45 protein-coding genes are annotated in these 56,520 nt (G+C 75.0%); 22 read left to right on the forward strand and 23 right to left on the reverse strand.

The window, feature by feature from the left end; all coding sequences use genetic code 11:
- Nucleotides 1-1,605 (reverse strand): DEAD/DEAH box helicase (locus M0638_RS02980; protein WP_408902846.1); only part of this gene is annotated, 1,605 nt, incomplete at its 3' end.
- A 423-nt stretch (nt 1,606-2,028) separates the two neighbouring features.
- Here M0638_RS02980 and M0638_RS02985 point away from each other — a divergent pair.
- Nucleotides 2,029-2,742, forward strand: coding sequence for an alpha/beta fold hydrolase (locus M0638_RS02985; protein WP_248665472.1), 714 nt, complete (start codon nt 2,029-2,031; stop codon nt 2,740-2,742).
- A 575-nt stretch (nt 2,743-3,317) separates the two neighbouring features.
- On the opposite strand, the gene M0638_RS02990 is transcribed toward M0638_RS02985, so the two are convergent.
- Nucleotides 3,318-3,524: a hypothetical protein gene (locus tag M0638_RS02990; RefSeq protein ID WP_248665473.1), complete on the reverse strand. Its 207-nt coding sequence runs from the start codon at nt 3,522-3,524 to the stop codon at nt 3,318-3,320.
- 686 nt (nt 3,525-4,210) lie between these two features.
- On the opposite strand from M0638_RS02990, the gene M0638_RS02995 reads away from it, so the two are divergent.
- Nucleotides 4,211-5,203, forward strand: coding sequence for a sterol desaturase family protein (locus M0638_RS02995; RefSeq protein WP_248665474.1), 993 nt, complete (start codon nt 4,211-4,213; stop codon nt 5,201-5,203).
- Between the two features lie 99 nt (nt 5,204-5,302).
- On the opposite strand, the gene M0638_RS03000 is transcribed toward M0638_RS02995, so the two are convergent.
- The 3 genes from M0638_RS03000 to ptsP all read right to left on the reverse strand — a co-directional run bounded on the left by M0638_RS03000 (nt 5,303) and on the right by ptsP (nt 10,836).
- Complete coding sequence (locus M0638_RS03000) at nt 5,303-7,030, reverse strand: fructose-specific PTS transporter subunit EIIC (RefSeq protein WP_248665475.1); 1,728 nt, start codon at nt 7,028-7,030, stop codon at nt 5,303-5,305.
- A 318-nt stretch (nt 7,031-7,348) separates the two neighbouring features.
- Nucleotides 7,349-8,302 carry a 1-phosphofructokinase gene (gene pfkB / locus M0638_RS03005; RefSeq protein WP_248665476.1) on the reverse strand — a complete coding sequence of 318 codons (954 nt, stop codon included), beginning with the start codon at nt 8,300-8,302 and terminating at the stop codon, nt 7,349-7,351.
- Nucleotides 8,299-10,836, reverse strand: a complete 2,538-nt coding sequence (gene ptsP / locus M0638_RS03010; RefSeq protein ID WP_248665477.1) for a phosphoenolpyruvate--protein phosphotransferase — start codon at nt 10,834-10,836, stop codon at nt 8,299-8,301. Before ptsP ends, pfkB begins: the two co-directional genes overlap by 4 nt.
- 163 nt (nt 10,837-10,999) lie before the next feature.
- On the opposite strand from ptsP, the gene M0638_RS03015 reads away from it, so the two are divergent.
- Nucleotides 11,000-12,031, forward strand: a complete 1,032-nt coding sequence (locus M0638_RS03015; protein WP_248665478.1) for a LacI family DNA-binding transcriptional regulator — start codon at nt 11,000-11,002, stop codon at nt 12,029-12,031.
- A 163-nt stretch (nt 12,032-12,194) separates the two neighbouring features.
- Here the strand turns inward: M0638_RS03015 and M0638_RS03020 are convergent, their stop codons facing one another.
- Both M0638_RS03020 and M0638_RS03025 read right to left on the reverse strand, forming a co-directional pair.
- On the reverse strand, nt 12,195-12,965 hold the full coding sequence (locus M0638_RS03020; RefSeq protein ID WP_248665479.1) for an SDR family NAD(P)-dependent oxidoreductase: 771 nt from the start codon (nt 12,963-12,965) through the stop codon (nt 12,195-12,197).
- A gap of 218 nt (nt 12,966-13,183) precedes the next feature.
- Nucleotides 13,184-14,161 carry a D-2-hydroxyacid dehydrogenase family protein gene (locus M0638_RS03025; protein WP_248665480.1) on the reverse strand — a complete coding sequence of 326 codons (978 nt, stop codon included), beginning with the start codon at nt 14,159-14,161 and terminating at the stop codon, nt 13,184-13,186.
- 419 nt (nt 14,162-14,580) lie between these two features.
- Between M0638_RS03025 and rnd the strand changes: the two genes are divergently transcribed.
- Nucleotides 14,581-15,765 carry a ribonuclease D gene (rnd, locus tag M0638_RS03030; protein ID WP_248665481.1) on the forward strand — a complete coding sequence of 395 codons (1,185 nt, stop codon included), beginning with the start codon at nt 14,581-14,583 and terminating at the stop codon, nt 15,763-15,765.
- A 39-nt stretch (nt 15,766-15,804) separates the two neighbouring features.
- On the opposite strand, the gene M0638_RS03035 is transcribed toward rnd, so the two are convergent.
- The 3 genes from M0638_RS03035 to mepA all read right to left on the reverse strand — a co-directional run bounded on the left by M0638_RS03035 (nt 15,805) and on the right by mepA (nt 22,682).
- Nucleotides 15,805-19,638 carry a translocation/assembly module TamB domain-containing protein gene (locus tag M0638_RS03035; protein ID WP_248665482.1) on the reverse strand — a complete coding sequence of 1,278 codons (3,834 nt, stop codon included), beginning with the start codon at nt 19,636-19,638 and terminating at the stop codon, nt 15,805-15,807.
- Nucleotides 19,638-21,515 (reverse strand): autotransporter assembly complex protein TamA, encoded by a 1,878-nt coding sequence (locus M0638_RS03040; protein WP_248665483.1) that lies wholly within the window; start codon nt 21,513-21,515, stop codon nt 19,638-19,640. Before M0638_RS03040 ends, M0638_RS03035 begins: the two co-directional genes overlap by 1 nt.
- A 237-nt stretch (nt 21,516-21,752) precedes the next feature.
- Nucleotides 21,753-22,682 (reverse strand): penicillin-insensitive murein endopeptidase, encoded by a 930-nt coding sequence (gene mepA / locus M0638_RS03045; RefSeq protein WP_248665484.1) that lies wholly within the window; start codon nt 22,680-22,682, stop codon nt 21,753-21,755.
- Between the two features lie 428 nt (nt 22,683-23,110).
- Between mepA and galE the strand changes: the two genes are divergently transcribed.
- A complete protein-coding gene (galE, locus tag M0638_RS03050; protein WP_248665485.1) occupies nt 23,111-24,103 on the forward strand; it encodes a UDP-glucose 4-epimerase GalE in 993 nt (330 codons plus the stop codon).
- A 464-nt stretch (nt 24,104-24,567) separates the two neighbouring features.
- Here galE and M0638_RS03055 read toward each other — a convergent pair whose 3' ends face one another.
- The 5 genes from M0638_RS03055 to M0638_RS03075 form a co-directional block, all read right to left on the reverse strand.
- Nucleotides 24,568-24,837: a hypothetical protein gene (locus M0638_RS03055; RefSeq protein ID WP_248665486.1), complete on the reverse strand. Its 270-nt coding sequence runs from the start codon at nt 24,835-24,837 to the stop codon at nt 24,568-24,570.
- 33 nt (nt 24,838-24,870) lie between these two features.
- Nucleotides 24,871-26,280: an HlyD family type I secretion periplasmic adaptor subunit gene (locus M0638_RS03060; protein WP_248665487.1), complete on the reverse strand. Its 1,410-nt coding sequence runs from the start codon at nt 26,278-26,280 to the stop codon at nt 24,871-24,873.
- The gene (locus M0638_RS03065; protein ID WP_248665488.1) at nt 26,277-28,100 is read right to left on the reverse strand and encodes a type I secretion system permease/ATPase; all 1,824 of its coding nucleotides are present in this window, start codon (nt 28,098-28,100) and stop codon (nt 26,277-26,279) included. Before M0638_RS03065 ends, M0638_RS03060 begins: the two co-directional genes overlap by 4 nt.
- Nucleotides 28,101-28,113: 13 nt before the next feature.
- Nucleotides 28,114-28,554 (reverse strand): hypothetical protein, encoded by a 441-nt coding sequence (locus M0638_RS03070; RefSeq protein WP_248665489.1) that lies wholly within the window; start codon nt 28,552-28,554, stop codon nt 28,114-28,116.
- A gap of 462 nt (nt 28,555-29,016) precedes the next feature.
- Complete coding sequence (locus tag M0638_RS03075; RefSeq protein ID WP_248665490.1) at nt 29,017-29,721, reverse strand: response regulator; 705 nt, start codon at nt 29,719-29,721, stop codon at nt 29,017-29,019.
- Nucleotides 29,722-30,106: 385 nt separating this feature from the next.
- Between M0638_RS03075 and M0638_RS03080 the strand changes: the two genes are divergently transcribed.
- Complete coding sequence (locus tag M0638_RS03080; RefSeq protein WP_248665491.1) at nt 30,107-31,726, forward strand: sensor histidine kinase; 1,620 nt, start codon at nt 30,107-30,109, stop codon at nt 31,724-31,726.
- A 154-nt stretch (nt 31,727-31,880) separates the two neighbouring features.
- Here the strand turns inward: M0638_RS03080 and M0638_RS03085 are convergent, their stop codons facing one another.
- Together M0638_RS03085 and M0638_RS03090 are read right to left on the reverse strand one after the other, a co-directional pair.
- On the reverse strand, nt 31,881-32,339 hold the full coding sequence (locus tag M0638_RS03085; RefSeq protein ID WP_248665492.1) for a hypothetical protein: 459 nt from the start codon (nt 32,337-32,339) through the stop codon (nt 31,881-31,883).
- Nucleotides 32,340-32,492: 153 nt separating this feature from the next.
- Nucleotides 32,493-33,446 (reverse strand): ImuA family protein, encoded by a 954-nt coding sequence (locus M0638_RS03090; RefSeq protein ID WP_248665493.1) that lies wholly within the window; start codon nt 33,444-33,446, stop codon nt 32,493-32,495.
- Nucleotides 33,447-33,627: 181 nt separating this feature from the next.
- Between M0638_RS03090 and M0638_RS03095 the strand changes: the two genes are divergently transcribed.
- The 6 genes from M0638_RS03095 (at nt 33,628) to M0638_RS03120 (ending at nt 39,090) form a co-directional block, all read left to right on the forward strand.
- Complete coding sequence (locus tag M0638_RS03095; RefSeq protein WP_248665494.1) at nt 33,628-34,680, forward strand: cysteine synthase A; 1,053 nt, start codon at nt 33,628-33,630, stop codon at nt 34,678-34,680.
- Between the two features lie 10 nt (nt 34,681-34,690).
- A complete protein-coding gene (gene cysE, locus M0638_RS03100; RefSeq protein WP_248665495.1) occupies nt 34,691-35,359 on the forward strand; it encodes a serine O-acetyltransferase in 669 nt (222 codons plus the stop codon).
- Nucleotides 35,360-35,573: 214 nt separating this feature from the next.
- Nucleotides 35,574-36,239 carry a DUF4412 domain-containing protein gene (locus M0638_RS03105; RefSeq protein ID WP_248665496.1) on the forward strand — a complete coding sequence of 222 codons (666 nt, stop codon included), beginning with the start codon at nt 35,574-35,576 and terminating at the stop codon, nt 36,237-36,239.
- An 81-nt stretch (nt 36,240-36,320) separates the two neighbouring features.
- The gene (locus M0638_RS03110; protein ID WP_248665497.1) at nt 36,321-37,565 is read left to right on the forward strand and encodes an acyl-CoA dehydrogenase family protein; all 1,245 of its coding nucleotides are present in this window, start codon (nt 36,321-36,323) and stop codon (nt 37,563-37,565) included.
- 84 nt (nt 37,566-37,649) lie between these two features.
- The gene (locus M0638_RS03115; protein ID WP_248665498.1) at nt 37,650-38,414 is read left to right on the forward strand and encodes a PIG-L deacetylase family protein; all 765 of its coding nucleotides are present in this window, start codon (nt 37,650-37,652) and stop codon (nt 38,412-38,414) included.
- A 43-nt stretch (nt 38,415-38,457) separates the two neighbouring features.
- On the forward strand, nt 38,458-39,090 hold the full coding sequence (locus M0638_RS03120) for an SAM-dependent methyltransferase (RefSeq protein ID WP_248665499.1): 633 nt from the start codon (nt 38,458-38,460) through the stop codon (nt 39,088-39,090).
- Here M0638_RS03120 and M0638_RS03125 read toward each other — a convergent pair.
- Nucleotides 38,993-40,345, reverse strand: coding sequence for a glycosyltransferase (locus M0638_RS03125; protein ID WP_248665500.1), 1,353 nt, complete (start codon nt 40,343-40,345; stop codon nt 38,993-38,995). The two genes, M0638_RS03120 and M0638_RS03125, sit on opposite strands and share 98 nt — an antisense overlap.
- A gap of 184 nt (nt 40,346-40,529) precedes the next feature.
- Between M0638_RS03125 and M0638_RS03130 the strand changes: the two genes are divergently transcribed.
- From M0638_RS03130 to M0638_RS03160, 7 genes are all read left to right on the forward strand, one after another.
- Nucleotides 40,530-41,225, forward strand: coding sequence for a LolA family protein (locus M0638_RS03130; RefSeq protein WP_248665501.1), 696 nt, complete (start codon nt 40,530-40,532; stop codon nt 41,223-41,225).
- Between the two features lie 163 nt (nt 41,226-41,388).
- Nucleotides 41,389-42,342 (forward strand): gamma-glutamyl-gamma-aminobutyrate hydrolase family protein, encoded by a 954-nt coding sequence (locus tag M0638_RS03135; RefSeq protein ID WP_248665502.1) that lies wholly within the window; start codon nt 41,389-41,391, stop codon nt 42,340-42,342.
- A 443-nt stretch (nt 42,343-42,785) separates the two neighbouring features.
- The gene (locus M0638_RS03140) at nt 42,786-43,472 is read left to right on the forward strand and encodes a fumarylacetoacetate hydrolase family protein (RefSeq protein ID WP_248665503.1); all 687 of its coding nucleotides are present in this window, start codon (nt 42,786-42,788) and stop codon (nt 43,470-43,472) included.
- Between the two features lie 43 nt (nt 43,473-43,515).
- Nucleotides 43,516-44,340: an exodeoxyribonuclease III gene (locus M0638_RS03145; protein ID WP_248665504.1), complete on the forward strand. Its 825-nt coding sequence runs from the start codon at nt 43,516-43,518 to the stop codon at nt 44,338-44,340.
- Nucleotides 44,341-44,810: 470 nt separating this feature from the next.
- Nucleotides 44,811-45,578, forward strand: a complete 768-nt coding sequence (locus M0638_RS03150; protein ID WP_248665505.1) for a GntR family transcriptional regulator — start codon at nt 44,811-44,813, stop codon at nt 45,576-45,578.
- Between the two features lie 252 nt (nt 45,579-45,830).
- Nucleotides 45,831-46,829, forward strand: a complete 999-nt coding sequence (locus M0638_RS03155; protein ID WP_248665506.1) for a Bug family tripartite tricarboxylate transporter substrate binding protein — start codon at nt 45,831-45,833, stop codon at nt 46,827-46,829.
- A gap of 26 nt (nt 46,830-46,855) precedes the next feature.
- Nucleotides 46,856-48,574 carry an N-acyl-D-amino-acid deacylase family protein gene (locus M0638_RS03160; RefSeq protein ID WP_248665507.1) on the forward strand — a complete coding sequence of 573 codons (1,719 nt, stop codon included), beginning with the start codon at nt 46,856-46,858 and terminating at the stop codon, nt 48,572-48,574.
- A 214-nt stretch (nt 48,575-48,788) separates the two neighbouring features.
- Here the strand turns inward: M0638_RS03160 and M0638_RS03165 are convergent, their stop codons facing one another.
- The 5 genes from M0638_RS03165 to M0638_RS03185 form a co-directional block, all read right to left on the reverse strand.
- On the reverse strand, nt 48,789-49,730 hold the full coding sequence (locus M0638_RS03165) for a 2-hydroxyacid dehydrogenase (RefSeq protein ID WP_248665508.1): 942 nt from the start codon (nt 49,728-49,730) through the stop codon (nt 48,789-48,791).
- Nucleotides 49,731-49,976: 246 nt separating this feature from the next.
- Nucleotides 49,977-50,804 (reverse strand): 2-keto-4-pentenoate hydratase, encoded by an 828-nt coding sequence (locus M0638_RS03170; protein ID WP_248665509.1) that lies wholly within the window; start codon nt 50,802-50,804, stop codon nt 49,977-49,979.
- Complete coding sequence (eda, locus tag M0638_RS03175; RefSeq protein WP_248665510.1) at nt 50,801-51,442, reverse strand: bifunctional 4-hydroxy-2-oxoglutarate aldolase/2-dehydro-3-deoxy-phosphogluconate aldolase; 642 nt, start codon at nt 51,440-51,442, stop codon at nt 50,801-50,803. The genes M0638_RS03170 and eda overlap by 4 nt, the downstream gene beginning before the upstream one ends.
- Nucleotides 51,439-52,488, reverse strand: coding sequence for a sugar kinase (locus M0638_RS03180; protein ID WP_248665511.1), 1,050 nt, complete (start codon nt 52,486-52,488; stop codon nt 51,439-51,441). Before M0638_RS03180 ends, eda begins: the two co-directional genes overlap by 4 nt.
- The gene (locus tag M0638_RS03185; RefSeq protein ID WP_248665512.1) at nt 52,485-53,681 is read right to left on the reverse strand and encodes a LacI family DNA-binding transcriptional regulator; all 1,197 of its coding nucleotides are present in this window, start codon (nt 53,679-53,681) and stop codon (nt 52,485-52,487) included. The genes M0638_RS03180 and M0638_RS03185 overlap by 4 nt, the downstream gene beginning before the upstream one ends.
- Before the next feature lie 384 nt (nt 53,682-54,065).
- Here M0638_RS03185 and M0638_RS03190 point away from each other — a divergent pair, with 384 nt between their 5' ends.
- From M0638_RS03190 to M0638_RS03200, 3 genes are read left to right on the forward strand one after another with little or no spacing between them, the layout of a single operon-like run.
- Nucleotides 54,066-54,737, forward strand: coding sequence for an amino acid ABC transporter permease (locus tag M0638_RS03190; protein ID WP_248665513.1), 672 nt, complete (start codon nt 54,066-54,068; stop codon nt 54,735-54,737).
- Between the two features lie 16 nt (nt 54,738-54,753).
- Nucleotides 54,754-55,404, forward strand: a complete 651-nt coding sequence (locus tag M0638_RS03195; protein WP_248665514.1) for an amino acid ABC transporter permease — start codon at nt 54,754-54,756, stop codon at nt 55,402-55,404.
- Nucleotides 55,405-55,423: 19 nt separating this feature from the next.
- Nucleotides 55,424-56,251: a transporter substrate-binding domain-containing protein gene (locus M0638_RS03200; RefSeq protein ID WP_248665515.1), complete on the forward strand. Its 828-nt coding sequence runs from the start codon at nt 55,424-55,426 to the stop codon at nt 56,249-56,251.
- Nucleotides 56,252-56,520: the final 269 nt, after the last annotated feature.

The raw sequence follows: 56,520 nt of genomic DNA on the forward strand, positions 1-56,520 counted from the left end.
GCCGACGCGGGTGGCCGCCTCGGCCAGTTCCTCGTTGGTGATCGGGTCGAGGCCGGGGATCTCGATGCGCGGGATCGGCATGCCGATTAGCTTCTCGATCGCCGCCACCGACTTCACCTCGTCGGCCGTCGCGATGGTGAAGGCGTGGCCCTCGCGCCCGGCGCGGCCGGTCCGGCCGATGCGGTGGACGTAGTCCTCGGCATGGAAGGGCACGTCGAAGTTGAAGACGTGGGAGAGGCCGCCGATGTCGATGCCGCGCGCGGCGACGTCGGAGCAGACCAGCAGCCGCAGCTCGCCGGCCTTGAACTTCTCCAGCGTCGCGAAGCGCACGGACTGCGGCAGGTCGCCGTGCAGCGCGCCCACCGAGAAGCCGTGGCGCGCCAGGCTCTTGTACAGGACGTCGACGTCCCGCTTGCGGTTCGAGAAGATCAGCGCGTTCTGCACGTCCTCGCTGCGGATCAGCCGGCGCAGCGCCTCGCGCTTGTCGTGCTCGCGCACGTAGACGAGGCCGGAGACGATGGTCGTCGCGACCGAGGCCGGGCGCGCGACGGTGATCTCCTTGGGGTTCTGCAGGAAGGCGTCGGCGAGCTTCTTGATCTCCGGCGCCATGGTGGCGGAGAAGAACAGCGTCTGGCGCAGCGGCGGCAGCATCGAGACGATGCGCTCGACATCGGGGATGAACCCCATGTCCAGCATCCGGTCCGCCTCGTCGATCACCAGCAGCTTGCAGTCGGCGAGCAGGATGCGGCCGCGCTCGAACAGGTCGAGCAGGCGACCCGGCGTGGCGATCAGCACGTCCACGCCCTTCTCCAGCACGGCGCGCTGGTCGCCCATGCTCTCGCCGCCGATCAGCAGCGCGTGCACGAGGTTCAGGTGCTTGCCGTACTTGACGAAGTTCTCGGCCACCTGCAGCGCCAGCTCGCGCGTCGGCTCCAGGATCAGGCTGCGCGGCATGCGCGCCTTGGCGCGGCCGCTGGCCAGGATCTCCAGCATCGGCAGGGTGAAGCCGGCGGTCTTGCCGGTGCCGGTCTGCGCCACGCCCATCACGTCGCGGCCCATCAGCACGACGGGGATCGCCTGCTCCTGGATCGGCGTCGGGTAGAGGTAGCCGGTCTCCGTCACCGCCTGCAGGATCGGCTCGGAAAGGCCGAGATCGGCGAAGCGGGTGCGGATCGGCTCGGCCTCGGCGGACGGTGCCTCGCCGGCCTCCTCGTCGTCCTCGGCCGGCTCGGCCTCGGGCTCGTGGGCCACCGGCTCGGTCCCGGTCGCCCGGGTGGCCGGCTCGGCCTCGGACTCGTGGGCCACCGGCTCGGTCCCGGTCGCCTGGGGGGCCGGTTCGGCCTCGGGCTCGTGAGCCGCCGCCGTGGCCCCGCTCGCCCGGGCGAGCGGCTCGGCCGCGTCCGCCTCCGTCGGGGCGGTCTCCGTCGGGACGGGCGCGGTGGCCGCGGTCGCGTCCACGAACTCGGCCGAGCGGGGCCCGGCAGCGGCAGCCTCGGCCGTTGCGGCGGGGGACGGCACGGGCAGGTCGGGCGTCGCGTCGGCGACCGTCGGCGCGGCCTGCGGGCCGGAAGCCGGCAGGTCGTCCAAGTCGTTGTCGAGCAGGATGGCGTCGGCCGGGTCGGCGCCCTGCACGTCGAGGGTCAGCTCGGGCAGCAGCAGGGCCTCTTTCCCGGCATCGGCTTCGGGATCGGCCGCCCCTTGGGTGGTCGTGTCGGACAAGTCGGTCACAGGGCAGTCGGTTCCTTCGGGGAGGCGGCGGTCGCGATGCCGACCGCACCGCCTGAGGTGCCGCACCGCACGGTCTCGCAACGGGCGAGAAACCCTTGCCCGGAGGTTCCGGGCGTCGCCTGGTCCATAAAACGCCCGGCATATGCGCCAGCGAGACCGGCAATTCAAGGGTTTCCGTAGGCGGGGAAAGCCGTGCAGCCATGTCCCGGCACATCCTCCCGCCCGCCGCCGGGCGGCCGGGGCGCGGCTTCGGGACAGCGGCGACGTCGTACCCTACATTCTGCCCGTGACGAACCGCCCGTGACGAACCGACAGACCCTGCTGCTGCTGCCCGGCCTGCTGTGCGACGACGCGCTCTGGGCCTCGTCGCGCGCGTCGCTCTCCGACATCGCCGACGGCCTCGTGGCCGACCTGACGCGGGACGACACCGTCGCCGGCATGGCCGGGCGGGCCCTCGCCATGGTGCCGGGCCGCTTCGCGCTGGCCGCGCTGTCCATGGGCGGCTACGTCGCCTTCGAGATCCTGCGCCGCGCGCCGGAGCGCGTCACGCGGCTCGCGCTGCTCGACACCGCCGCGCGGCCGGACACGGAGGAGCAGGCGCGGCGCCGGCGCGGCCTGATGTCGCTGTCCCGGCGCGGGCGGTTCCGGGGCGTGACGCCGCACCTGCTGCCGCAGCTCGTGCATCCGGACCGGGTCGAGGGACCGGTGGGGGAGGCGGTGATCGCGATGGCCGGGCGCGTCGGGCGCGACGCCTTCCTGCGCCAGCAGGCCGCGATTCTCGGCCGTCCGGATTCGCGGCCTGACCTGCCGGGCATCGCCGTGCCCACCCTGGTCGCGGCCGGCCGGGACGACGCGCTGACGCCGCCGGCACTGGCCGAGGAGATGGCCTCGGCGATTCCGGGTGCCAGGCTGACGCTGTTCGCGCATTGCGGCCATCTGCCGCCGATGGAGCAGCCCGAGGCGACCGCGGCCGCGCTGCGCGACTGGCTGTTGGCGCCGACCTCTCCCGCCTGAGGCGGACGGCTGTGCGCCGTCTCCCGACCAGCAAGGATGGCCGAAAGGCGAGGATGGCAGGGCCGGCGCGCCGGGGGGGCGGCCCTCGATTCGCGGCCGGGAGGGATGCCGGGTCGGGGAGGGGGCGTGGCCGTCCGCGGCGCCGGCGTGGCTCGCGCCGACCAGCCGGCCACCCGCGGGGGCAGAGGCGCGCCAGGATGGCCGCACGGGCGCCGGGCACGGGGCCGGCCGGGGGGGGGCGACGAGCCCCGGCCGCGACAGGCGTGTCGGGGCATGGGCAGAGAATTCAGAGGGAAAGCCGTACATAACCGAATGGAAAGGTGAAATCGGCATATGGACAGGTTTTCCGTCCCCGGTTTCGGGTCGGCCGCCAATGGTGCAGGACGTCCGTTTCGGATCCGTCTTCCCGCTATGCGTGCAACAATATGCCATCGATAAGGCTTTCGGCGTAATTATCGATGGAGTTGCCAGTTCTGGTGGCGGGGGCGCGCGGCTGCTCCCAGTGTCTCGGCGAAGGCCACCCGACAGACTCGTCGTGGAAACGGGCCGGCCTTCGCCTTTCCCGGCGAGCCGACCTAGTCGAGCCAGCCCCTGGCAAGGCGGCCAACCAGCATCTCGACCTCGTCCTCGGGGGTGTGCAACTCGCCCGTCAGGATCGCCCGAAGGTAGTCAACCACCCGCAGCGCGAGCATGGACTGGACCGGCTCCTGTGTCCGCGTGCGGGCATTCATCTCTACTGTCTCGAGTCGGCGCAATGCCACCTGACGAGGCAGATCGTTCATCGGTTGCTCCCCACCGATCCAAGGCATCAACACAGAAAATACAACTCAAGGATGCGTCTCGCGGCATACTGCACTAGCGAACAGGTTAACTTCAAGACACTGGTCGTTGCCAAATGCATTACGTGGCATCCATAACCTCGGGAATATTGTTGGCGCCGGGCGGCATGCCGACAAAAAAAGATCACGACTAAAATTCTGGAGTATTTCTCCTGCGGGGAAAGCACTTCGTTTCGAACGGATTCAGGCTGGCCGGCACCGGTTGTTTCCTGGGCGTGATGAGGATTCCGGGTTGTGGAGGCGCGCCGAAGGATCGCTGCTACTTTGCGGCACTCCCTCCCGATGCAAGAGGCCCGCGCCGCGCAGCCCACGCCGGATACACTGCTCGATGCGGCCCGTCGCCGCGCGTGGAATCCGGTGCCGGCCATCCGTCGCCGGCATCTGTGGCGGCGATGCCACGGCGATGTCGGAAGGCTGGCGGGGCAGTCGCTCCCCCGGCAGCGATCCGGCCGGCGCGACGGGGCGAAGCGGTCGGGGCATCGGCGCATGGGCCGGCCCGGAGGAGTGGACAGGACCCGGGGGAGGGGTGCCGGCGGCGGCGGCGGCGGACAGTGACGGCGGCGCAACGCCGAAAGCCCGCGTCATCCGCCGATCATGTGTCCGGCGCGCCGCCGGTGTAGGATGCCGCCATGCTGAACGACCTCTATGCCGCCCTTTCCGGCGCCTACACCGCCAGCATCGAGTGGGTGTTCGAGGGCGCCGTCATCCCCGCCCTCTACGCCCTCGGCCTGATGGAGTGGGCGGAGGACGCCTTCGACTGGACCGGCTTCGCCTTCTTCGGGCTGGTGCAGGTGCTGGTGGTCTACGCCGTCTGCCGGCCGCTGGAGGCGTGGCGGCCGGTGGAGCGCTGGGCGGACCGGCGCGTGGTCTGGAGCGACGTGGCCTACACGCTGCTCACCCGGCTCGGCCTGCTGCCGCTGATCGCCTTCGTGGCGTTCGCCTCCGCCCAGTCCGCGCTGAACGGCTGGCTGGTCGGGCACGGGCTGGTGATGCCGACGCTGGACAGCCTCATCCCCGGCCTGCGCGACTACCCGCTGCTGGCGCTGCTGCTCTACCTCGTGATCCTCGATTTCGGCGCCTACGTCATGCACTGGCTCCAGCACCACCTGCCCTGGTGGTGGGCGCTGCACTCCGTCCATCACGCGCAGCAGCAGATGACCTTCTGGACCGACGACCGGAACCACATCCTGGACGAGGTGATCAGCGCCTGCTGGACCGGCGCGCTGGCGCTGCTGATCGGCGTGCCGCCGGCGCAGTTCCCGGTGATCGTGCTGCTGAGCCGGCTGGTGGAGGCGCTGAGCCACGCCAATGTCCGCCTCTCCTTCGGGCGGATCGGCGAGCGGCTGCTGGTCTCGCCGCGCTTCCACCGCCTGCACCACGGCGTGCTCTCCGTCGGCGAGCGGGGGCGCAACTACGCCGTGCTGTTCCCGGTCTGGGACTGGATCTTCGGTACCGCCGACTTCGACCGCAGCCGCTACCCGCGCACCGGCGACCCCGAGGCGCTGGAGGAGGTGACGCGCGGCAGCTGGTTCCAGCAGCAGGTGGCCGGGATGCGCCAGCTCGGCGCGGCGGTGTGGCGCAGCCTGCGCTGGCGCGGCGGCGAGCGGCCCAGGACGGGTTGACCGGCCCACCCGCCGGTGCCGCGCGGCGCGGCCGGACACCGGACGGACCATCGCCCGGGCGCGCCGGAGCCGCGCCGCCGGCGCGGGGACCCGGCCCCGTCAGGCGGCCGATGGCGCCACCGGCGAGTGCCGCTTCGTCAGGCCGAGCAGCACCGCGCTCAGCACCGTGCCGGCCAGCAGCGCCAGCACCACGGCCAGGATGTGCGTCACGGCGTTCGGGATCGGCAGCACGAACAGGCCGCCATGCGGCACGCGGAATTCCGCCCCCGCCACCATGCAGATCGCCCCCGCCAGCGCGGCGCCGGCCACCATGCAGGGGATCACCCGGAACGGGTCGCGCGCCGCGAAGGGGATGGCGCCCTCGGTGATGAAGGCGAGGCCGAGCACGGCGGCGGCGGCCCCCGCCTCGCGCTCCTCCGCCGCGAAGCGGGCGGGGAAGAGACGGGTGGCGAGCGCCACGGCCAGCGGCGGCACCATGCCGCCGACCATGGTCGCGGCCATCGGCGTGTAGATCTGCGAGGCGAGCAGCCCCACCGAGAAGGCGTAGGCCGCCTTGTTCACCGGCCCGCCCATGTCCACCGCCATCATGCCGCCGAGCAGCAGGCCGAGCAGCACGGCGCTGCCGCCCTGCATGCCGCGCAGCCAGTCGGTCAGCCCGGCCAGGATCGCCGCCACCGGCACGCCCACCACGAACACCATCAGCAGCCCGGTGAGCAGCGTGCCCAGCAGCGGCAGGATCAGCACCGGCTTCAGCCCCTCCAGGTTGCGGGGCAGGCGGATGTGGCGGTTCAGCCAGTCCGTGCCGTAGCCGGCGATGAAGCCGGCCGCGATGCCGCCGAGGAAGCCGGCGCCGAGGCCTGCCGCCAGCATGCCGCCGACCATCCCGGGCGCGAGCCCGGGCCGGTCGGCGATCGAGAAGGCGATGTAGCCGGCGAGCGCCGGCACGATCAGCGCGAAGGCGCCCCTGGCGCCGATCTCGAACAGCGCCGCGGCGAGGCGGCCGCCCCTGGCCGGGTCGGCCGCGTCGATGCCGCCGACCGCGAAGGCCAGCGCGATCAGCAGCCCGCCCGCCACCACGAAGGGCAGCATGAAGGAGACGCCGGTCATCAGATGCCTGTAGGGCCCGGCCTTCTTCTCGGCGGGGGCGGCCGCGGCGGTCGCGCCGGTTGCGGCGCCGCCCTGCACGGCGGCCTCGGCGAAGGCGCGGCCGATCAGGGCCTTGCCGTCGTTGATCGCGGGCTTGGTGCCGGAGAGGAAGACGCGCTTGCCGGCGAAGCGGCCGAGCTCGACCTGCCGGTCGGCGGCGATCAGCACCAGGTCGGCCGCGGCGATCTCCTCGGGCGTCAGCGTGTCGCGCGCGCCGACCGAGCCCTGCGTCTCCACCCGGATCGCGTGGCCGAGCGCCTTCGCCGAGGCCTGCAGCCCCTCGGCGGCCATGAAGGTGTGCGCGATGCCGGTGGGGCAGGAGGTGACGGCGACGATCCGCCGCGACGCGGCCGCCGCCGGGGCTTCCGCCGCCACCTCGGCCGGGGCGGGGACGCCGTCCAGCACGGCGCCGGCATCGGTCAGCACCTGCTCCAGGCTGGCCGAGGCGCGCGGCAGGCCGGGGAAGCGGTCGTCGTCGTTGCTGGCGGGGCCCACCAGCAGCAGCGCGTCGCCGGCCCCGGCCTGCGCGGGGTCGAGCGGGTTCAGCACGCCGTCGGCGGTGCGCACCTCCACCTCGATGGCCCGGCGACGGGTGCGGGCGGCGCTGCGCAGCGCCTCGGCGGCCAGCACGCCGGGCACGCTCGCCTCGCCGGCGGCCACCACGGCCAGGAGTTTCGCCATGCTGCTCTCCAAGGCGGCGCGCGGGCCGCGGTTCCTGTTGCCAAAGGCGGCGCCCGCGCCGCCGTTCGTGTTGCCAAGGCGGCGCCCGCGCCGCCGTTCGTGTCGGGCGTTCCGTCGGCCGGTCGGGCGATGCGGCCGGTGCGGCGGGCCACGCCGCCCGCGAATCCGGCCCCGCGGGGAGAGGCCGGGAAGGCCGGCCCGGGGCGGGCGGCCCGCCGCCACGCCCCGGGGGGCCTGCCGGGTTCCGGACGGGGCGATCGGGCACGCCCCGTCCGCTCGGCAAACGATGGCCGGCAAGCGATGGCCGGATGCCGGCGCTCAGGCGGCGGCGATCTCCACCCGCGCCGACAGCGCCTCCACCACCGCCGGAGTCGGCAGGTTCGGGCCGGGGCGGCCGAGCTTGGCCACGGCGAAGGCGGTGCCGAGCCGCGCCACGCGCTCCAGCCCGGCCTCCTCGCGCAGCGCCGCCACGATCCCGGCCACCATCGCGTCGCCCGCGCCCACCGTGCTCAGCGCGCCGTCGCGGCCCGACCCCACCGCCGGCAGCCGCGCCCGCAGCGCGCCCTCGGCGGCGACGAACACCGCGCCCTCCTCGCCCAGCGAGACCACGACGAGCCCGATGCCGCGGCCGCGCAGCGCGTTCGCCGCCAGCACGATCTCCGTCAGGGTCGGCAGCGGCGCGCCCGCCCACTCCTCCAGCTCGTGCCGGTTGGGCTTGATGCACCAGGGCAGCCGGTCGGCGGCGAGGGCGGCGGCCAGCGCCGGACCGCTCGCGTCCAGCACCACGCGCAGCCCGCGCTCGCGCAGCCGCGCGACCAGCGCGGCGTAGGTGTCGGGCGCGATCCCGACCGGCAGGCTGCCGGCCAGCACGACGAGGTCGCCCGGCGCCGTGCCGTCGGTGATGGCCGGACCCAGCTCGGCCAGGGCGGCGGGCAGCACGGCAGGTCCGGGCAGGTTGATGTCGGTGGTGCCGGCCGGATCGAGCAGCTTGACGTTGATCCGCGTCTCGCCGGGGACGCGTACGAAGCGGTCGGCGATGCCCTTGGCGGCGAGCAGGCGCTCGAAGATCGCCGTGTTGTCGGCCCCGAGGAAGCCGGTGGCGGCGACCGGCACGCCCCAGTCGGCGAGGCAGCTCGCCACGTTCACCCCCTTGCCGCCGGCGTCGTGGCGCACGGCGCGGGCGCGGTGCACCGCGCCGGGGCGCAGCGCGTCCAGCGTCACGGTGGCATCCACCGCGGGGTTCGGCGTGACGGTGACGACGATGCCGCTCATGGCGTGCCCTCCCTCGCGGTTCCTTCCAGCGCCCGCACCTCGGCGGCGGTCCCGGCCGCCAGGGCGCGGTCCGCGAGGTCGCGCAGCGCGGCGGCGTCGCTGCCGCGCAGCCGCGCCTTCACCGCCGGGATGTCGCGCGGCGTCATCGAGAGCTCGTTCACGCCGAGCCCGGTCAGCAGCGCCGCCCCCAGCGGCTCCCCGGCCAGCCCGCCGCAGACGCCGACCCAGCGCTCCCGCCGCCGCGCGCCCTCCACCGTGGCGCGGATCAGGCGCAGCACGGCCGGGTGCAGCCCCTCGGCCTCGGCGGCGAGGTCGGGGTTCTGGCGGTCGATGGCGAGGGTGTACTGGGTCAGGTCGTTGGTGCCGATCGAGAAGAAGTCGACGTGCTCGGCGAGGATGTCCGCCATCGCGGCGGCGGCGGGCACCTCGACCATGATGCCGAGCGGCACGGCGGGGGCGTCCAGTTCCGCGCGCACCCGCTCGCAGGCGGCGCGCAGCCGGGTCACCTCGGGCACCGAGGTGATCATCGGGAACATGATCTGCAGCGCCTCGTGGTTCGGCGCCTCCTTCGCGGCGCGGTAGAGGGCGCGCAGCTGCGGCTCCAGCAGGTCCGGCCGGCGCAGCAGCAGCCGCGCGCCGCGCACGCCGAGGAACGGGTTCTCCTCGTGCGGCAGCGCCAGGTGCGCCACCTGCTTGTCGCCGCCGATGTCGAGGGCGCGCACGATCAGCGGCCGGCCCTCCAGGGCGCGCAGCATGCCGCGATAGGTCTCGAACTGCTCCTCCTCGGTCGGCGTGTCGCCGCGCTCGAGGAACAGGAACTCGGTGCGCATCAGCCCGACGCCCTCGGCGCCCTGGGCGAGCGCCAGCGGCACCTGGTCCGGCCGGTTGACGTTGGCGCCGATCGCCACCGTGTGGCCGTCCCGCGTGCGGGCGGGCAGGGCGCGCTGGGCGGCCTCCTCGGCGCGCTGCGCGGCGAGTGCCGTGATCCAGGCGCGGGCGGAGGCGAGGTCGGCGGGGGAGGGGTCGAGCCAGAGCCGGCCCGCCTGCCCGTCCACGATGGCCGTGGCGCCGTTGCGCAGCGCCAGCACCTCCGGCCCGCAGGCGACGGCGGCCGGCAGGCCGAGGGTGCGCGCCAGGATGGCGGTGTGCGAGGTCGGCCCGCCCTGCGCCGTCGCCAGCCCCACCACGCGCTCCATGTCGAGCCCGGCGGTGTCGGAGGGCGACAGGTCGGCCGCGACGACGATGCAGGGATGCGGCGGCAGCTCGGCCAGCGAGCCGGCTTCGAGCGAGGGGTCGATGCGGGTCAGCACGCGCCGGCCGACGTCGCGCAGGTCGGCGGCGCGGGCGGCGAGGACGGGGTTGCCGAGCGCGGCGAGCTGCCCGGCCATCTGCTCCACCGCCTGCCACCAGGACCAGGCGACGCCGTGCCCCGCCACCATGAGCTGGCAGGCGAGGGTGATGAGGTCGGTGTCCTGCAGCAGCTCGCCCTGCGCCCGGAAAATGGCGGCGTCGGCGGCGCCGAGGCGGCGCGTCACGTCGTCCACCATCGCCGCCAATTGCTGCCGGGTGGCCGTGATGGCGGCGTGCAGCCGGTTGCCGCCCTCGGTGAGCGGCACGGGGTCGTCGGGCACCGCCGGCTCGGCGGCGGCGAGGACGTGCAGCGTGCCGATGGCGAGGCCGGGGCTGGCGGGCAGGCCGGCGACCGCGGTGGCGCCGGACGGTCCGGGCGGGGTCCAGCCCTGGACGGGGGCGGCGGCGGCGCGCTCGGCGGCCAGCGCCGCGCCGGCCTTCTCGGCGGCGGAGAGCCCCTCGACCACGCCCCGGAAGCGGCGCAGCGCGGCGGCGGCGTCGGTGCCGGCGGCGGAGAGGGTGACGGCGTCGCCCGCCTTCAGCCCGAGCTGGAGCAGGGCCACGAGGTTGCGCGGGTCCGCCGCCTCGTTGCCGTGGCGGACCTGGAGGCGGACGCCGGACTGCCGCGCCGCCTCCACCCAGGCCGCGGCCGGGCGGGCATGCAGGCCGGTCGGGTAGTCCACCACCCAGTCGAGGCGCTCGGTGAGGTCCCCGGCCGGCGCGGCGGCGGGGGTGGCGGCGTCCTCGCCCAGCGCGGCGGCGATGGCGGCGGGATCGGCGGTGCGGAACAGCGCCGCGAGCCGCGCCTCGTCCTGGATCAGCCGGGTCAGGCGGCGGAGGATGTCGATATGGGTGTCGGAGCGCGCCGCGATCGCCACGACGAGATGCGCGGCCTGGCCCGGATTCCAGTCCAGCCCGGCCGGCACCTGGAGCACGGCGATGCCGTCGCGCCGCACGAGGTGGCGGTCGTCCACCATGCCGTGCGGGATGGCGACGCCGTGGCCGAGGAAGGTGTTCGCCACTGCCTCGCGCCGGAGAATGCTGTCGGCATAGGCCGGATCGACGCAGCCGCCGGCGGCCAGGAGCTGGCAGGCCTCGCGGATCGCCGCCGCCTTGTCCGCCGGGCTGGCGTCCAGGCGGATGAATTGCGCCGGCAGCAACGCGGCTGGTGCGATGGACACCATGGCGAACGGCCCTCCCCGACTTTCGATCCCATCCTGCCTATCTGGAAAACGTTTTCAGGATTCCTGTCAAGCATTTCGTGATGGCATCGTCGGAAAACCTGCCTCTTGTGGGAAGTTGGCTGAAGTGCCAAGGAATCTCCGGGCCTCGGGAGGGTCGTCACCCGTGAAAAGCATTCCAGGCTCCACGCCGGTCGGGGCCAAGACCGGCGGGATCAAGGAGGTGGCGCGCCTCGCCGGGGTGTCGCCGGCCACCGTCTCGCGCGTGCTGTCGCGGGTGCCGGTGAGCGAGGCGCTGCGCGAGCGGGTGGAGGCGGCGGTGCAGGCCACCGGCTACCGCCCCAACCTCGCCGCCCGGCGTCTGCGCTCGCGCCATTCCTGGACGGTGGGGCTGATCGTCGCCGACATCCGCAATCCCTTCTTCACCACGCTCAGCAGCGCCGTGGAGGAGGTGGCCTACAAGGCCGGGCTGCGGGTGATCCTCTGCAACACCGACGAGGACCCCCAGAAGGAGGCGATCTACCTGCAATTGATGCAGGACGAGCGGGTGACGGGTGCCATCTTCGCGCCGACCCGCGAGACCGCCGGCCGCCTGGCCCGGCAGCGCCTGGAATTCCCCGTGGTGCTGATCGACCGCGCCGTGCCGGGCGGGGTCCACGATGCCGTGGTGCTGGACAACCGCGAGGCCGGCGCCGTCCTGGCGCGGCACCTGCACGCGCAGGGCTTCCGGCGCATCGCCGGGCTGTTCGGCAGCCGCAGCACCACGGGCATCGAGCGGCATGCCGGCTATGCCGAGGCGCTGGCGGCGCTCGGCCTGCCGGCGCGGGCGGAATTCGTGATGCCGGCGGTGGCGCCGGCGGAGGCGGCGGTGCGCCGCTGGCTGGCCTCGGCCGACCGGCCGGACGCCGTGGTGGCGAGCAACGGGCTGCTGCTGATGGGCGTGGTGCGGGCGCTGCGCGCGGCGGGCTGCGCCATGCCGGACGACCTCGCCGTGGCGGGATTCGACAACGATGGCTGGACCGAGCTGGTCGGGCCGGGGCTGACCGTGATCGAGCAGCCGGTGGAGGCGATCGGCCGCACCGCCATGACCATGCTGCTGGAGCGGCTGGAGCAGCCGGAGGCGCCCACGCGCCGCGTGGTGCTGAGCGGTCGCTGCGTGGCCAGGGGCTCGACGGCGCCGGCGCGGGCCGAGGCCTGAGGCCGGCCCGCACGGGTCCCGGCCTGTGCCGGCCGGTATCGCGCGCGGGGCTGGCGGGGCGGCCGCGCGCCGAACCGGCGAGGCATAGGGGTCCGCGCTCGTGCGGCCCCGTATGACGCGGGGCCTTCCCGAGGAGGGACGCCCCGGCGGGCCCGGGCATCCCTCAGATGCCGCCGATCGAGTGCCCGCCATCGACCGTCAGCGTCGCCCCGGTCATGTGCGCCCCGGCGTCGGAGGCGAGCAGCAGCAGCGGCCCGGTCAGGTCCTCCGGCCGCCCCAGCCGGCGCTGCGGCACCCGCCGCACCATGGCCTGCCCGGCCTCCGAGGCGAAGAATTCCGCGTTGATCGCCGTGGCGACGTAGCCCGGCGCCAGCGCGTTGACGCGGATGCCGTGCCGCGCCAGCTCCACCGCCATCTGCCGCGTGAGTTGCAGCAGCCCGGCCTTGGCGGCGGTGTAGCCCGCGACGCCCGCGATCACCCGCTCGCCCAGGATCGAGGCGACGTTGACGATCGAGCCCGGCCGCTTCGCCGCCACCAGCCGCCGCGCCGCCTCCTGCCCCACCAGGAAGGCGCCGCGCAGGTCCACGTCCAGCACCGCGTCCCAGTCCTCGACGCCCTGCTGGAGGAAGGGCTTCGTGACGGCGATGCCGGCGTTGTTGACCAGGATGTCGGGCACGCCCAGCTCGACCTCGGCGGCGTCGAAGGCGCGGGGGATGCCGGCGGGATCGGTGACGTCGAGCGGCACGGCCAGCGCGCCCAGCTCGTCGGCGAGCCCGGCCAGCGTCGCCGGCCGGCGCGCCGCCAGCACCAGCCGGGCGCCGGCGCCGTGCAGCACCCGCGCGAAATGCGCGCCCAGCACGCCGTTGGCGCCGGTGACGAGCGCCACCCGGCCGGCCAGCGAGAAGCCGGCCAGCGGCTGCGTTGCGTCGGCCATGGCCGTTCCTCCCCCTGTCGTTGGCGGCGATGTAACCACCGGCGCGGCGGCGGCGGCAAGCGGCCGTCCGGGCGGCGGGATGGGGCGCGGGTGTCCGGCGCCCGGCGGCGTGTGGGGCGGCGCACGGCCCGTCACGCCGTACCCGTCACGCCGTGTCCCTCATGCCGCGCCCGTCACGCGGCACCCGGAGGGCCGGCCCGGTCGCGCCCGCCCGTCGCTCAGCCGCGCTGCGGCAGCGCCGCCGGGTTCGCCACGTTGATCGGCGCGCCCGCCGCGTAGGCGAGGAGCTGCGCCACCGCCGCGTCGTAGAGCGAGCGCAGCGTGCCCCATTCCACGTAGCCGAGATGCGGCGTGCAGAGCGCGTTGGGCAGGTGCAGCAGCGGATCGGCCGCGCCCAGCACCGGCTCCTGCGCGAACACGTCGACGGCGGCGTGGCCGGGGCGGCCGGCCTGGAGCGCCGCCACCAGCGCGCCGGGCTCGATGATCGTGGCGCGGCTGGTGTTGACCAGCAGCGCATCGGGCTTCATCCGCGCCAGGTCCGCCGCGGTGACGATGCCGCGCGTCTCGGGCGTCGAGAGGATGTGCAGCGAGAGCACGTCGGCGGCGGCGAAGAATTCCTCGCGGCTCGCCGCCGCCTCGTACCCCGCCTCGCGCGCGCGGGCGAGCGAGCCCTCGCGGCCCCAGCACAGCACGCGCATGCCGAAGGCGCGCCCCACCGCGGCGACGAGGCTGCCGATGCGGCCGAAGGCGTAGATGCCTAGCGTCCTGCCGTGCAGCCCGGTGCCGACCGAGCCCTGCCACTGCCCGCCCTTCAGCCGGTCCACCTCGGACGGGATGTGGCGCAGCGCCGCGAGGATCAGCCCCCAGGCCAGCTCCGCCGTCGGGTGCGGCCCGCCGGAGCCGCCGGCCGAGACCGGGATGCCGCGCTCGGTCAGCGCCGCCACGTCGAGATGGCCGAGGTTGCGGCCGGTCTGGCTGATGAAGCGCAGGTTCGGCAGGCGCTCGATCACCGCGCGCGACAGGGCGGTGCGCTGCTGGAGCAGCACGATGGCGTCGAAGGGTTCGAGGCGCTCGGCCAGGGCGGCCGCGTCGGGCGGGGTGTCGTGGAACACCGTGACCTGGTGCCCGGCCAGACGCTTCGCGGCGTCGAGCTGGCGGAAGGCATCCTGGTAGTCGTCGAGGATCGCGATCTGCATGCGCGCTGGGTCCGTCCGCTTCCCGGCGGGGCGCGTCGGCGGGCCGGTGGCCGGCCGGGCGCCTGCTTCCCCCCGCCTGTTGTCTCCCGGCCAGCATGTCGCCGGGCGGCGGCGACGTAAACGGGGCGAGGTGGCGGCGCGCGCGGCGCCCGGCCGGGGCGGGGCCGGCGCCGCCGCCGCGGCGGCGGCGCCGGCATCCGGGCCGCCGGGAACGGGGCGGTTCGCCGGCCCGGCTCGCCGGATCGGCGCGCGGTGCCGAGGCAACGGGCCAGGGGGGGCCAGGGGGGGCGGGCCAGGGGGGCGGGCCAGGGGGGCGGGCCAGGGGGGGCAGGAATGCCGTGCCGGCACGGCATCCGGCGCGGTCCACCCCCGCCCCGAGCGCGCTTTCCCCCCCGCACCACTGCCTGTACAAGCTTTCCATGAGTCGACGGCCTGCCGATGCGTTCCGCAACCCCGCCCTGATCGCCACCTCCGATGCGCTGGCCGCCCTCTGCGAGCGGCTGCGACAGGAGCGGTTCGTCACCGTCGACACCGAATTCATGCGCGAGCGGACCTACTGGCCCGAGCTCTGCGTCGTGCAGCTCGCGGGCGACCACGAGGTGGCGGTGATCGACGCGCTGGCGCCGGATCTCGACCTCGCCCCGCTCGGCGCGCTGCTGGCGGACCCGGCCGTGGTGAAGGTGTTCCACGCGGCGCGGCAGGACGTGGAGATCTTCCTGCTCAAGTTCGGCGCCGTGCCGGCGCCGCTGTTCGACACCCAGGTGGCGGCGATGGTGGCCGGCTTCGGCGACCAGGTCAGCTATGACGGCCTCGTCCGGGCGCTGGCCAACGCGCAGATCGACAAGGCGCACCGCTTCAGCGACTGGGCGGCGCGGCCGCTCTCGCCCTCGCAGATCGCCTATGCCGCCGCCGACGTGACGCATCTGCGCGCCGTCTACACCGGCCTCCGTTCCCGGCTGGAGCGCGAGGGGCGGCTCGACTGGGTGGCCGAGGAGATGGCGGTGCTGGCCGATCCCGCCACCTACCGCCCGGACCCGGAGGCGGTGTGGGAGAAGCTGCGGCCGCGCACGCACAACCGCCGCTTCCTCGGCGTGCTGCGCGCCGCCGCCGCCTGGCGCGAGCGGGAGGCGCAGCGCGTCAACATCCCGCGCGGGCGGCTGGTGAAGGACGAGACGCTGCTGGAGATCGCGGCGACCGCCCCGGAGAGCGCGGCCGAGCTCGGCCGGGCGCGCGGCATCGGCAAGGGCTTCGCCGAGGGCAAGAGCGGCGCCTCGCTGCTGGCCGCGATCGCGGCGGCCAAGGCGCTGCCGGATGCCGAGATGCCGGAGCCGCCGCGCGAGCGGGCCGGGCCCTCGCCCTCGCCGGCGCTGGTGGCGCTGCTCAAGGTGCTGCTGGCCGCCAAGAGCGAGGAGCACCACGTCGCCCCCAAGCTGCTGGCCAGCACGGACGAGCTGGAGCGCCTCGCCGCCGGCGAGGCGGGCGACCTGCCGGTGCTGCACGGCTGGCGGCGCGAGGTGTACGGCGAGGCGGCGCTGGCGCTGCGCGAGGGGCGGCTGGCGCTGGGCGTGGACGGGCGCAAGGTGCGGCTGATCACCGCGGGGTAGCCCCCCGCCCATGCGCCGCGCGACGGCGGGAAGCCGGCGTCAGTACTCGTACTCGTAGGACAGCCCCACGCGCTGCCCCGCCGCCCCCGCCCCGGCCCCCGCCTGCAGGCGCAGCCGCGGCGCCAGGTCCACCTGCACCTGCACGCGCGTCGAGCCCGCATCCGCGCCCTGCTGCACCCCGACATAGACGCCCTGGCCGATGTAGCGCCCCGCCTCCAGCGCCGGCACGTCGGAGCGGTTGCCGGCGGTGCTGCTCGCGCCCGCGGTGTTGCCCGAGGCGACGCCGAGCGTGTCGAGCGAGAGGAAGCGGCGGATGCGGGCGAAGATGCCGTCGCTGCCCTCGCCGATCAGCCCGGTCTGCCCGGCCACGAGCTGCGCGATCTGCGCGAGCTGGAAGGGCGAGAGGCGGCCCGAGGGCTGGTTGAACAGCAGCCGCGCCAGCACCTCGTCCTGCGGCAGCTCGGGCTGCGAGTAGAAGGTGACCTTCGGGTCGTTGGGCGAGCCCTCCACCTTGACGAACAGCGTCGCGTCGCTCGCCGGGGCGGTGGCGAGCAGGTCCAGCTCCGGCAGGATCGAGCCCGGGTGGAACTGCATCACCCCGCGCGTGAAGCTGATTCGCTTGGTGACGATGTCGATCGTGCCCCGGCGCAGATCCAGCCGCCCGTCGATCGAGGGCGCGGCGGCGGTGCCGCCGATCGCGAGCTGCCCGCCCAGCTCCACCTCGATGCCGCGCCCGCGCACGAACACGCCCTGCGGCGCCTGGAACTGGATGGCGAGCGCCATGGGCGGCGCCGGCACCGCGGCGGCGGGCGGCGGCGGCGGGGGCGGCCGCCGCGTGCCGGGCGGCGGCGTGCCGCGCTCGCGCACCGGCAGCTCGCGCACGGAGGGGGGCAGGTTCTCGGGGATGCGCAGCTCGGCGCCGAGCAGCCGGATCGTGCCGGCGATGCGGGAGGCGCCGGTGGCCTCGCCGGTCGCGCGCAGGTCGGCGTTGAAGGTGCCGGTGCCGAAATCGCCGGAGACGGGGGCGGCGTTGCGGGCGGTGACGGCGAGGTCCATCGGGATTCCCGGCACCATCGGGTCGAGCGAGCCCTGCACGCCGAGCGTGCCGCCGTTCGGGGTGCCGGCGTCGAGCCGCACCGCCAGCCGGGTGCCGCCCGCCGCCGAGACCGTGCCGCGCAGGTTCACCACCCGCACCCCGTGGGCGAGGTTGCGGTACTCGCCGTTCGAGAGCGTCGCCTGGCCGCCGATCTGCGGCGCCCCCACCGTGCCGGCGACGCGCAGCGCCAGCGCCAGCCGCCCGGTGAAGCGGTCGGCGCCGGCGGCGAGGAAGGGGGCGGCGAGCGGGGCGAGGTCGGCATTGCCGTCCAGCGTCGCGGCGAGCGGCGAGGCCGGCGCGAAGCCGTTCGGCAGCCGCGCCGTGGCGCGCAGGCTGGTGCCGCGCCCGGCATTCACCGTGGCGCTCACCTGGGCGGCGCTCTGGCTGCCCTGCACCTCGGCGCGCAGATCGACCGAGGGCAGCCCCTGCGACCAGGGCGCGGTGACGCGCAGGCCGTCCGCCCGCAGCGTGCCCTGCACCTGCGGTGCCGAGGTCTCGCCGGTGACGCGCAGGTCGGCGTTCAGCGTGCCCTGGAGCGGCGTGTCGGGCGCGAAGCCGTTGGCGATCGCGGCCGGCAGCCGGTCGAGCACGACGCGCAGGTCGGCGCGGCTCGGCCCCCAATTGCCGCTGGCGCGCAGCGTGCCGCCCCGGTTGGTGGTGAGGGTCAGGGATTCGGCCACCACGGCGCCGTCGTCGCGCAGCAGCAGCCGGGCCGGCGCGGCGAGGCGCACGCTGTCCTGGCCGTAGCCGAGCTGCATCTGCGCCAGCTCGACGCGCCGGCCGCCGGCCGCCGCCGCCACGCCGCCGCGGATCGCGGCATTGGCGCCGGCGCCGCGCCCTTCCACGGTGAAGCTCATGTCGTCCAGCGTGCCGCGCGCCGTCGCCGCGAGCTGCGCCGGGCCGGAGCCGGGCACGGTGAGGCCCGGCGTCTCCAGCCGCGCGTCGATGCGCTGCTGGCGCCGCGCATCGGCGTCGAGCTTCGCGGTGAGCAGCAGCCGCCCGGCGATGTCCTGCCCGGCGAGGCGGGCGAGCGGGCACAGGTCGTCGGCCTCCAGCCGCAGCTCGCCCTCGTAGAGCGTGGTCGCGGGGTCGAACACGCCCGAGGTGGTCAGCCGGGCCGGGCCGAAGCGCACCTCGGAGGGCTCCAGCCGCAGCCGCTCGCCATCCGGGTTGCCGCGCACCGCGGCCGTCACCGGCAGGTCGCGGTAGCGGCCCTCCAGGTCGAGCCGGACCCGCGGCGCCGAGACCGGCGTCTCGACCCGCGCGAAGAGGCGCGGCGCGCCGAGGCTCTGGCCGGAGACGACCAGCCCTTCGCCGTTCAGCCGCACCTCCACGGTCGGGTCGTCGCGCGGCCCGGTCGCCGTGCCCTCGGCGTGCAGCGTGCCGGCGGTGCCGGGTTGCAGCCCCGACAGGTCGCGCACGTCGAGGGTGAAGCGGGCATCCAGCGGGTCGGCGATGCGGCCCTCGGCGGCAAGCTCGGCGCGCTGGCCGCGCACCGTCAGCCGCTCCACCTGCTCGGGCGTCGCGGCGAGGCTGATGGCGGGGGCGGCGCCCAGCGCCGCGTCCAGCGCCGGGATGCCGCTGGCGAAGCCGTCCGGCTTCGCGTCCAGCACCAGGCGCGGCGTGGCGAAGCTGCCGCCGATCGTGGCGTCCGCCTGCCAGTTGCGCCAGCGGAAGCCCTCGGGCACCAGCGGCCGCAGCTTCGCCGCCTCGTCCAGGTCGAGATGCGCCCGCAGGTCGAGCGACTGCGCCGGCAGGCCGACCGTGCCGGATGCGAGCAGCCTTGCCGCCGGCAGCGCCACGCGCGCCTCGCGCAGCGTCACGGTCTGGTCGGCGGCGAGGTCGGCGTCGAGCAGGAAGTCCACGCCGGGGACCAGGGCGCGGAGATTCTCCGGGATCAGCGGCGTGCCGACCAGCCGCCCCTCCAGCCGCCCGCCCGCCGCGCCGTCCGTCGAGGCGTGCACCGTGCCCCGCGCGTTCAGCGTCACGTCCGGCCCGATGGCGGCGGCGATCCGCAGATCGGCGCCGGAGGCCGGACCGGAAAGGTCGAGGTCGAGCGAGGTCGGGCGCCCCGGCAGCCCGACCAGGCCGGAGACCAGCCCGCCCGGCGGCTCGCGCAGCCGCGCCTTCGCGTCCAGCCGCTCGCCGTTCAGGTCGGCGTCGAGGTCGAGGCTGAGGCCGGCCGGGGCGTCGAGCTGGCGCAGGGCGAGTTGCGCCCGCGCGGCACCGTCCGCCAGCGCGGCGTTGCCGTTGACGGAGAGCACGGCGGCATGGCCGGCCACCGCCTCGCCCAGCTCGATCCGGTCCACCGCCAGCCGGTCCAGGCGCACGGCCAGGGGAAGCCGCGGCAGGGAGAAGCCGCCGCCGCCCGACGGCTCCGGCTCGGCCGGGGTCTCGCTCTCCGGCAGCCGGTCGAGCCGCAGCCGGCGGGCGGCGACCACCTCGATCCGCGCCTCCCGCTTCGTCGCCAGGGCCAGCCAGTCGAGGCCGAGCCGGGCGTCGTCCAGCTCCAGCCACGGCCCCTTCGCATCGGCCATGACCAGCCGGCCGATGCCGACACCCGCCGGCAGCGGGCCGGAAAGCCCCTCCAGCGTCATCCCCGGCACCTGCTCGTTGGCGAGCCGCACCAGCATCGCCTGCCCCGAGGGGCTGTTCACCCAGGAGAGCCCGCCCGCCACGGCGATCAGCGCCAGCATCGGCAGCGCCGTCACGGTGGTGACGAGCACGCCGAGCAGGCGCAGCAGGAAGCGTCCGGTACCCCGGAGGAAGCGTCGCATCAGAAGGCCTGCCCCAGCCCGACATAGATCCCGTAGCCCGAGCTGCCCTCCTGCTTCTGCAAGGGCAGGGCGAAGTCGGCGCGGATCGGCCCGATCGGCGTCAGGTAGCGCACGCCCGCGCCGGCGCCGACGCGCAGGTTGGAGAAGGTGGGCGTCGGGTTGTCGCCCACCGCGCCGGCATCGACGAACAGGGCCATGCCGAGCGGTCCGCGGATGCGCTGCCGGAGTTCCACGCTGGCCTCCACCAGGCTGGCGCCGCCGAGCGGCCGGTTGCGGGAATCGCGCGGCCCGATGGACTGGAAGTCGTAGCCGCGCACCGAGCCGCCGCCGCCGGCGTAGTAGCGCATGTGGTAGGGCAGCGCGTCGCGGTCGGCGCCGGGCACCGAGCCCAGGGCGCCGCGCACCGCGACGATCGAGCCCGTATCCCCCCACAGGTCGAAATAGGTGGAGGCGTCGAGCCGCATGCGCACGAAGGTCTCGCCGCCGCGCAGCTCGTAGTAGGGCGTGACGTTGGCGCCCGCCTTGATGCCCCGCGTCGGGTTCAGCGGGTTGTCGGTGCTGTCGTAGCGCGCCCCGAGCTGCACGCCGACCAGCGAGTAGGAGGTCCAGTTGCCGTCGCGCCCGGTGCGGCCGATGTCGAAGGTCGGGCCGCCCTGGAGCACGAGCTGGTCGGTGATGCGCCGCTCCAGCAGCGCCGAGCCGGCGACGGCGTCGCGGTCGTAGGCCTCCAGGCGCTGGCGCAGGTAGGAGATCTCGGTGACCAGCGCGTAGTCGCTGTTGAACAGGTTCGGGAAGCGCAGGTTGGCGGTGGTGCGGAAGTTCGAGCGGCTGGTGCCGCCGCCGGAGCCGAGGCGCGACACCTCCGCCTCCAGCCGCAGCCGCTCGGCGCCGCCGAACAGGTTGCGGTGCTCCCAGTAGACCTGCCCGGTGGGGCCGAAATTCGTCTCGTAGGCGGCGGTGAAGCCGAGGGCGCGGCGCTTGCGCTCCTCCACCACGAAGGTCACGGGCAGGCGCCCCGACTCGTCCAGCCGCTCGGCGGCGCGGGCCTGCACGCTGTCGAACACGCCGAGCGCGTTGAGCTGGCGCCGGGTGCGGTCCAGCAGCAGCGGGCTGAACTGCCGGTCGGTGATGCGCCCGGCGATGTGGTCGAGCAGCGCGGTGCTGACGCGGGTCTGCCCGGTGACCAGGGGCCGGGCGAAATTCGCCACCGGCCCGGGGGCGAGGACGTAGGTCACGTCCATGGTGCGGGTGTTGTGGTCCACCACCGCGTCGCGCGGGGCGGCGGCGGCGAAGGGGTGGCCGCTCTGGCGCAGCCGCTCGACCAGGGTCGATTCGGCGTCCAGCACGGCGGCGGCGCGGGCGGGGTCGCCCTCGGCGATGCCGAAGGGGCGGTCGGCGGCCTCGGCCACCGCCTCCCGCGCCTCGGGGGAGGGCATGGGCGTGCCGGCGGCGCGCACCAGGATGCGGCCCATCGTGTAGCGCGGCCCGGGCTCCACGGTGATCCGGATCGGCACGCTGCGGCCGGGCTGGAGCTGCTCGACCAGATTCGGCGCGTCCGGCGGCCGGCCATCCACCGAGACCAGGATGCGGCTGGCGTAGTAGCCTTCCGAGCGCAGCACCGCGTCGAGCCGCGGCAGGTCGGCCTGGGTGCGGCCGATCACGCCGAGCGCGCTGGTCGGCGCCCGCTCGCGCAATTGCACGAGCTGCGAGCTGGCGCGCAGCGGGTCGCCGAGGTCGGAACCCTCGGGCGTCGTGATCTCGATGGTGTAGGGAACCGTGCCGGGCTCCGCGGGGGCGGGTGCCTCCTGCGCGCGCGCCATGCCGAGCATCAGGCAGAAAGGCAGGGCGATGCGCTTCAGCGTATGACGGGCCGGCACATCGTCATCCTGCAATCCACCCCCGATTCCCGGCGTGAACTATGAGGGGATCGGGATTCCACGCCAGTGGGCACGCCGGTGGGATAGCATCCCCGGCCGGGCTTGCGACCCGGCCGACGATCACGTCGGTGTCGGCCGCCTCACGTCCGCGCGAGGGCGGGAGCGCCGTCCGGCCCCCCTTGCCGCGCGTCGAGGCAGGGCCTGGCGGGCCGGCGGGGGCCGACGCCTGGAACGGCGCTACGGCGCGGCCAGCACGCCCGCGCAGGCGGCGGGCAGCCGGGGCGGCGGTCCGGGCGGCCGAGTCGCGGGCGCCCGCGAGGCCGGCGAGAACCACCAGTCCAGCGCCGTGCCGCAGCCATCGCCGGCCGGCACCGGCGCCTGCGGCTCGCACCCCGCGTCGCCGGCCGGGCAGCGCAGGCGCACATGCATGTGCGAATCGTGTCCGTACCAGGGCCGCACCCGGCGCAGCCAGGCGGCCCCCGCGAACTCGCCGCAGAGCCGGCGCTTGATCGCCGGGTTGACGAAGATCCGGTCCACCTCGGGCTGCTCGGCGGCCAGCCGGATCAGCGTGGCATGGGCCGGCCGCCAGCGTTCCGGGTCCACCGCGGCGCCGCCGGGCAGCACCAGCGAGGGGAACTGCACCGACTCGCGCGCGGCCGGCGGCAGCGGGGCGCCGGACAGGTCGAGCCAGACATCCACGTCGAGGCCGGTCTGGTGGCTGCCATGCCCGAAGGTCATCGGCCCGCCGCGCGGCTGCGACATGTCGCCGATCCGCAGCGGCGGCAGGCCGGCCGCCCGCGCCCGCCCGGCGAGCCGGGCGATCGTGTCGACCAGCAGCGGCGTGCCCCAGAAGCGGTTGCGCGAGCGGCGCACCACCAGCCAGCCCGGCCCTTCCGCAGGCAGGGCCTCGGCGCCCGCCAAGCAGCCGAGGCCGGCGCCGCCGATGCTGCGCGCCGGCCCCGCCGCCGGCAGGGTGGCGCGGCCCCAGGTCTCGCGCGCCGCCTCGCGCATCGCCACCAGCGCGTCCTGGGCGGCGGCCGGGGCGGCGGGGAAAAGGGCGGCGGCGAGGGCGACGGCGAGGCGGGCGGCCAGCGGCGCGAGGCGGGCCGGGACGGCGCCCCGGCGGGCGGGAATGGCGACGGCATCCTCCCGAAGGCGGCAGCGCATGGCGGGGAGCGATCCCACGGGCGGGGCGGTCCGCCGCGACCGCCGCCGGGGGGGCGGGCCCGCCACGGGCTCGGCCAGCATGTTCGGACCGCGATCGGCCATGTCGTTCCCCGCTTCGCCGGGATGGGCGGCGCCCGGGATGGTGGCGGCCGGTCGGGGCGTCGGCAAGGCGGGGCGTCGGCAAGGGGGGCGCGGGTGGGCGACGGCGGCCGGCGCGGCCGTGCCGGAACCCGCGGGGGAGGGGGATCGGATCTTCGGCCCGCGAAGGGACCTACGAGGGAACCGGGGGGGCACGCGGGGGGAAAGGCCCCGGCATGTTGCCCTCACCGTCGGAAGGAAGATCCGCTACAGTGATGGTGCGTTGCAGCATCTGGACGCGACCGGCCCCGCGCCGGCCGCGCCGCGTGACAGACGGTTAGGAGTAGGCCTTGGCCCGTTATCTGGTGACCGGCGGTGCCGGCTATGTCGGCAGCCATCTCGTCCGTGCCCTCGTCGACCGCGGCGATGCCGTCGTCGTGCTCGACGACCTGCGCCAGGGTCATCGCGCCGCCGTGCCGCCGGAAGCCGAGCTGGTCACCGTGGACCTCGCCGAGCGGCGGCAGGTGGCCGAGGTGTTCGCCGGCTGGCGCTTCGACGCGGTGTTCCACTTCGCCGCCCTCTCGCTGGTGGGCGAGAGCATGCGCGAGCCGCTGCGCTACTGCGCCGAGAACCTCGGCAACAGCCTGTGGCTGGCCGAGGCGGCGGTGCGCGCGGGCTGCCTGCGCTTCGTCCTCTCCTCCACCGCGGCGCTGTTCGGCTATCCGGAGCGGACCCCGATCGACGAGGACACCGCGCTCGCGCCGGTCTCGGCCTATGGCGAGAGCAAGCTGATGGTCGAGCGCGGGCTGGAATGGGCGGACCGCGTGCACGGGCTGCGCTCGGCCTGCCTGCGCTACTTCAACGCCGCCGGCGCCGACCCGGAGGGGCGGCTCGGCGAGGACCACGACCCGGAGACGCACCTGATCCCGCTGGCGATCAACGCGGCGCTCGGGTTCGGCCCGGCGCTGACGGTGTTCGGCACCGACTACGAGACGCCGGACGGCACCTGCCTGCGCGACTACGTCCACGTCACCGACCTCGCCGACGCGCACATCCGGATCCTGGAGCGGCTGGAGCAGGGGAGCTGCCGCTACAACGTCGGCAACGGCAACGGCTACTCGGTGCGCGAGGTGATCGAGACGGTGGAGCGCGTCAGCGGCCGGAAGGTGCCGCACACGCTGGGGCCGCGCCGGGCGGGCGACCCGCCGGTGCTGGTCGCCTCCAACGCGCGGCTGCGCCGCGACACCGGCTGGACGCCGCGCTACCCGGCGCTGGAGGACATCGTGCGCCACGCCCATGCCTGGCGCGTGGCGCATCCGCGCGGCTACGACGACCGCGGCTGACAGGCCTTCCCGCCGGCCGGATCGACCTGCGTGCCGGCGGCGACCGGGCGCCTGCCTCCCGCCGCCGGGGAGCGGCGCGGCGCGGAGGCCCGGGCGCCGGGGTTCACCGGCCCGCGCCGACCGGCATCGCGCGCGGAACCGCCCGGGAGGGCAGGGCAACCGCCGCGCGCAGGATCAAGGGGGCTGACAGGTCCTCATCCGGTGCGGGCCGCGCGCAACCGCCGCGCGCAGGATCGGGGGATCATGCCGATCCACGTCGACGCGGACCGGCGTGATGCCGCCAGGGCCGGTCGGCCCCGGCGTCGGATGCCGGCGGCGCGGCGGCGGTAGGGGTGGCGGCGCGATGGTGTCGGGGTGCCGATGCCGGACGCATGGGCACGATGCCGGGGCCGCGGCCCGGCCGGCCGGGCCGCGGGCAGCTGGGACAGCCCGGCGCGAAGGTCCCGCCGGGCCGGCCGACAGCGTCAGGAGAAGCGGAAGGTGCTCGGCATGGCCGCCGTCGGCTCGGCGGCGGTCGGCTGCTGGGAGGCCTGCGCCTCCTTCATCCGGGCCTCGACCTGCTTCATCAGCTGCACGAGCCCGTTGATCAGGCTCGGCACCTGGGCCAGCGGCATGATGAGCTGGCCGGCCGGGGCGACCTTGCCCTCGGGACCGGCCTGGCCGAGGTTGATGCGCACGACCCCGTGGGAGACGTTGGCATCGAGCATGCCGTCGGCGAAGATCGAATCCGGCATCGCGTGTCGTTCCTTATCCATTGGGCGCGCCGCTCACTGCTCCCGGAAGGCGCGGTGGAAGCTGTCGCGGATCGGCTGGGTGATGTAGCGGAAGAAGCTGCGCTCGCCGAGCTGCACCATCGCCTCGACCGGCATGCCGGGGGTGAGGTGGACATTGGGCAGGCGGGCGAGCTGGTCGGCATCGATCAGGATCTGCACCCGGTAGTAGGACTGGCGGGTGCGTTCGTCCGTCGCGACGTCGGAGGCGACGAAGGTGACGCGCCCGTTCAGCGACGGCACCAGGCGCTGCTTGAAGGCGGGCAGCCGGATCTGCGCGTCGAGGCCGGGATAGACCACGTCGATGTCGTTGGGCGAGAGGTTCACCTCCGCCACCAGCCGGTCGCGCACCGGCACCAGCTCCATCACCGGATCACCGGCGCGGACCACGGCGCCGGTGTTGAAGACGCGCAGGCCGATGATGATGCCGTCCTCGGGTGCGATGATCTCGCGGCGGACCGAGACGTCCTGCGCGGCGCGCAGCCGCTCCTCGGCCTCGGCCAGCTTGCCGCGCACGTCGCGCAGCTCGGTGGAGACCTCCTGCAGGCGCTGGTCCTCGATCTGCTTCATCTGCGAGCGCGCCTCGGCGATGGTGGCGCGGGCGCGGGAGATCTGGCCGGTGATGTCGCCGATCTGGCCCTCCAGCGCCGCGGCGTTGCGCTGCAGCGCCAGCACCTCGGTCAGGCGCGACAGGCCCTGGTTCATCAGGGCGCGCTTGACCTCCTCCTCGCGCCGGATGAGCACGAGCTGGCGCTGCGCCGCCACGTACTGCTGCTCGGCCGAGGCGATCACGGCGTTCTGCTGCGCGACCCGGTCCGCCAGCACGGCGAGCTGGCTGTCGAGGCTGACCCGGCGCGCCTCGAACAGGGCGCGCTGGCCGGCGACAGCGTCGGCGGCGCGGACGGCGTCCTGCGCCGGCTCGCCGCTTCCGCCCTCGGCGCTCCCGGCGGCGGCGAGCAGGGCGGCGGGGAAGGCGATCTCGCGCGCCCGGGCCAGCTCGGCGGTCAGCCGCGCATCCTGGGCGAGCAGCGCCCAGCGCTGGGAGCGGACGGTCTCCACCGTGGCGCTCGACTGGGTCTGGTCGAGGCGCAGCAACACCTGGCCGGCCTGCACCCGGTCGCCGTCATGGACCAGGATCTCGCGCACCGTGCCGCCTTCCTGGTTGGCGAGCACCCGGCGCTGCCCTTCCACCTTGATCTGGCCGGGCGCGATCGCGGCCTCGGAGAGGGGGGCGAGGGTGGACCAGGCCGCGAAGCCGCCGACGAACAGGGCGATCGAGGCCAGGCCGAACAGCATCACGCCACGCGTGCGCGGCCGCGGCAGGTCGAGTTCCGGCTCGGGCGCGGGAAGCCGCAGGGCGGGCGGCGCGGGGACGCCGGCGACGGGCAGGGAGGCGGCTTGGCTCATGGGGCGGCTCGGCTGGCTTCGAGGCGTACGGCGTTCGGGGCGTCGTCGGAGCGGGATTCGGGGGAGCGGGATTCAGGGGCACGGGATTCGGAGGAGCGGGCCTCGGCGGGCCGGGTCTCGGCGATCCGGGGCGAGGTCATCAGGCGCTTCATCACCTCGGCGCGCGGGCCGAACATCTCCACCGCGCCCTCGCGCAGCAGCAGCACCTTGTCCACGCCCTGCACCAGGGTCGGGCGGTGCGAGACCAGCACCACCGTGGTGCCGCGCTCCTTCAGCGTCTCCAGGGCGCGCAGCAGGTTCGCCTCGCTGTCGCCGTCGAGGTTGCTGTTCGGCTCGTCCAGCACCACGAGCTTCGGGTTGCCGAACATGGCGCGCGCGAGGCCGATGAGCTGGCGCTGACCGCCCGAGAGGTGCTGCCCGGCATCGCCGATCTCGGTGTCGTAGCCCTGCGGCAGGCGCAGGATCATCTCGTGGCAGCCGGCGAGCCGCGCCGCCTCGAACACCGCCTCCGGCTCCGCCTCGCCCATGCGGGCGATGTTGCGGAACACCGTGCCGTCGAACAGCTCCACGCCCTGCGGCAGGTAGCCGACGTAGCGGCCGAAATCCTCGCGCAGCCACTGGTACACGTCGGCGTCGTCGAGGCGGACATGGCCCGCGGTCGGCTGCAGCGTGCCGATCAGCATGCGGATCAGCGTGGTCTTGCCGGCCGCCGAGGGGCCGATCACGGCCAGGCTCTCGCCGGGGGCGAGCGCGAACTGCACCGCCTTGACGATCGGCACCGGCTGGCCGGGAAAGCCGAAGGAGACGCGCTCCACCGAGAGCCGGCCGGTCGGCGCGGGCAGCGGCAGGCCGGCCGGGCGCAGCCGGGGCTGCGACAGGAACTGCTGCAGCCGCTGGAAGCACTGGCGCACCTGCACGAGCTGCTTCCAGCCGCCGATCAGCATCTCGACCGGCGCCAGGGCGCGCCCGAGGATGATCGAGCCGGCGATCGAGGCGCCCGAGGTCAGCTCCTGCTGCAGCACGAGGTAGCAGCCGGCGCCGAGCACCGCGACCTGCACGGCGAGGCGGAAGAACTTGGTGAGCGAGACCAGCACCGCGGCGCGGTCGGCGGCGTGCTGCTGCGGCGGCATGCCCTCGGCCACGGATTCGCGCCAGCGCTGCATCACGCCGGGCAGCATGCCCATGCTGTCGATCACCTCGGCGTTGCGGGCGATGCTGTCGGCGCGCCGCTGCGTCGCCATCGCGGCGAGGTTGGCGCGGCGCAGCAGGCCGGCCGTGGTGAGCTCGTTCAGCAGCGTCAGGCCGAACAGGATCGCGGCGCCGCCCACGGCGATCCAGCCCATCACCGGGTGCAGCATGAAGATCACGGCGAGGTAGACCGGCACCCAGGGCACGTCGTAGAGCGCGAGCACGGCCGGCGAGCCGAGATAGGAGCGGCAGACGGCGAGGTCGCGCAGCGCCTCCATCCGGTAGGGGCTGCCGCGCAGCGTCGCCTCGATGGCGCGGGTGAAGCCCTCCGGCGCCACCTTCTGCTCCACCCAGCCGGCGACCCGCAGCATCACCTGTCCGCGCGTCGCCTCCAGCACCGCGAGCAGCATGATGGCCGCGATCGCGATCAGCGTCAGGTAGAGCAGCGTGTCGAGGTTGTGCGTCGCCAGCACCCGGTCGAAGATCTGCATCATGTAGATCGACACGGTGAGCTGCAGCAGGTTCACCACGCCGCTGAACACGCCCACCGCCAGGAACTGCGACCGGCACTGGCGCAGCAGGCGGGTGAGCGAGGTCTCCTTGCGGCCGCCCGGCAGGGCGAGGCTCGGCATCCGGCTCATCGCGTCAGACCCCGATCCGGCCGAGCAGGTCGAGCAGCTCGCGCTGCGTCGGGGGGTGCAGGGCGACCCAGGCGACCGGCAGGGCGGCGAGCAGGAGGCCGCAGAGCGTGGCCAGCACCAGCTTGACGAAGCCCGGCGGCCGCGGCATCCGGCCGAGATGCTCCAGCACCGCGTTCTGGCGGATCTCGGCGACCTGGTTGTGGAGCAGCCGGAAGGCGTGGCTGTGCAGGTCGGCGCTGGCCTGCCGGCGCAGCCGCTCGATCAGCTCGGGCGTCGCCGGCTGGCCGGCCTCGACCGCCATCGCGAAGGCCAGCCGGTCGGCGAGGCGCATCTCCTCCCGCTCCCGATCCGACAAGAAGTCGGCGAGCGACGGGATCGGGGCGGGTTCCGGCGGCACCGCGGCGTTGGCCTCGGGCTCGGAGCGGAGGGGCTGGACGGTCGCCATGGCGAGACGGGCTCCAGTTTTTGGAACGGCGATGGACGGATGGGCCGGGTATCGTCGGCGACGAGGACAACCGGAAAGTCGGAAGTCACGGCGAACGGGCCGGACGCCCGCACGCAGGAAAGCAGGCTAGCACGGATTCGGTAACAAATCCTGATTTCGGAACGCCGGCGCCAGCATGGACAAGCCTTGCCGCCGGCCGGGGGCGCGCCCCGTTCGATCGCTTCGCTCCGGCTTCTCCGTTCTGGCTTCCTGGCCGGCACGGCCAGGTCTTTCATGGCAAGTCGTATTACCGCGAAAGGATAGACGACGAACGAGTATTTTACAACCATAAGTTGTTTGTAATGTTTCGCTAATCCTGATCTTTAGTTGCGATTCGGTGTCGATCTGCGACCGAAGCGGGCTCCGCCCGGTGGCGCCCCGGTGAGGAGATGCGCCGGTCTCCGGCGCGCCTCCCCCGTCGCGTCAGGCCGCCGGCGTCCCGCCCTGGCGCGCGGCGGGCGGCGCCGAAAGCCGGTAACCCAGCCCCCGCACCGTCTCGATCACCGCGCCCGCCCCCACCTCGTCGAGGCGCTTGCGCAACCGGTGGACGTAGACCTCCACCGCGTTGGCGCCGATGCCGCGCTCGAAGGTGTCCAGCCGCTCCTCCAGCGCCTCCTTGGCCACCGGCCGGGGAGCGGCGCGCAGTAGGCTCTCCAGGATCATCCGCTCGCGGCGCGGCGGGTCGAAGGGCGCGCCGTCGACGGTGATGGCGCGCGAGGCGGGATCGAATTCCATCCGCCCACAATGCACCGAGGTGCCGCCGCGCGCCGTGCGCCGGCGCACCAGCGCGTTCAGCCGCGCCACCAGCTCCTCCATGGCCACCGGCTTGACCACGTAGTCGTCGGCGCCCTTGTTCAGCCCCTCGCAGCGCTCCGGCAGGGCGCCGCGCGCGGTCATCACCAGCACCGGCGGCGCCTCCTCGCGGTCGCGCACCGTGCGGATCAGCTCCAGCCCGTCGCCGTCCGGCAGGCCGCGGTCCAGCACGATGGCGTCGTAGCGGGTGGAGCGGTAGGCCGCCGCCGCCGCGTCGAGGCAGTCCACCACGTCCGGTGCCCAGCCGGCCCGGCGCAGGCCGGTGGCCAGGAGCTGGGCCAGCCTCTCATTGTCTTCCACGAGCAGGAGACGCATCTCGATCTCTCCTGGCCGGTTCCGTGCCGGCCGGTGCTGCCGCCGGGCGGGGCGGCCCGGTCATGCCGCCTGTATGCCATTTCCGGCGCTTCCAGTCCCTGAAGCGCTTCATGGCATGTCGGGATGGCAGGAATGCGGTCGCCCGGGCGCGCCCGGGCCGGCCCCTCCGGACCGACCCCTCCGGGCCGGTCCCACCGGGCCGGTCCGGTCGCGATGCCCGTCCGCGGCGGCCCGTCGGCGCTCACCCGGTCGGGAAGCGCCCCGGCCGCATGTGGCAGGATGATGAAAGGTGTGCCCGGCAAGGTCGCCGGGCCGGCGCGCCGCGCGCCCGGCCGCGGCCGCGCCGGGAAGGCCCGCCGTGCGGGCCGGTGATGAAGGTTGCCCGATGCCGCGCCAGCCACAGCGCTTCCCCCGCACCATGCCGGCCCGCCTCCTCCCGGCCCGGAACTGGGGCGCTCTGCTGCCGCGCACCCTGCTCGCGCGGCTCGCGCTCGCCTTCGCGTCCGTCGCGGTGGCGGCGCTGCTGTTCGGCGGCTGGGTGCTGAACCTGCAGCTCCAGCGCACGGTGCAGGCGGTGCACGAGATGGCGCTGGCCGCCTCGGCCGAGCCGCTGGAGGAGCGGCTGCGCTTCGGCGGCGTCGAGGCGCTGCGCCAGCCCCTGCCGCCGCGCCTCGCCTACCGCTTCGACACCGCCTCGGGCTCGCTGCGCTACGTGGTGCTCGACCCGCAGGGGAAGCTGCTCGCCGCCTCGCCGGGCGCGCAGCCCGCCCTGCCGCGCCTCGACATGCTCGGCCGCCCCGCCGCCACCTTCCTCTCCGACAGCGACATGCCCCGGCTCTGGGGCCTCTCGCGCGAGGTCCGCACGCCCGAGGGGCCGGTGACGCTGCAGGTCGCGCAGGACATGACCAGCGTCTACGTGGTGCTCGACGACGTGCCGCGCGCGGCGCTCGGCCCGGTGATCGCGGTGCTGGTGCTGGGGGCGCTGCTGCTGTTCGGCGTCAACATGGCCTTCGTGCGGCTGCTGCTGACGCCGCTCAACCAGGCCGCCGCCGAGGCCGAGGCGATCGGCCCCAGCGGCATGTTGGCGAGCGGCGTGATGGGCCGTGGCGGCGCGCCGGCGAAGCGGCTCGGCGAGGCGGGCGTGCCGGCCGAGGCGCTGCCGCTGATCCGCGCCGTGAACGGCGCGCTCGACCGGCTGGAGGACGCGCTGGCGCGGCAGCGCGCCTTCAGCCAGGACGTGGCGCACGAGCTGCGCACGCCGCTCGCCATCCTGCTCGGCGAGGTGGAGCTGCTGGACGACGCGGAGACGGCGGCGCGCCTGCGGCACGACGTGGACGGGCTGGTGCGCCTCGTCAACCAGCTCCTGGAGGCGGCCGAGGTCAGCGCCGACGACCGCGTCGTGGAAGGCGAGGCCGATCTCGCCGAGGTCTGCGCCGGCATCGTGGACCGGCTCGCCACGGCCGCCGAGCGGGACGGGAAGGGGCTGGCGCTGGTGGGCGGCGAGGCGCCGCTCTGGGTGCGCGGCGACGCGGACGCGCTGGGCCGGGCCGTGCGCAACCTGGCGGAGAACGCCGTCGGCTACACCGCGCCCGGCACCACGGTCGAGGTGCGCCTCGTCGCCCCCGCCACGGTGGAGGTGGCGGATCGCGGCCCCGGCGTGCCGGAGGCGATGCGCGGGCGGGTGTTCGAGCGGTTCTGGCGCGCCGACCGCAACAGCCGCAGCGGCGCCGGGCTCGGCCTGTCCATCGTCTCGCGGATCGCGGCGACCCATGGCGGCATCGTCTCGGTGCGGGACAACGAGGGCGGCGGCGCGGTGTTCACGCTGGCCCTGCAGCCGGCCCCGCCGCCCGTGGCGGCCGACGAGGAGGCGCCTTTCCCGGTCGGGCCGCGTGCCCGGGCGGCGCCACGGCAGGGCGACCTCGCGCGCCTGCCTTGCGCGGTGCCGGAAGCGGCCACGTCCTGGCGGCGCCCGGGCGGGTGGCCGAGGCGCGGCCCGGTCGCGTGATCCGGCCGGCGGCGCTCGCGGCGCCGCGCGGCCCGCCGGGTCGGCCCCGCCCCCCAGGCGGGCCTTCAGGAGCCGTGGTAGCCGCCCGGTGCCGGCACCGGTGCCCAGGGCGCGCTGACCGGGATCGTAGGGGTTGGTGCGTTCCCCGGCGGGATCAGAGCGGGCGGCGGCCGCCGTGGCGGGCGGGCAGGCGCAGCAGCACGCCCTGCCGCAGCAACAGGCGGCCCGCCTCAGCCGCCAACGGGTGCGCGGCCATGGCGGCATCGGGCGGCAGCCAGCGCAGCAGCACCGCCAGCGCCTCGCGCGCCGGGCCGCGCTGCGCCAGCGCGCAGGAGAGCAGGAGCATCGTCTCCTGGTCCGTCACGCGCGGGTGCAGCAGGCAGGGCCAGGCCACGCGGCCGATCGCGGCCTGCAGCAGCCGGTCCAGCGGTGCCGCCGCCTCGGACACGCCCTCGGCCACGCAGGGCAGGCGCAGCGCGGGCAGCGGGGCGCTGCCGGCCCGACGGGCGGCGGCCCAGAGGCGCGCGACGTCCAGCAGCAGTCGCTCCGCCGGCGGCAGGTCGTCGGTCAGGGTTCCGGACCAGGGCCAGGTCTGGAGGCCGCGGGTTGCCATTCGTCACCTCCTCGACATCGGAGAGACAGGCTAATTGTGATGAGAATGATTCGCAAATAACTTCCGCGGCCGGCCGGGCCCGCTTCGGGGCGGGATGTCGCGCCGGGCGTGCCGGAAGGCGGCCACGCCGGGAAGGCCGCGGCGGGCGGCGCCTCATGCCGGCCGCCCCCGGCGGCCGCCGGCATGCAGGCGGGCCGGCGCGGCGCGCCGGCGGGCCGCCGCGTCGCCGGCCGCCTCGTCCTCCCCGGCGAAGCCGTCCGCCGGGAAGCCGTCGCCATGGGCGCCGGGGTCGCCGGGATCCCCAGGGTCGAACAACGCGTCCGGCGCGGCCTGGAAGCCGTCATCCACTTCCGCCTCGGCCTCGCCCTCCGCTTCCAGCCGTTCCTGCGCGGCGCGCCACACCACGGTCCATTCGCCCGGCCGGCCGCCGCGGCAGCGGCGCAGCGACAGGTGCCAGCGCGGATCGCCGAGCGCGTGCCCACCCCCCGTGCCGGCGCGCGGCTCCACCCGCCAGGCGGTGAGGGCGTTGCCCGATGCCTCCGCCACCTCCGCCGCCCGTCCGCCGCGCGGCTGCAGCAGCAGGCCGAGCGCGCCGCCCGCCTCGGCCGCCTGCTGCAGCCGGCGCGAGGCGGCGGGGTCCACGCCGCGCGCGACCAGCAGGGCGCCGGCCACGGCGGGGCAGCGCAACGCCTCCTCCATCGCCCACAGCCCGTCCGCCGCGCGCGGCGCCCGCACCAGCACGAGGTCGGCCGGCGAGAGGCCGAAGCGCAGCAGGCCGGGCGGCCAGGCATCCGGTTCGTCGGCGATCCACAGCACGCTGCCTCCCCGTGCGGCCCCGGCCGCGGCCGCCGCGCGCGCCAGCAGCAGCGCGCAGAATCCCGTCGCCGCGCCGGGATCGGCGGCGCTCACCGCATGCAGCGCCGCCCGTGCCAGCCCGCCGCCCGGCAGGGCGCGGTCGATCGCCGGGCACAGCGGCACGGTTGCGCCGCGGCGCGCGAGGGCGTTCTCTGCGCCGGCACGCTCCAGCCGCGCGATGCGGCCGCGCAGCGCGGCGAGCAGGGCGGGCCGGTCCATCGGGTCCGGCATGGTGGGGGGCGAAGGGGGCATGGCTTTGTTCCTGTTATGTTCCAGCCGGGACTCCGTCCCGGTCAAGCGTCATGATCGCGCCGCGGCCCGGCGCGGCGCCCCGCGCCCGTCGACGCATGTCGGGGAAGGCCGGCGAGGGCGTTGATCGCGCAGGGTGCGTCCGGCGCCCGCGCCGGGGCGGCAGGTTGGGAAAGACGAGGCGATGCAATCCGATCCGGCATTCCAGGGCGTCGATGACCCCGTGCACGGCACGGCGGACGGATTCGCGGGCGCGGTCGGCAACACGCCGCTGATCCGGCTGCGCCGCGCCTCCGAGGCGACGGGCTGCGAGATCCTCGGCAAGGCCGAGTTCATGAACCCCGGCGGCAGCGTGAAGGACCGTGCCGCGCTCGGCATCATCGAGGACGCGGAGCGGCGCGGCGTGCTCGTCCCCGGCCGGGCGGGGACGGTGGTCGAGGGCACGGCCGGCAACACCGGCATCGGCCTGACGCTGTTCGCCAACGCCCGCGGCTACCGCTCCATCGTGGTGATGCCGGAGACGCAGAGCCGCGAGAAGATCGAGTTCCTGCGCATGATCGGCGCCGACCTGCGCCTCGGCCCGGCGAAGCCCTACGCCGATCCCGGCAACTACGTCCACGTCTCCCGCCGCATCGCCGAGGAGATGGGCGGCGAGGCGGCCGGCGTGGTCTGGGCCAACCAGTTCGACAACCTGGCCAACGCCGCGGCGCACGAGGCGACCACCGGCCCCGAGATCTGGCGCCAGACGCGCGGCCGCGTCGACGCCTTCACCTGCGCCTGCGGCACCGGCGGCACGCTGGCCGGCGCGGCGCGGGCGCTGAAGGCGGCGAGCAAGGGGCGCGTGCGCATCGTGCTCGCGGACCCGATGGGCAGCGCCCTCTATTCCTGGGTGAAGACCGGCGCGCTGAAGGCCGAGGGCAACTCGATCACCGAGGGCATCGGCCAGGCCGCGCGCGTGCCCGGCAACCTGGCCGGCGCGCCGATCGACGACGCCGAGCGGATCCCCGACGCCGAGGCGCTGGAGCAGATCTACGACCTGCTGATCCACGAGGGGCTTTCCGTCGGCGGCTCGGCCGGCATCAACGTCGCCGCCGCGATCCGGGTGGCGCGCGCGCTCGGCCCCGGGCACACCGTCGCGACGGTGCTGTGCGACGGCGGCGCGCGCTACCAGTCGAAGCTGTTCAACCCCGAATTCCTGCGCGGCAAGGGCCTGCCCGTGCCGCCCTGGCTGGCCTGAGCGGAAGGCCATGGAGTTCCTCGAACTCGCCCGCAGCATCCGCGCCCGCGACCCGGCGCGGCCGACCTGGGCCGAGGCGCTGCTCTGCTACGCCGGGCTGCACGCCGTGCTCTGGCACCGGCTCGCGCACTTCCTGTGGGGGCTCGGCCTGCGCGCGCCGGCGCGCTGCGTCTCGCACCTCTCGCGCTGGCTGACGGGGATCGAGATCCACCCCGGCGCCACGCTCGGCCGGCGGCTGTTCATCGACCACGGCATGGGCGTGGTGATCGGCGAGACCGCCGAGGTGGGCGACGACGTGCTGATCTACCACGGCGTCACGCTCGGCGGCCTGTCCGGCCAGCCCGGCAAGCGCCACCCGACGCTGGAGGGCAACGTGGTGGTCGGCGCCGGGGCGCAGGTGCTGGGGCCGATCCGGATCGGCGCCGGGGCGCGGATCGGCGCCAACGCGGTGGTGGTCTCGCCGGTCGCGGCGGGCGAGACGGTGGTCGGCATCCCGGCCCGCCCGCCGCAGGCCGCCGCCGGGCATCGCACCACCGGCTACGGCCTGCCCGACTGCCCGGCCGACCCGGTCGAGGAGGAGATGGCGCGGCTGCGCGAGGAGGTGGCGGCGCTGCGGCGCGAGCTTGCCGCGCTGCGCCCGCCCGCCGCCGGGCTGCGCCGGGCCGAGGGCGTGAAGTAGGGCCGGTCGGCGCCCCGCCGCGCCCTTTCCTCGCGCCCCTGCCGGGGCGCCACGCACGACGCCCCGATGGGTGTGACACGACGGCGCCTCGAAGGGGCGATACGACCCCGCGCCCCGACGGGGTGACACGACCGCGCCTCGAAGGGGTGACACGACCGCGCCTCGAGGGGGCGACACGACCGCGCCCCGAAGGGGCGACAAGTAAGGACACGCCATGCGACGCCACCAGACCGGCCTGATCGCCGCCACCCTCCTGGCCCTCGCCGCGCCGGCCCTCGCTCCCGCGGCACGCGCCCAGGAGCGGCCGCCCCTGACGCCGACGCGCGACGTCGCGGTGACCTACCGCGTCGTCGGCCAGATCCCCGGGCAGCCGGCGGGGGCCGGCCAGGGGCCGCGCGAGATGCGCATGTCCTGGCTGACCGCCGCCGGCAAGCTGCGCATCGAGACCGGCGGTGCCGGCGCGCCCTCCGGCTACATGCTGGTGGACCGGCGCAACAACCGCGCCCTGATGGTGGTGGACCAGCAGCGCATGGTGATGGAACTGCCACAGCAGCAGGTGAACGGCCAGGTGATCCGCTTCGGCGAGCCCAACCCGAACGCCCGCTTCACGCGCGGCGGCAACGAGACCATCGCCGGCCAGGGCTGCACCAACTGGTCCTTCCAGGACAACGAGGGCACCGGCCGCGCCTGCATCACGGCGGACGGGGTCGTGCTGCGCGCCTCCGGCGCGCGCCAGGGCTCGGAGGGGCAGATCGAGGCGGTGCAGGTCGCCTACGGCCCGCAGGACCCGTCGCGCTTCGAGCCGCCCTCCGGCTACCAGGTCCTCAACATGAGCGAGATGCTGCGCAACATGCCGCAGGGCGCCCGGCCGGGCCGCTGAGCGGCGGGCGGCGCGGAGGGCGGCGCATGACCGTCCTGCGCCACGGAACCGCCCGCGCCGCGGCGGGTTGAGGCCGTGTCCATGAACGCGACATTCCCCCCCGGCCTGCACTTGCGCGCGGCCCTCGCCTCGTCCGCCCCGGCGGCCGGAGGCCCGCTCGATCCCGCGTTCGCCCCTCTGGTCGACGCCCCTCTGGTCGACGCCCCTCTGGCCGACGCCCCCGGCGACGCCGTGCGCCGGTTGCTGCCGGCCCTGTCGGCCGGCGCCGAGGCGCTCGACCGCGACGGCGCCTTCCCGGCCGCGGAGCTGGCGCTGCTCGGCGCCGCCGGCCTGCTCGCCGCGCCGCTGCCGGCCACGGCCGGCGGCGCCGGCCTCGGCACCGACCCCGGAACGGCGGTCGAGCTGGCTGAGGTGCTGCGTCTCGTCGGCCGCGCCAACCTGTCGCTCGGCCGACTCTACGAAGGGCACGTCAACACGCTGCGCCTCGTGCACCGGCATGGCGACGCCGCCCAGCGCCGCGCCGCCGCGGCGGATGCGCGCGCCGGCCTGCTCTTCGCCGTCTGGAACACCGACGACGCCGGCGGGCTGCATCTGGAGCCGCTCCCCGATGGCCGCTTCCGGCTGCGCGGCCGCAAGATCCTCTGCTCCGGCGCCGGCTTCGCGGAGCGCGGCCTGGTCACCGCCCGGCTTCCCGGCGCGCCGGAGCGGCAGATGCTGCTGCTGCCGCTCACCCCCGGCGAGCGGGCCGACCTCGCCGCCTGGACCCCCACCGGCATGCGCGCCTCGGCCACCGGCGCCATGGACTTCACCGGCCTGGAGATCGGGCCGGAGTGCCTGATCGGCGGCGCCGGCGACTACGTCCGCGAGCCCGACTTCTCCGCCGGCGCCTGGCGCTTCGCGGCCGTGCATCTCGGCGGCATCGAGGCGCTGGTGGAGGCGCTGCGCGCGCATCTGCGCCGCACCGGCCGCGGCGAGGATCCGCACCAGCTCGCGCGGCTCGGCCTCGCGACCATCGCCGCCGGCACGGCGCGGCTGTGGGTGGAGCAGGCGGCGCGACTTGCCGAGGGACTGCCGGCGGGCACCACGCCCGAGCGCGCCGTGGCCGGGGTGCAGCTCGCCCGCCTCGCCGTGGAGCGCGCGGCGCTGGACGCGCTGGAGTTGGCGCAGCGCTCGATCGGCCTCGGCGCCTTCATGCGCCCGAACCCCGCCGAGCGCATCGCCCGCGACCTTGCCACCTATCTGCGCCAGCCCATGCCCGACCACGTCCTGGCCCAGGCGGCCCGGCATGCCCTGGCTGCGCCCGAGGCGATGGGAGATCTCTGGTGACGCGCCATCCCCGCCCGCCGTCGCCGTGCCGGCCGGTCCGGCCGCCGTCGGGGACACCCGCCGCGCCGCGCCGCGTGCCCTGACATGCTCGCCACCGACTTCCTGCGCGCCGCCGAGCGGCTGCCCTTCGGCCGGCTGAAGGACATCGCCGACGATGCCGGCCTGCTGATCCTGGCCCCGCACCCTGACGACGAGAGCCTCGGCTGCGGCGGGCTGATCGCCGAGGCGTCGCTGCACCGTGTGGCGACGCAGGTGGTGATGGTCTCGGACGGCGCCGGCTCGCACCCGAATTCGCGCCACTGGCCGCCCGCGCGGCTGCGGGCGCTGCGCGAGGCGGAGACCCTGGCGGCGCTGGAGGTGCTCGGCCTGCCGGGCGAATCCGCCTCCTTCCTGCGCCTGCCGGATACCCGCGTGCCGGCCGAGGGGCCGGCGTTCGAGGAGGCCGTCGGTTCGATCCTCGCCGGGCCGGCGCGCGCCGTGCCAGTGGGTGCCGTGCTGACGAGCTGGGGGCACGACCCGCATGGCGACCATCAGGCCACCCACGCCATCGCCGCCGCCGTGGCGCGCCGGTTGGGGGCGCGGCTCTACAGCTACGTGGTCTGGGGCTGGGCCTACCTGCACGACGTGCCGGGCTTCGTGCTCGGCCCGGCGCCGCCGGTGCCCGCGCCGCCGCGCGGCCTCAGGCTCGACATCGCCTGCCACCTCGACGCCAAGCGGCGCGCCGTCGCCGCGCATCTCAGCCAGACCACCGCGCTGATCGACGATGACCCGCAGGGCTTCCGCCTCCGGCCCGAGGCGCTCGCCTTCATGCTGCGGCCCTTCGAGGTCTACCTGGAGGAAACCCCGTGACCGAGGACGACGGAGAGGCCGCCCCGCTGGTGGCCCCGCTGCCATGACCCGCGCCGCCGCCTCGCTGCCCGCCGGCTACTTCGACACGCTCTACGCCCACGACCCCGATCCCTGGGGCTTCGACACGAGCGACTACGAGCGGCGCAAGTACGCGCACACGCTGGCGGTGCTGCGCGACCGCTACGACTCCGCGCTGGAGGTCGGCTGCTCGATCGGCGTGCTGACCGCGCTGCTGGCACCGCGCTGCGGCCACCTGCTGGCGCTGGAGCCGGCGGCGCTGGCCCTCGCCCGGGCGCGGGAGCGCACCGCGGCCTTCCCGCAGGTCGCGCTGCGCCAGGCCATGGTGCCGGCGGAATGGCCGGTCCCGCCGGCGGGCCACGACCTGATCCTGCTCTCCGAGGTGCTGTACTTCCTCGATCGCGACGACCTCGACCGCCTCGCGCTGCTGGTCGCCGCCGCGCTGCGGCCGGGCGCCGACCTGCTGCTGGTCCACTGGACCGGGGAGACCGACTACCCGCTTTCCGGCGACGAGGCGGTGGAGCGCCTCATCGCCACCGTGGTCGCGGCGGGGCAGGGCGTCATGCGAGTCCTGCGACGGGAGCGGCGTCCGGAATACCGGCTGGATCTGCTTCGCCGGGAGCCCCGGCCCGCCGACGCCCGTCGCGGCGGGTCCTGAGCCGCGACACCATCGCCGCCGCCCGCCGCGTCTCCGCCGCCAGCGTCTCCGGCGGCACCGGCCGGCGCGGCGAGAGCACGGGGCTCGCCAGCTCCACCGCCTCGCACACCGTCCCGAAGCGCGGGCCGTCGAGCAGCCGGGCGAGGTCCGCCGCCGGCAGGCCCAGCCGCCGCGCCAGCCGTCCCAGCGCGCCGTCCGGCGCCACCCGGCCCGCCCCCCACAGCCGGCGCAGCGCGGCGCGCGCGCGATGGCGGCGCCAGGCGTCGCGCGCCGGCTCCAGCCGGTCGTCGAGCGGCGACTCGGAGACGGCGATGCGCCGGCGCATCGTGTCGGCCATGCCGCCCGTCGCGCGACCCTCCAGCCGGCAGGAAACCTCCACCGAGACCTCGGGCGCGTGCCGCAGCCGCGCGTCGATGCGGCGCAGCGCCGCGCAGAGAGCGCGGTCCTCGCCGATCGGCAGCGGCGGCACCCCGCCCACGCGGCGCCAGGCGTCGAGGGTGAGGGCGATGCTCGCGCCCGGCTCGCAGTCGTGCCGGGGCCAGGGGTCCCAGGGCACCGGGTCGAGCCGTGCCGCCAGCTCGTCGAGCAGGGCGGCATAGTCCTCCTCCCGCGCCCCACGCTCGCGCACGCAGGGCGGCAGCACCGCCGCATGCTCCGCCGGATCCACGGTGACGGCGCCGAGCACCGCGTCCGCCCCCGCCGCCAGCGCCGCGAGGCTGTTCGACACCCAGCCCGGCGCCGGGCGGCCATCGGCATCGGTCGTCAGCAGCACGGCATCCGATGGCGGCCGGCCATCCGCCGCGCCGCGCGCCAGCCACTCGGCCGCCGCTTCCATGGCCAGGCGCCGCGCCCAGCCGGCATGCGCGTGCGGCGTCGCCAGCGTCAGGTCGAGCAGCAGCAGCGGGAAGGGCAGGGCGGGGGCCAGCGCCCGGCAGATCGCCACCGTGGCGTCGGTGGTGTTGTTGGCCAGCACCACCACGCCGAAGCTGCCGGGCGGCAGCGGCGCGTCGCCATCCGCCCCGGTCTGGCCGGCCAGGGCGGCGAGGCAGTCGCCGATCGTCTCCGCCTCGTTGCGGGCCGGGATGGCGACCACCGCGCGCGGCACCGGGCCGGGGGGCAGCGGGCCGAGGGGCGCCAGGGTGGGCGGCGCCAGGGGCGGCTCCGAGGGGGGCGGCTCCGGGACGGACGGATCGGCATCGGGCCGGCCGGATCCGGGCAGGACCGGCGGGGACGGTGCGGGCGGGGGTGCGCTCATCTTGGCCTTGTCGTGTGACGGTGCCGCGTGGCGGCCGGGCAAGAACGCCGCGCCCCCGCGCCTGTTGCGTGACGGGTGCGTCATCGCGCCCCCGCCGCCGCGCCGGCCGCGCGCGGCCGCCCATGGGCCCTCCGCCGCCCCCGGGGGCTTCCTTCCCGGCGCGCGGCGCGCCACATCGGCGCCCATGCGACGACGTCTCCTGCTGCTATCGCCCGCCCTGCTGGCCGCCCCGGCCCCGCTCCGCCCCGCCCTGGCGCAGCGCGCGCCCGGCGGCGGCGCACCCGGGGCGGCCGCTCCCGGCGCCACGCCGGGCGTGCCCCTCGCCGGCGCCGCCCGCGACGCGGCGCTCCAGCGCGTCGAGGCCTACCTGAACGGGCTGGTCTCGCTGAAGGCGCGCTTCCTGCAGATCGCCTACAACGGCGCGGCGGCCGAGGGCACCGCCTGGATCGTGCGCCCCGGCAAGATGCGCTTCGAGTACGACCCGCCCGAGCCGCTGCTGATGGTCGCGAGCCACGGCCAGTTCTTCTACTACGACCGCGAGCTGGCGCAGCCGACCACGGTGCCGGTCAACTCCACCCCGCTTGGCATCCTGCTGCGCGCCAACCTGCGTCTCTCGGGCGACATCACCGTCTCGCAGGTCACGCGCGACTCCAGCGTGCTGCGCGTCACCCTCTACCGGACCGCGAGTCCCGGCGAGGGCCGGCTGACCCTGGTCTTCAGCGAGAACCCGATGGAGCTGAAGCAGTGGGCGGTGCTCGACGCGCAGGGGCGCGAGACCCGCGTCAGCCTGAGCCAGACGCAGGTGGGCGGCCGCTTCGACGACTTCCTGTTCGAGTTCAACGATCCTCGCTTCCAGGAGGAGCTGCGCGGCCGGCGCTGAGCGGCGCGCGGGCCCGGCGAGGGGGCACGCCCGCCGCTTGTGCAACTGCCCACAGGGCGTGCGGACGGCATGCCGGGCATGACCCCGGCGCGGGCGGTTCTTCGCGTCGGCGGCGAAAGCGGTGTTGATTGCAGCGCCGTGACGCGCGACCTTGTGACACGACATGCGCCCGATCATTGGCATCTCCTGCTGCATGAAGGGGTTCGGCGCCTTCAACACGCCGAACCACGCCGCTTCCGACACCTACATCCGGGCGGTGCTCGGCCCGGTGGGCGGCGTTCCGGTGCTGATCCCGGCGGCCGGCGAGTGCGTCGTGCTGGATCTGCTGGCCCATCTCGACGGGCTGATCCTGACCGGCAGCCGCTCCAACGTGCATCCCACGCTCTACGAGGGCCCGCCCCACGCCGAGGGCACGCCGGAGGACGTGGCGCGCGATTCCACCACCATGCCGCTGATCCGCGCCGCGGTGGATCGCGGCCTGCCCGTGCTCGCCATCTGCCGCGGCCTGCAGGAGATGAACGTCGCGCTCGGCGGCTCGCTCGACCAGCGCATCCAGGACCTGCCGGACCGGATGGACCACTCGACGCCGACCGAGCAGGCGCTGCCGCAGGTCCGCACCGGCAAGGCGCACACGGTGCGCCTGGCGCCGGGCAGCCCGTTGGCGCTGATCGCCGCCCAGGCCGGTGCCGTCCAGGGGCGCGGCGCGGGCGGCGGCCAGCCCGCCTCGGCGCATGACCCCGTCCCGTTCGACGTCCAGCCGGTCACGCGGCTGGGCCCGGCCGGGGGAGGCACCGGCGGAGCGGCCGGGGGGGCGTCGGGTGGGCATGCGCCGGCTCCGGGGGCGGCGGGCGGCACCCCGCTCAGCATTCCGGTCAACTCGCTGCACAACCAGGGCATCGCGCGCCTCGCCCCGCGCCTGACCGCCGAGGGCTGGGCGCCGGACGGCACCATCGAGGCGGTGCGCGTCACCGAGGCCCGCGGCTTCGCCCTTGGCGTCCAGTGGCACCCGGAGTATGACTGGCAGAGCGATCCGGTCAGCCGCGCCCTGCTCGTGGCCTTCGGCCGGGAGGCTGCCGGCTGGGCCTCGCGCCGCCTCCTGGCGTCTGCCGCCGAGTAGCCTTCCGCGGCACTCCGGCCCACGATTGCCCCGCCGTCACGCACTTCACGGTTACGTGAGTGAACTTGGGCTCCGCGGGATTCCGCCAATCCACCCCTGACTCGCCTTTTGCATGACGTGGCGCCGAGGACTACAATGTCCTCGCCGGGGCAAACCCCGGTGGCCGACGCCGGTATCCCCTGCCGGCTCGCCCGACCAATCACTAAAGACTTCCGATCGGAAAATCAGCGTGTTGCGCCCGGTCACCCCCCTGACCGGGCGCTTCTTTTCGTGCCTGCCGGTTCCCGTGGGCCCGGCAGGCGCGCGGCCCGGGCCGCGCCGCATCCCGCCGGGGCGGATTACGCCATCCGTGGAAATGCTCTAGACCTCGCCGCCACGGCCGCCCGCCGGAGGCGCCGCCAGAGTCATCCTTCCGCCCGCCCTGCTCAGGAGCCTGCCGCGCGATGTCGGACTACGTGATCGCCCCGCCCGTGATCCCCGCCGTGCCGGTGGCCGGCACCAGCCAGATGTTCCCGGTGCGCCGCATCTTCTGCGTCGGCCGCAACTACGCCGACCACGCGATCGAGATGGGCAGCGACCCGAACCGCGAGCCGCCCTTCTACTTCACCAAGCCCGCCGACGCCGTGCTGGTGGACGGCGCCGACATGCCCTACCCGACGCAGACCAGGTCCCTGCACCACGAGATGGAGCTGGTGGTGGCGATCGGCTCGGCCGGCGCCGACATCCCCGAGGCGGAGGCGCTGAAGCACGTCTTCGGCTACTGCGCCGGCCTCGACATGACGCGCCGCGACCTGCAGGACGTCGCCAAGCAGACCCGCCGGCCCTGGGACATGAGCAAGGGCTTCGACTACTCGGCGCCGCTCGGCACCATGGTCCGCGCCGAGGGCGTGAACCCCGGCAAGGGGAAGATCGAGCTGAAGGTGAACGGCGCGGTGCGGCAGACCGGCGACCTCGCACAGATGATCTGGTCGGTGCCGGAGATCGTCGCCAACCTCTCGCGCCTCGTCCGCCTCGCCCCCGGCGACCTCATCATGACCGGCACCCCGGCCGGCGTCGCCGCCGTGGAGAAGGGCGACCTGCTGGAAGGCGTCGTCGAGGGTGTCGGCACGGTGAGCGTCCGCATCGTCTGAGCGCCGCCCCTCCCATGGCCTTCCGCTGACGGGCGGCGCGACCATGCCGCTCGAACAGGGCACGCTGCGCGTCGCCACCTGGAACATCAATTCGGTCCGGCTGCGCCAGGGGCTGCTGGCGACGCTCGTCCACGACCTCGACCCGGACGTGCTCTGCCTGCAGGAGACCAAGTGCCCGGACGAGCTGTTCCCCGAGGCCGCCGCCGAGGCGCTGGGCTACGCCCATCGCGCGGTGCGTGGCATGAAGGGCTACAACGGCGTCGCCATCCTCTCGCGCCTGCCCTTCCGGGTGCGCCACGACGACCCGGACTGGTGCGGGCGCGGCGACTGCCGCCACCTCGGCGTCGATCTCGCCCTGCCGGATGGCGGCACGCTGGAACTGCACGACTTCTACGTCCCCGCCGGCGGCGACGTGGCGGACCGCGACGCCAACCCGAAATTCGCCCACAAGCTCGACTTCCTGGCCGAGATCACCGCCTGGCAGGCGGCGCGCGGCGCGGCGCGGCGCGCCATGCTGGTGGGCGACCTCAACATCGCGCCCCTCGACTGCGACGTCTGGAGCCACACCCAGCTCCTCGACGTGGTGTCGCACACCCCGGTCGAGGTGGCGGCGCTCTCGGCCTGGCAGCAGGCCGGCGCCTGGGTGGACGCGGTGCGCCACTTCGTGCCGCCGCCCGAGAAGCTCTACACGTGGTGGTCCTACCGGGCGAAGGACTGGGCGGCCTCCGACCGGGGGCGGCGGCTGGACCATGTCTGGGTCAGCGGCGACCTCGCCGGCGCGCTGCGCCGCCACGTCGTGCACCGGCCGGCGCGCAGCTGGGAGCGCGGTTCCGACCATGTGCCAGTGCTGGTGGAACTGGCCCTGTAGCTGCGCCACGCCAGCCGGGAGGCCGCAGCTTCCGCTTCCATTGCCGCGTGTAATCGATACGACACTCATGTGGTCCGGTTGCACGGCAAGGAACAGGATGCGTAAAACGGCTGTAAATCGTAGACTACATTCCGGAGGCGCGTCTGCCGGGTTACCACCCCTCGCGGCGGCCATCCTCCATGCCGTCGCGCCGCCCGGACGCGACGCGTGGCATCGAGACCGGTCCGGGCGGCGCCATGGTTCCGAAAGAGCGGGAGGCGATCCGATGCGGTTCATGCCGGAGGCGTCGGCATCACGGCCTGCGGCGCTCCGCAGCCCGGTCCGGCCCGCGGACCCCCGCGGATCCCTGTTTCCGCCGCGGCTCCACGTCACCGGGCGGTTCCCCTCCCGGGGAAGCTGTCCCTTGTCGGTCCGCCCTGGCGGCACGGCCGCGCCTGCCGCTCCCGACCTGACCCGGCCGCTGCCGGGCCATGTCTGACCGTCAGGTCGAGGCCGGCATGCCGGACAAGCCGTCACGACCGCCGACCGGCATGCGCGTCGGCTTCGATCGGCTCGACGCGCTGACGCCGCGCACCCTTGTCGCGCAGGCGGTCGAGGCGATCCTGGGCGCGGTGGCGCTGGGCCAGTTCCTTCCCGGCGACCGGCTGGTCGAGTCGGAGATCGCCCGCCGCCTCGGCATCAGCCGCGTGCCGGTGCGCGAGGCGCTGCGGCTGCTGGAGAGCCAGGGCATCGTGCACAACGAGCCCTTCAAGGGCATGCGGCTGATGAACGTGACCAGCCGCGACTGCCGCGAGATGGTGGTGATCGCGCGCGAGTTCGTGCATCTCGCGGTGCGCACCGCCATGGCGAAGCCGGCCGTTCCCGACCGCTGGGAGGGGGTGCGGCGGAGCGTGGAGGCATTGCGCAGCACGGCGCCCGATCCGCACTCGCTGTTCCTGGCGCAGAGCGAGGTGATGCAGCAGATCTACCTGGCCGCCGACAACCGGCTGCTGAGCACCATGGCGCTGGCGCTGCGGGCACGCTTCTCGGTCTATGCCAGCCTGCTGACGACGCCCGAGCGGCTGCTGGCGCGCCAGCCCTATCTCGAGACGCTGGTGGCCTGCATCGAGGCGGGCGACGCGGCGAGCGTGGCGCGCTCGGTGGCCAAGTATTTCGACCCCGACACCGTGCCCGACGTGGAGGCGTTGCTGGCCGAGGCGCGGCGCCGTCAGAAGCGGCGGAAGGACGATCCGGAATAGAGCCGCTCCGGCCCGACCGTGTCGGGCCGGAACGGCTCCAGCCTTCTCCGGCGCACTGTCCGGGCCGCCCGGCGCTGGAAGCGCCTCGTCGTCGAGCGCCTTCCGTCGCCCGAGTTGTCGTTCGCCGGCGATCGGGGCTACCCTCCGCTCCGCCGACGCCGTGGCCACGCCGCCACGGCGCGCCTCCCGGGAAACGCCGCACACCGGCGCCGCCGATCCATCCGGATCGGCGCGACGCAAGGGGTGCGCCATATGACTGGCCCGAGCCGCCGTTCCTTCCTCTCCCGCGTCGCGGCAGGGGCCGCCCTGCCGCTTGCCGGCATGGCGGCCAGGCCCGCCCACGCCGAGGCGACCTTTCCCGATCGTCCCGTCACCATCGTCATGCCGGTCGCCCCCGGCGGCCCGGCCGACGTGCTCGGCCGGCCGCTGGCGCAGAGGCTGACGGCGGCGCTCGGCCAGCCGGTGGTGGTGGAGACGCGGCCCGGCGCCGGCGGCACGATCGGCCTCGACTACGCGGCGCGGCAGAAGCCGGACGGGCACACGCTGGTGCTGGCCAGCAACAGCACCTACAGCATCGCCCCGCACCTCTACCGCCTGCCCTACGACAACGACCGGGCCTTCACGCCCATCGCGCTGCTCGCCGCCGCGCCGAGCTTCCTGATGGTGCACCGGAGCGTGCCGGCCACGACGCTCGCCGAATTCGTCGCGCTGCTGCAGCGCGAGCCGGGCCAGCGCACCTACGCCAGCGCCGGCATCGGCTTCACCAGCCACCTCGCCACCGAGCTGTTCATGGACCGCACCGGCACGCGCATGCTGCACGTGCCCTATCGCGGCGGCGCGCCGGCGGCGCAGGCGCTGCTGGCGGGCGAGGTGGACATGGATTTCGTCGAGGCCTCCACCGCCCGGCCGCTGCTGGCCAGCGACCGCGTGCGCGCCCTCGCCGTCACCAGCCGCGAGCGCATCGCCCTCGCCTCCGACGTGCCGACGCTGGACGAGGCCGGCGTGCCCGGCTTCGAGAGCGCCACCTGGTGGGCGATGCTCGCCCCTGCCGGCGTGCCGCAGCCGGTGATCGACAGGATCGCCGGGCTCGTGCTGGACTACGAGCGCCGGCCGGAGACGCGCGCCGCCGTGGCGGCGGCCGGCTTCATCCCCGTCGCCGGCGACGCGGCCGAATTCGAGCGGCACAAGGCGGCCGACACGGCGCTCTGGGGCGGGATCATCCGCAGCCGCAACATCCAGCTCGCCGGCTGACGGCAGGACGGAAGGGAGAAGACGCCATGCACGACACGGTCATACGCGGGGGTACCATCGTCGATGGCACCGGCGCGCCGGCCTTCACCGGCGACCTCGCCATCGACGGCGACCGCATCACCGCGGTGGGCGGCAAGGCCGGCCCCGCCCGGCGTGACATCCCGGCGGAAGGCCGCCTGGTCACGCCCGGCTGGGTCGATGTGCACACCCACTATGACGGGCAGGCGACCTGGGACCCGGTGCTCGCCCCCTCCTCCTGGCACGGCGCCACCACCATCCTGCTCGGCAATTGCGGCGTCGGCTTCGCGCCCGTGCGCAAGCGCGACCACCAGGCGCTGATCGACCTGATGGAGGGCGTCGAGGACATCCCCGGCATCGCCCTCGCCGAGGGGCTGAAGTGGGACTGGGAGAGCTTCCCCGAATATCTCGACGCGCTCTCCCGCCTGCCGCGCACCATCGACGTCGGCGCCCAGATCGCGCACCACCCGCTGCGTGTCTACGTGATGGGCGAGCGCGCGATCCGGCGCGAGAACGCGACGGCCGAGGACATCGCCGAGATGTCGCGCCTCACCGAGGAGGCGGTCCGCGCCGGCGCCTTCGGCTTCACCACCTCGCGCACCGACCAGCACAAGACCTATGCCGGCGAGCTGGTGCCGGGCCGCTACGCCGAGGAGGAGGAGCTGGTGGCGCTCGGCGAGGCGCTGGGCCGGGCCGGGCGCGGCACCTTCGGCATGCTGAGCGACTTCGAGGACGAGGCGGCGGAATTCGGCTGGATGAGCCGCATCGCCGAGCGCACGAAGCTGCCGCTCTGGTTCCTGCTCACCGACCGCTCCGCCGATCCGGACCGCTGGAAGCGGCTGATGGCCGGGGTGCGCGAGGCCCGCGCGCGCGGCCTCGCCATCTCGGCGCAGGTGGCGGGGCGGCCGGTCGGGCTGATCCTCGGCCTGACCACCTCGCTCAACCCCTTCGCGCTGCGCGAATCCTTCAACGAGCTGGCGCGTCTGCCCGCCGCCGAGCAGCTCCGCCGCCTGCGCGACCCGGCGATGAAGCGCGCCATCCTCGCCGAGGAGGCCTCGCCGCGCCTGCTCGACGTGCTGCCGCCGCTCTCGCGCCAGATCGCCACGCGCTGGGACCGCATGTACGTGCTGGGCGACCCGCCCGACTACGAGCCGGCGCCGGAGCGCAGCATCGCTTACATGGCGCAGAAGGCCGGCGTGACCCCCGCCGAGTGCTGCTACGACTACCTCACCGGCGGCGACGGCGGCCGGATGCTGTACTTCCCCGTCTCCAACTACGTCCATGGCGACCTGGAGGTGGTGCGGTCGCTGGTGACGGACCCGCACACCGTGCTCGGCCTCTCGGATGGCGGCGCGCATTGCGGCGTGATCTGCGACGCCTCGCTCAACACCTTCATGCTGACGCACTGGGTGCGCGACCGGACGCGCGGCGAGCGCCTGCCGCTGGAATTCGTGGTGAAGCGGCAGACCTCGGAGACGGCCGACTTCTTCGGCATGCACGACCGCGGCCGGCTGCGGCCGGGGATGAAGGCGGACGTCAACGTGATCGACTTCGAGGGGCTGCGCATGCACCACCCGGAGATGCGCTACGACCTGCCCGCCGGCGGGCGGCGGCTGGTGCAGCGCGTCGAGGGGTACGACATGACCATGGTCTCGGGCGTGCCGGTGTTCGAGCGCGGCGAGGAGACGGGGGCGAAGCCGGGGCGGCTGGTGCGCGCGGGGGCGTAGGGGCGGGGGCTCGCGCCCCCTTGCCAAGGAGGGCTCTGCCCTCCTTGGGTATCCTCCCGCCAAAGGGCGAAGCCCCTTTGGAAACCCCGTTTGAAAGAGACGGCCCGGCTGTCTCAACGTCCCGAACCCAAACGAATAGAGGTGCAGGAGGGCCTCGCCCTCCTGCCGGATGGGGTCCGGGGAAGGCAGAGCCTTCCCCGAACTGCCGCCCGCGTCAAACCACCGCCGTCAACGGCTCCTTCCCCGCGAAGAACGCCGCGAGGTTCGCCACCACCAGCTCGCCCATCGCGGTGCGCGTCTCCACCGTGGCGCTGGCGCGGTGCGGCTGCAGCACCACGTTCTCCATCGACCACAGGGCCTCCGGCGTGCGCGGCTCGTCCGCGAACACGTCGAGTGCCGCGCCGCCGAGGCGCTTCTCCGTCAGCGCCGCGACCAGCGCCTTCTCGTCCACCACGCTGCCGCGCGCGATGTTCACCAGCAGCCCGTCCGGCCCCAGCGCGTCCATCACCGCGGCATCGACGATGCCGCGCGACTGCGCCCCGCCCGAGGCCGCCACCATCAGGATCTCCGACCACGCCGCCAGCCCGGCCAGCGAGTCGATGTACCGGTAGGGCACGCCGTCGAAGGCGCGGATGTCGTGGTAGGCGATCTCCATGTCGAACGCCTCGGCGCGACGCGCGATGGCACGGCCGATGCGCCCGAGGCCGAGGATGCCGAGCCGCTTCCCGCTCGCCTTGCGCGCCAGCGGCAGCCCTTCCTTGCCCCACTTCCCCGCCCGCACGTAGCGGTCGCCGGTGCAGAGGCCGCGGCAGCCGGCGAGCAGCAGCGCCATGCCGAGATCGGCCACGTCGTCGGTCAGCACGTCGGGCGTGGTGGTGACGCGGATGCCGCGCCGCTTCGCCTCGGCGAGATCGACCGCGTCCGTGCCGATGCCATTGATGGCGACGATGCCGAGATGGGGCAGCGCGTCCATGATCGGGCGCGGGATGCCGGCACCGCCGCCGGTGGCGACGCCGCGCACCTCGGGCGCCACGCGCGCGATCATGGCGTCGCGCCCGGGGCCGGCGGGGGGCAGGCGGTGGACCTGGTAGGCGGCGTCGAGCTTCGCCTCGATGGGAGCCATCATCGGCTCGATCAGGATGATCTGCGGCTTCATGCGACTTGGCCTTTCTTCTGGTGGCCGGTGCCGGGGCGCTGCCCCGGACCCCCCAAGGGGCGCTGCCCCTTGGAACCCCGCCAAAGGGCGAAGCCCCTTTGGAAACCCCATTGGGAAAGGGGCCTTGCGGGGTCGGGCGGCGGGTCAATGAAATGAAACGGGGTGTTCCAGGGGGGCTTCGCCCCCTGGCGGGGTGTGGGGCGGCGCCCCAACGGGGGTCCCGGGGGCAGCGCCCCCGGTCCCGGTTCACGCCACCGAGGTCTCCACCGCCCCCATCCCCGCGAATTCCGCGCGTATCCGCGCCGGCACCGCCGACAGGATGCAGCCGCTCATCGAGCCCGTGGTAACCACCTGCCCCCGGCGCAGCCCGCCGAGCCGCGCGGCGCCGCCATCGGCGAGCCAGCGCAACATGCGCACCGGGTCGCCGGCCGAATTGCCGCCCACGCCCTCGTGGATGACCACCCCGTTCACCGTCACCCGCACCGGCTGCGCCACCGGCACGATGCGCCGCCAGTCCTCGACGGCGGGGCCGAGGATCAGCGCCCCGTGCCCGCCCTGGTCGGCGAGGTGGCTGAGCCGGTCCGCCCGGCCCCAGCCCTCGTGGCGCGTATCGGCGATCTCGATCGCCGGGTGCAGGCTGGCGACGGCGTCGAGCACCTCCGCGTCGGTGTAGGGCGCCTCGCGCGGCGGCAGGTCGCGGCCGAGCAGGTAGGCGATCTCCGCCTCCACCCCCACCACCTGGAAGCGGTCGGCCGCCCAGGGCGTGTCGTCGAGGCGGATGGTGGCCGCGTGCAGCGGCGAGGCGAAGGGCTCGCTCGCCGGCGTCTGCGCGCCGACCTTCCAGCCGGCGACCGGGCCGAGGCGCGCGGCGACCAGGTCCTGGATGGCGTAGGCCTCCGCCTCGCTGCGTGGCGCCGTCCCTTCGGGCAGGGCGGGCAGGAAGCGGCGCGTGGCGCGCGCCTCCAGCAGCGCCGCGGCGGCGCGTTCGGCCCGCGCCGGGGAGGCGCCTTCGGGCCGCGCCGGGGAGGCGCCTTCGGCCCGCGCCGGGGAGGCGTGTTCGGCGTTGCCGGTCATGCGTCGAGCCTCGCCATCGCGTTGCGGGCGCGCTCGGTGATCGCGGCCCAGTTGCCGGCCTTCACCTCGGCCGAGGGGGCGAGCCAGGAGCCGCCGACGGCGACCACGTTGGGCTCGGCCAGGTAGTCCTTCACCTCGCCCTCGGCGATGCCGCCGGTGGGGCAGAAGCGCGCCTCGGGGAAGGGGCCGCCGAGGGCGCGCAGCATGCCGATGCCGCCCGTCTGCTTCGCCGGGAACAGCTTCACCGTGGCGAAGCCGCGCGACATCGCCAGCATCAGCTCCGAGGCGGTGCCGACGCCGGGGACGAAGGCGATGCGGGCATCCAGCGCCGCGTCCAGCAGCGCGGGCGTGGCGCCCGGGCTGAAGGCGAAGCGCAGGCCGAGCTTCCTCACCAGCGCCACGTCCTCCCGCGTCAGCACCGTGCCGAGGCCGACCAGCGCCTCCGGCACCTCGCGCGCGATGGCGGCGGCGGCGTCGGCGCCGGCCGGGGTGCGCAGCGTCACCTCCAGCATGCGTACGCCGCCGGCGACCAGGGCGCGCGCCAGCGGCACGGCGACCTCGACGCTCGGGATGGTGAGCACCGGCACCAGCCGCGCCCTGCGCAGCATCTCGGTGACGGAGGGGGCGGTCTCGGTCATGGGGCCTCCGGGGGAAGCGGGGTCGCGGTTCGGGAGTGGGGCGGCATCTCGTGCGGCATGGCCGCGCCCGGGTCGGACGGATGTGGCGCCGCCGTGCGGGGGCCGAACAGGTCCGGCATCGCCGCGCGGGGAATGATGGCACCGGGATGCCGCACCACCACCCCGGCCAGCGCGTGCCCGGCGCGTGCCGCCGCCTCGGGCGGCTCGCCACGCAGCCGCGCCGCGAGGTAGCCGGCGGCGAAGCTGTCGCCGGCGGCGGTGGTGTCCACCGGGCTCGGGTCCGGCGCGGTCGGCACCGGCACCGCGCGATCGCCGTCGAGGACGAGGCAGCCGGGCTCGGCCAGCTTCACCACCGCCTCCGCCACCCCGGCCGCGCGCAGCCGCGCCGCCAGCGGCGCCGGGCCGTCATCGCCGTGCAGCAGCAGGTTGTCCTCGACGCCGGCCAGCACCGTGTCGGCCAGACGGATCATGCGGTCGTACACGGCGCGCGCCACGGCGGGGTCCGGCCAGCCGCGCGGGCGGAAATTGGTGTCGAACACCACCCGGCCGCCCCGTGCGCGCGTCGTTGCCAGCGTCGCGAACAGGCGTTCGCGCCCGGCCTCGTCGTAGAGCGAGAGGGTGATGCCGGAGAGGTAGGCCACCGCCGCCCCGGCCAGCGCCCGCTCCACCACCGGCGTCTCCGGCAGGGCGAAGAGCTGCCGCGCCGGGGCGCTGTCGCGCCAGTAGGAGAAGCGCCGCTCGCCGGCCGGGTCGGTCTGGATCAGGTAGAGCCCCGGCAGCCGGCCGGGCACGCGCAGCACGTGGTCCGTGCCGATGCCCTCCTCCCGCCACGCCGCCAGCATCGCCGCGCTGAACGGGTCGTCTCCCAGCGCCGTCACGTATTCCACCGGGGCGCCGAGCCGCGCGAGATAGAGCGCCGTGTTCAGCGTGTCGCCGCCGAAGCCGCGCGAGAGCAGCCCGTCCGGCCGCTCGCGCAGCTCCATCATGCACTCGCCGAGGCAGGCGACGCGGCGGGGCGCCGGTTCCTTCACGTCGGGGTCGCTCATCTCGGCTCGGCATCCTCCAGCGCGGCGCCCAACGTGCCGTCGCGACCGGGCGCGCCACTGGGCGCGCCACCGGGTGGGGCGCCGCAGGAGCCGCGGATCACGAGATGGGTCGGCAGCACCACACTCTCGCGCGGCCGGGCCGGGTCGTCGATCCGCCGCAGAAGCAGCCGTGCCGCCACCTCGCCCACCTCGCGCGGATGCGTCGCGACGGTGGTCAGCGGCGGCCGGCTCAGCGGCGCCTCGGGCACGTCGTCCACGCCGATCACCGCGAAGCCCTCGCCCGCCCGCAGCCCGCGCGACTCCAGCCCCAGCATGGCGCCGAAGGCCACGATGTCGTTGAAGCACACCGCCGCCGTCGGCGCGTCGGCACGATCGAGCAGCGCCGCCACCGCCTCGGCGCCGTCGCGCCGGGTCAGCGGCACGCGCAGCACCAGGTCGCCGGGCAGGCCGTGCCGGCGCAGCGCGGCGAGGAAGCCGGCATGGCGCTCGCGCGTCGCCGAGTGCCGCAGCGCGCCGCCGATCATGGCGATGCGCCGGTGGCCGAGCCGGATCAGGTGCTCCGTCGCCTGGTCGATGCCGCGCTCGTAGTCGGCGCCGGCATAGTCGCCGCCCGGGAGGGCGCCGGCGGGGGCATTGGCATGGGCGCCGTCGGCGACGCCCACATGGCGCAGCGCCTGCACGCAGGGCAGCCGCCATTCCTCGCGCAGCCGCGCGACCAGCGCCGGCGGCGTGCCGGTGGCGGGGCAGAGCACCACGCCGTCCACGTTCTGCTCGCGCATGCGTCGCAGGAAGCGTTCCTGGCGTGCCGCATCCTCGCCGGTGCTGGCGAGGAAGGCGACGCTGCCGGCCGCGTCCAGCGTCTCCTGCACGCCCATGGCCAGCTCGGCGAAGAACGGGTTGGTGAGGTCGGTGACGAGCAGGCCGATGGTGTGGCTGCGCCGCGCCCGCAGCATCGCGGCGCCGCGGTTGTAGACGTAGCCGAGGGCCGAGACGGCTTCCTGCACCCGGGCGCGCGTCGTTTCCGCGACGAGGCTGCTGCCGCGCAGCACCAGCGAGGCGGTGGCGCGCGAGACGCCGGCGGCCTCGGCGACGTGGTTCAGCGTGACGCGCGAGGCGGGCGGCATCGCCGCCGCGGCGGCATCCCGGCCTTCCGCCTTGCGTCGCGGGCTGGGGTTGCGGCCGCCACTCGCCACCTGTCCGTGTCCTCCGTCGCGCGCCGGACGCTCGCCCAGCGCCATGTGTTGGACCGATCTAAACCGACCTTGCCGATGAAGGCAAGGGTGCGAAGCGACGACGCATTCGCCGAGACGCCTTGTCGCATCGCAACATAGTGGATTTCGCCTGCCGTCGCGACGGTGCCGCGCCGCGCCATGGGCGGCCATAAAGCCGCTTGCAATTTGGATCGGTCCAATATACCCCGATGCCCGGCGCCCCGTCGGGCGGGGCGCCCGGCACGCGGGGCTACCGGCGGCCGCACGGGGAAACGGATCGGGAGCGGCGAACGCCATGCCGAAACGGGCCATGCCGGAATCGGGGCCGGAACGGGCGCCAGGACGCCGCCGCGCGGGCCGCGCCGCATGAGCTACGAGTTCGAATTCGGCGACGTCCTCGGCGCTTGGGACGAGCTGCTCCACGGCGCGCTGAACACGCTCTGGCTCTCGGCGCTCGCCATGCTGATCGGCCTCGTGGTCGCCATCCTCGGCGCCTTCGGCAAGACCTCCGGCCCCCGCTGGCTGCGCGTGCTGATCGACGCCTACATCGAGGTGATCCGCAACACGCCCTTCCTGATCCAGATCTTCGTCGTGTTCTTCGGCCTGCCCTCGCTCGGCATCCGGCTGGAGGCGGACCAGGCGGCGCTGCTCGCCCTCGTCATCAACGTCGGCGCCTACGCCACCGAGATCATGCGCGCCGGCATCGAGAGCATCGGCAAGGGCCAGATCGAGGCCGGCAAGTCGCTCGGCCTGACGCCGCTGCAGATCTTCCGCTACGTCGTGCTCAAGCCCGCCATCCAGGCGATCTACCCGGCGCTGACCAGCCAGTTCATCCTGCTGATGCTCAACACCAGCGTCTGCTCGGCGATCGCGGCGAGCGAGCTGACGGCGGCGGCCAACGACATCCAGTCGCGCACCTTCCGCTCCTTCGAGGTCTACTTCGTCGTCACCGTCATCTACTTCGCCCTGTCGCTGCTGTTCTGGGGCCTGTTCCGCGTGATCGAGCGCACCCTGCTGCGCCAGCCGGCACGTCGCTGAGGGAGGGGAGGGGACCATGCGCGACTTCGGCTGGGGCGACACGCTCTTCCTGATCGGCGCGGTGCGCTGGACTCTGCTGCTCTCGTTCGTCGCCTTCGTCGGCGGCTCGCTCGGCGGCCTCGCCGTGGCGCTCTGCCGCACCGGGCGCATCCGCGTGCTGCGCTGGCTCGCGGCCGGCTTCATCACGCTGTTCCAGGGCACGCCGCTGCTGATGCAGCTCTTCCTCGCCTTCTTCGTGCCCGGCATCCTCGGCTTCGACGTCGATCCCTGGGCCGCCGCCGCCATCGGCCTCTCGCTGCACGCCGCCGCCTTCCTCGGCGAGATCTGGCGCGGCGCGATCGAGGTGGTGCCGCGCGGCCAGTGGGAGGCCTCCACCGCGCTCGGCCTGCGCTACGCCGCGCAGATGCGCTACGTCGTCCTGCCGCAGGCGGTGCGCATCGCCGTCCCGCCCACGGTCGGCTTCCTGGTGCAGCTCATCAAGGCCACCTCGCTCGCCTCGATCATCGGCTTTGTGGAGCTGACGCGCGCGGCGCAGATCGTCAACAACGCCACCTTCCAGCCCTTCACCGTGTTCGGCCTGGTGGCGCTGATCTACTTCATCATCTGCTGGCCGCTCTCCCTCTACAGCCGCCGCATGGAGCAGCGGCTGCTGGTGGCGAGCCGGTAGCAGCAAGGGGAGACGAGCCATGGACCACCACCACAGCCTCGGCCGGCGCGGCCTCGGCGGCCTGCTCGGCCTCGGCGCCGCCGCCGCGCTGCTCGGCGGCAACGCGCGCCCGGCCGCCGCCGCCACCACGGCCGAGATCAAGGCCAGGCGCAAGCTGATGGTCGGCGTCCTCGCCGACCTGCCGCCCTTCGGCGGCACCGACAGCAGCCAGCAGATCGTCGGCTACGACCCGGACGTCGCGAAGCTGATGGCGCGCGACCTCGGCGTGGAGCTGGAGATCGTCCCGGTCACCGGCCCGAACCGCATCCCCTACCTGCTGACCAACAAGGTGGACGTGCTGATCGCCACCTTCGGCATCACCGCCGAGCGCGCCCGGCAGGTGCTGTTCTCCAACCCCTACAGCGCCCTCGACATCGTGCTGCTCGCCCCGAAGTCGATGAACATCCGCGGCCCGGAGGACCTGAAGGGCGTGCGCATCGGCGTGGCGCGCGCCAGCACGCAGGACACGGCGATCACCGCCATGGCCCCGCGCGAGGCCCGCATCATGCGCTTCGATGACGACGCCACCGCCGTGCAGTCGATCATCTCCGGCCAGGTGCAGGTGCTCGGCGCCAACAACGTGGTGCAGGCCCAGCTCGCCCGCACCCAGCCGCAGCTCCAGCTCGAGCCCAAGATCACGCTGCGCCGGCAGGCCAACGGCATGGCGTTCCGCAAGGCCGACACCGAGCTGCGCGACTGGACCAACACGTTCCTCGCGAAGATCGTCGAGAACGGCGAGCTCGCCGCCATCTACAAGCGCTGGTTCGGCGCCGAGATGCCGCCGCTGCCCGAGATGCCGGCGATCTAGGGCAGGGGCCTTCCGCACCCCGTCCGCCTGCCGGGGAAGGTGCTGCCTTCCCCGGACCCTATCCGCCTACCGGGGAAGGCGCTGCCTTCCCCGGACCCCATCCGCCAAGGAGGGCGCCGCCCTCCTTGGGTATCCACCCGCCAGGAGGGCGGGGCCCTCCTGGACCTCTCTTCGTTCGGGCCCCGGTCGTTGCAGCCGTCGGGCCGTCTTTCCCGAACGGGGTTTCCAAAGGGGCTTCGCCCTTTGGTGGGAGGGGTGCAGGGGAGGGC

The sequence above is a fragment of the Roseomonas acroporae genome (assembly GCF_023223525.1).
In the GTDB taxonomy this organism is placed as follows: domain Bacteria; phylum Pseudomonadota; class Alphaproteobacteria; order Acetobacterales; family Acetobacteraceae; genus Roseomonas_E; species Roseomonas_E acroporae.

Excerpts from the sequence above, each read along its gene's own strand:
- M0638_RS02990 (WP_248665473.1), bottom strand. The coding sequence starts at position 3,524 with ATGAACGATCTGCCTCGTCAGGTGGCATTGCGCCGACTCGAGACAGTA.
- M0638_RS02995 (WP_248665474.1), top strand. The coding sequence starts at position 4,211 with ATGCTGAACGACCTCTATGCCGCCCTTTCCGGCGCCTACACCGCCAGC.
- M0638_RS03000 (WP_248665475.1), bottom strand. The coding sequence starts at position 7,030 with ATGGCGAAACTCCTGGCCGTGGTGGCCGCCGGCGAGGCGAGCGTGCCC.
- pfkB (WP_248665476.1), bottom strand. The coding sequence starts at position 8,302 with ATGAGCGGCATCGTCGTCACCGTCACGCCGAACCCCGCGGTGGATGCC.
- ptsP (WP_248665477.1), bottom strand. The coding sequence starts at position 10,836 with ATGGTGTCCATCGCACCAGCCGCGTTGCTGCCGGCGCAATTCATCCGC.
- M0638_RS03020 (WP_248665479.1), bottom strand. The coding sequence starts at position 12,965 with ATGGCCGACGCAACGCAGCCGCTGGCCGGCTTCTCGCTGGCCGGCCGG.
- M0638_RS03025 (WP_248665480.1), bottom strand. The coding sequence starts at position 14,161 with ATGCAGATCGCGATCCTCGACGACTACCAGGATGCCTTCCGCCAGCTC.
- rnd (WP_248665481.1), top strand. The coding sequence starts at position 14,581 with ATGAGTCGACGGCCTGCCGATGCGTTCCGCAACCCCGCCCTGATCGCC.
- M0638_RS03035 (WP_248665482.1), bottom strand. The coding sequence starts at position 19,638 with ATGCGACGCTTCCTCCGGGGTACCGGACGCTTCCTGCTGCGCCTGCTC.
- mepA (WP_248665484.1), bottom strand. The coding sequence starts at position 22,682 with ATGCGCTGCCGCCTTCGGGAGGATGCCGTCGCCATTCCCGCCCGCCGG.
- M0638_RS03055 (WP_248665486.1), bottom strand. The coding sequence starts at position 24,837 with ATGCCGGATTCGATCTTCGCCGACGGCATGCTCGATGCCAACGTCTCC.
- M0638_RS03060 (WP_248665487.1), bottom strand. The coding sequence starts at position 26,280 with ATGAGCCAAGCCGCCTCCCTGCCCGTCGCCGGCGTCCCCGCGCCGCCC.
- M0638_RS03065 (WP_248665488.1), bottom strand. The coding sequence starts at position 28,100 with ATGCCGAGCCTCGCCCTGCCGGGCGGCCGCAAGGAGACCTCGCTCACC.
- M0638_RS03070 (WP_248665489.1), bottom strand. The coding sequence starts at position 28,554 with ATGGCGACCGTCCAGCCCCTCCGCTCCGAGCCCGAGGCCAACGCCGCG.
- M0638_RS03075 (WP_248665490.1), bottom strand. The coding sequence starts at position 29,721 with ATGCGTCTCCTGCTCGTGGAAGACAATGAGAGGCTGGCCCAGCTCCTG.
- M0638_RS03080 (WP_248665491.1), top strand. The coding sequence starts at position 30,107 with ATGCCGCGCCAGCCACAGCGCTTCCCCCGCACCATGCCGGCCCGCCTC.
- M0638_RS03085 (WP_248665492.1), bottom strand. The coding sequence starts at position 32,339 with ATGGCAACCCGCGGCCTCCAGACCTGGCCCTGGTCCGGAACCCTGACC.
- M0638_RS03090 (WP_248665493.1), bottom strand. The coding sequence starts at position 33,446 with ATGCCCCCTTCGCCCCCCACCATGCCGGACCCGATGGACCGGCCCGCC.
- M0638_RS03095 (WP_248665494.1), top strand. The coding sequence starts at position 33,628 with ATGCAATCCGATCCGGCATTCCAGGGCGTCGATGACCCCGTGCACGGC.
- cysE (WP_248665495.1), top strand. The coding sequence starts at position 34,691 with ATGGAGTTCCTCGAACTCGCCCGCAGCATCCGCGCCCGCGACCCGGCG.
- M0638_RS03105 (WP_248665496.1), top strand. The coding sequence starts at position 35,574 with ATGCGACGCCACCAGACCGGCCTGATCGCCGCCACCCTCCTGGCCCTC.
- M0638_RS03110 (WP_248665497.1), top strand. The coding sequence starts at position 36,321 with ATGAACGCGACATTCCCCCCCGGCCTGCACTTGCGCGCGGCCCTCGCC.
- M0638_RS03115 (WP_248665498.1), top strand. The coding sequence starts at position 37,650 with ATGCTCGCCACCGACTTCCTGCGCGCCGCCGAGCGGCTGCCCTTCGGC.
- M0638_RS03120 (WP_248665499.1), top strand. The coding sequence starts at position 38,458 with ATGACCCGCGCCGCCGCCTCGCTGCCCGCCGGCTACTTCGACACGCTC.
- M0638_RS03125 (WP_248665500.1), bottom strand. The coding sequence starts at position 40,345 with ATGAGCGCACCCCCGCCCGCACCGTCCCCGCCGGTCCTGCCCGGATCC.
- M0638_RS03130 (WP_248665501.1), top strand. The coding sequence starts at position 40,530 with ATGCGACGACGTCTCCTGCTGCTATCGCCCGCCCTGCTGGCCGCCCCG.
- M0638_RS03135 (WP_248665502.1), top strand. The coding sequence starts at position 41,389 with ATGCGCCCGATCATTGGCATCTCCTGCTGCATGAAGGGGTTCGGCGCC.
- M0638_RS03140 (WP_248665503.1), top strand. The coding sequence starts at position 42,786 with ATGTCGGACTACGTGATCGCCCCGCCCGTGATCCCCGCCGTGCCGGTG.
- M0638_RS03145 (WP_248665504.1), top strand. The coding sequence starts at position 43,516 with ATGCCGCTCGAACAGGGCACGCTGCGCGTCGCCACCTGGAACATCAAT.
- M0638_RS03150 (WP_248665505.1), top strand. The coding sequence starts at position 44,811 with ATGTCTGACCGTCAGGTCGAGGCCGGCATGCCGGACAAGCCGTCACGA.
- M0638_RS03155 (WP_248665506.1), top strand. The coding sequence starts at position 45,831 with ATGACTGGCCCGAGCCGCCGTTCCTTCCTCTCCCGCGTCGCGGCAGGG.
- M0638_RS03160 (WP_248665507.1), top strand. The coding sequence starts at position 46,856 with ATGCACGACACGGTCATACGCGGGGGTACCATCGTCGATGGCACCGGC.
- M0638_RS03165 (WP_248665508.1), bottom strand. The coding sequence starts at position 49,730 with ATGAAGCCGCAGATCATCCTGATCGAGCCGATGATGGCTCCCATCGAG.
- M0638_RS03170 (WP_248665509.1), bottom strand. The coding sequence starts at position 50,804 with ATGACCGGCAACGCCGAACACGCCTCCCCGGCGCGGGCCGAAGGCGCC.
- eda (WP_248665510.1), bottom strand. The coding sequence starts at position 51,442 with ATGACCGAGACCGCCCCCTCCGTCACCGAGATGCTGCGCAGGGCGCGG.
- M0638_RS03180 (WP_248665511.1), bottom strand. The coding sequence starts at position 52,488 with ATGAGCGACCCCGACGTGAAGGAACCGGCGCCCCGCCGCGTCGCCTGC.
- M0638_RS03190 (WP_248665513.1), top strand. The coding sequence starts at position 54,066 with ATGAGCTACGAGTTCGAATTCGGCGACGTCCTCGGCGCTTGGGACGAG.
- M0638_RS03195 (WP_248665514.1), top strand. The coding sequence starts at position 54,754 with ATGCGCGACTTCGGCTGGGGCGACACGCTCTTCCTGATCGGCGCGGTG.
- M0638_RS03200 (WP_248665515.1), top strand. The coding sequence starts at position 55,424 with ATGGACCACCACCACAGCCTCGGCCGGCGCGGCCTCGGCGGCCTGCTC.